Source organism: Rhodanobacter sp. A1T4 (assembly GCF_014207185.1).
Lineage (GTDB): Bacteria > Pseudomonadota > Gammaproteobacteria > Xanthomonadales > Rhodanobacteraceae > Rhodanobacter.
The window spans coordinates 285,183-342,853 of record NZ_JACHCP010000001.1; the positions used below are offsets into that span (position 1 = coordinate 285,183).

Consider the following 57,671-nt stretch of genomic DNA (forward strand, 5'->3'; position numbering starts at 1 on the left):
GCCGCTGCGCGCCAGCAATCGGCGCATGGCGACCAGGTTGGCGTTGGTATCGTCAACGACGAGAATTTTCGGAAGCATCGTATTCAAGGTAGACAAACTCAGGCCAGGCAAAGATGGTTCAACAATGGCGCTATCTGTTCCAGCGCTACGCAGTAATCAGCTCCGGCAAGGTCCAGCGCTGCACACGGCATGGCCGATGCGTCGGCATTTTCGGGGTCCTGTACCACCGCGATGCCGCCGCGTTGGCGAATTCTCGCCAAACCTTCGGCGCCATCGCGATTCGCACCAGTCAATATCACGCCGATCATGGCCGAATGATAAACGTCGGTGGCAGAGCTGAACATCACGTCGATCGATGGTCTGGAATGGCACACTTGCTCGTCGACGGACAATGCAAAATGCCTATCGTTCTCAATCAGCAGATGATAGCCGCCGGGCGCAATGTGCACGGCGCCACCAGTGGCCAACTGCCGTTCGCGTGCTTCCATCACTGGCAACGCGGAATGGTTGCCCAGTAGTTCGCACAACGAATCGACATTACCGGATGTATGACAGCAGACCAGTAGTGTTTGTGACAACCGTCGATCCAGGCCGCCCAGCAAAATCCTGAGCGCGTTGAAGCCACCCTGAGAGCAGCCGATGGCAATCAATTCAGGCCGGCGCATCGCATGTTTCAGAAGTTAGTTGCAGCGTGCGTCGATACAGCCGCATGCCGGCATCGACGGCACTGAAATCAACCGCCACCGGCGCAAAGTCCAGACTCTCGCGCAGACCCAGACAGAGGTAGCCGCCTCGCACCAGGCTGTCGCGAAACAGCGCTAGAGTGCGATTCTGCAACGGGTTGGAAAAATAGATCAGCACGTTGCGGCACAGCACCAGGTGCGCCTCGCAGAACATCCTGTCGGTCACCAGGTTGTGGTTGGTGAAGGTGATATGGCGACGCAGGCGCTCGTGCAGTCGAATGAAATCGTAGCGGGCGCTGTAGTAGTTGGCGAGCGTGTGGTTGCCGCCGGCCTCCAGATAGTTGCGTGACCACAGCTGTGCATCCTTGGCCGGATAGATGCCTTCGCTGGCGCGTTGCAGCGCATCGGGATTAAAGTCGGTGGCGAAGATATGGCTGCGCTCGTACAGGCCCGCCTCTTCCAGCAAAATCGCCAGCGAATACACTTCTTGTCCATTCGCACAGCCGGCCTGCCAGACGTTGATGCGCGGATAAGAGGCGAGCATCGGAAGCACCTGCTCGCGCAATGCGCGAAACACGGCCGGGTCGCGGAACATTTCCGATACCGGCACCGATAATCCCTGCACCACCTGCGTGACGAAATCCGCTTCGTGCAGCAGTCGTGCGGTTAGTTCGGTGATGCTCGCGCATTGGTGCACCTGTACCAGTTGGCGCACCCGTCGGGTCAGCGATGCCGGCGCGTACTGGCTGAAGTCGAAGCCGTGTCGGCGCTTGAGCGCCAGCACGAACAGATCCATCTCGATCTGTTCCAGTTCGATATCAGGTAGCGGCATCGACATGGAACCTCAGTGTTGCAGCCAGACGCGAATCATCGACGACAGCTTGTCGATGTCGATGGGTTTGGAGAGGTAATCGCTGGCGCCGGCCTCGATGCATTTTTCGCGGTCGCCACGCATTGCCTTCGCGGTCAGCGCGATGATGGGCAGGTTGATGAACGGTGCCTGCGCGCGAATGGCGCGAATAGTGTCGTAGCCGTCCATCACCGGCATCATGATGTCCATCAACACCAGCTCCGGCGCCTCGTCATCGGCCAGCGCCTTCAACGCTTTTTGGCCGTCCTGCGCCATGTTTACCACCAGGCCCCAGCCGCGCAGCACTTTGGACAGTGCAAACAGATTGCGCATATCGTCATCGACTAACAGCACGCGACGACCGGCCAGCTCGGCATTTGATGATCCGTGGCCAGCATTCGCCGCCCGTTTGGGCGCATGCCGGATGCTGTGCAGAAAAAGACTCACTTCATCGAGCAGGCGTTCCGGTGAGCGTGCGCCTTTGACCACGATCGAGTCGGTGTACTGGCGAAGCAGCAGGTTTTCCTCGCGGCTCAAGTCGCGCCCGGAATACACCACAACCGGCGGTACGCCACCAGGCGCGTTCGACAGATGTTCGAGCAGTTCAAGCCCCGACATGCCGGGTAGCCCTAGGTCGAGCACGATGCAGTCGTAGCGCGTTGCGGCCGCTTTCTCCAGCGCCTCCTCGGCGGAACCAGCTTCGTCGATCAGCACATTGTCTGTACGCAACATCGTGCGCACGGCCGTGCGCGAATCGGCCTCGTCATCGACGATCAACAGATGACGCTGGTGCCCTTCGGCGAAATGCAGCAGTCGTTCGAACGCCATGCTGATCGATTCGCGGCTCACCGGCTTGGTGAGAAAGCCAACCGCCCCCTGTTCGAGCCCGCGCGTCGCTTCGTCGGTGGCGGAAATGAAATGCACGGGAATCGCTCGTGTATGGGCATCGGCCTTGAGCTGATCCATCACCGTCCAGCCGTCCATCATCGGCAACATCACGTCCAGCAGAATGCCGGTGGGACGATGCTCGCGTGCCAGCTGCAGGCCGGCCTCACCGTTGTTCGCCGCCAGCGCGCGATAACCCTTGCGATGGATGATGTCGATCAGGATACGGGTAAAGGCTGGGTCATCCTCGATCACCAGAATCGTGGTCTGGCCCGGCTGCAAAGTGTTGCGATCGTCGTCAATGGCTTCCGGCAATAGATGCGGCGAGGCGGATAGCACGGCCGCCGGTGACACTTTTTGCAGTGCATGTTCGATCGCTTCGACGGTACGTTCCGGCGGTGTCTCCGGTAGTAGCACGGTGAAGCAGCTGCCACGGCCGCTTTCGCTCTGCAGCAGAATATCGCCGCCCATTAACAGGCTCATCTTCCGCGAAATGGCCAGACCCAGACCGGTGCCCCCGAACTGCCGGCTGGTGCCGGCGTCCACCTGCTCGAATGCGTTGAAGATGTGCTGAAACTTGTCGGTCGGGATACCAATGCCGGTGTCGTTGACGCTGATGGCAATCAACGGCTGATCGGCCAGCGCATCCGGCACGTTGATTGCGTTGTCGGGGCGGCCAATGCGCACAGTCACCGAACCCTGCGCGGTGAATTTGAATGCATTGCCCAGCAGGTTATTGGCGATCTGCTCGAGCTTGGCGCCGTCGGTGCGCAGGATCGTCGGCAGGCCCGGTTCGATATTCACGGTAAAGCCAAGCTGCTTTTTCTCCGCCACGTGCCCGAAGGTGCGCATCAGTCGTCGCTGCATGTCGGCCAGCGGGAGCTCGTCGATCATCAGTTCCATCTTGCCAGCCTCGATCTTGGACAGATCAAGAATGTCGTTGATCAAATGCAGCAGGCTGGTGCCGGAATCGTGGATGATCCGCGCCGATTCGATCTGTTCTTCATCGAGATTACCGGTGTCGTTGTCGGACAGGCTGCGCGAGAGAATCAGCAGACTGTTCAACGGCGTGCGCAGTTCGTGCGACATGTTGGCGAGAAATTCGGACTTGTACTGACTGGCACGCGCCAGTTCCTGGGCTTTTTCCTCGGTGTCTTTCTGCAGATCGACGAGAACGTGCTTCTGCCGGTTGAGGCTCTCGGTTTTTTCGCGCAGCTCTTCGTTGGAGGCCTGCAGTTCTTCGGCCTGAACGCGTAACTCTTCCTCGGAGGCGATCAGTCGTTCGGACTGTTCTTCCAGCTCCGCCGTCTTGGCCTGCAGCGCATCGTTGTTTTCGCGTAGAACATCTTTCTGCTGGCGCATGACCAGTTCGGACACACGCAGTTCGTCGGCCTGTTCCTGCGTGCGTTCCAGTAAATCCTGCGTGTTGACAGCACGGTTGAGGTTTTCCAGCGTCAACGCGATGATCGGCAGCAGTTCATCGATCAGTTGACGGTACAGCGGTTCGATCGCCGTAAAGCCGGCCATTTCCAGCACGCCGATCAGGCGATCGCGGTAGAGCACCGGCAGAATTGCGATAGTGCTGGGCAGCGCGCCGCCGCTGCCGGAATCGATGTGCACGTAATTGACCGGCACGTTGTCCACAAGGATCGGCTTGCGCTCGAGGGCGCACTGCCCGACCAAGCCTTCGCCCGGCATGTAGCTGTCCGCCGAATGGCCGTCCAGGCGCAAGCCGTAGCTGCCCAGCAGATCGAGACGGAAGCGTGTTTCGTCAAACGAGTAGAACAGGCCTACGCCCATCTTTAGCAGTGGCACCAGCTCGCTGGTCAGCCATTGGGCAAATTCGCGATGGGTGGCCGCCTGTTGCAGGCGATGAGAAACGTTGCTCACCTGGGTCTTCAGCCACGTCTGCGATTGTGTATCGATCGCCATTTGCCTGAACACCTGCAGACCACGCGAGATCTTGCCGATCTCATCCTGCCGATCCAGCCGGCGGATCTCGAAGTCGTGATCATGATTGGCCAGCCGGGCCATCATGTCGGTGAGCCGATGCAGCGGCCGCGTCACCAGGCGCGAGGTCAGGCGAATGATCAGGATGCTGATCAGCAGCGCGAGCAGCGCGGTAACGCCGTTCACCACCGTGTTGAAACGCAGCGTACGATCGAGACTCCGACTGCGAACCGCCAGCAGCCGGCGTTCCTCGGCGACCATGCTGTCCAGCACGCCCTGCATTTCGTCGATGTTGACCGTTCGATGGCTGAGATAACTCTGCTGAATGCGGTGGCGTTCCAGACTTGCTGCCGCAGGATCGGCGATTTTCATCTGCTTGACAGGGTCAATCACCCGCGCCGTCACCTCCAGCTGCCATTTGGTCGCTATGGCTTCAAGCGTGCCAATACGCGACTGCTGCAAGGCATTGTCCGAGGTCAGCTGACGTGCCTGAGCGATACGTATTGAAATGTCCTTCGTACCGCTCTCGAACATGGCCAGCTGATCGGCACCCTGTGTCAGCATGAAGCCACGCGCACCGATCTGGCTGGTCTGTGTCGCATGCCTCAGATCGCTTAGCGCTAGCATCACCTCGTAGGTATGGTCCGTCCATTGACTATGTATGTCCTGTTGGCGCAGCGAAATGCTCAGCATTGCACTCGTCACCAGAAACAGGCCCAGAAGCAGGCCAATCCCCAGGATGATTTTTCGCTGCAGCGGCTGATTGGCCAGCCACGATTGTTTCGATGATTTGGACCTGGTCGGTGGCATGCGCTGGCCGTCGTGGTTCATGGGCAATCGGTCACGGCCACCGGGTAGGGTGGCATGTGGGGACAGAGTAGCCGGTGTCATCCTCGCACCATAGCGGGAGACAATGAGCACCTAACGGCAGCAGAGGGCTCAGCGAGTGCGCCGAAACGGCACGATCGAGCCTCGGCGCAGCGCCACGGCCAGCAAGGTCAGCGACAGCAGCGAACAGACCGCCAGCGCGACCACCGAAGCCTCCGCACCAAACACGCCACCGCTTAGCCATACGGGCCCGGTGCGATTCGAAACCAGCCAGCCGTCGACTGCGCCGCCCGATACCGGAATGCCGTAGATCGTGCCCTGCATGACGTTCCACGCAGCATGCAGGCCGATGCAGGCCCATAGCGAACGGGTCACGTGATAGAGCAGACCGAGCATGATGCCGGCTTCAATCGCGATGGCGGCCGAACTCCACAGCGTGGCGCCGGGATTGAAGATGTGCGCACCACCAAAAAACAATGCCGAGATGGCCAGCGCGCACCACGTGCCCAGGCCTTCCTCGACGATGCGGAACAGCACGCCACGCGCAATGATCTCCTCGCCAATGCCCGCACCGATGCCTGCGACCAGGATCTGTGGCAGCCAGTCCACGTGCGCGTTGGTGCCGGTTACGTGATACACACCGAGCAGCCATAGGACGCCGACCACGAGACTGAAAAGCAGCGCGCCGAGGAGCAGGCCACCAAGTCCGAACGTCGGCAGACTGTGCACGGAAAGTTCACGTACGCGACGCTGCTCGATCAGCTTCACCACAATCAAGTTGGCGATCAGCGCCGGCAGCAGTTGCAGGCTCAATGTAGCCAGCGCATGCTGGAGTGGTGTCGCCGTTTTTGCCGTCCAGTCCAGCATCGCCACGACGGCGCGGGTTACAAAGCCGATGCCGACCAGCATCGCTGCAAAGAAAACGATGCGTGCCGCCGGCGAAAAAACCAGCCAACGCAGCCAACGCGGTGCGTCGGCTGGTGTGGTGAAAGCGAGGGATGGATTTTGCATGTCTGTCCGCCTGGTGGATGGATGCAGGCTGTCATGGTCGGACGTTTCCCTTAGTGCCATCCGAGCGGGTCACGAGGTGCGACGATCGCGTTTACATATCTACCGAAGCGGCATGCTCACGGGTGTTGGCAAACCGTACCTGAGGCCAGCGCTCCTGCGCCAGCTGCAGATTGACCCGCGTCGGCGCGATGTAGACCAGTTCGCCGGCACCGTCGATGGCCAGGTTCATCGCGTTCTTCTCGCGGAATTCCGCCATCTTCTTTTCGTCGTCGCAATGTACCCAGCGGGCGGTGGTGACCGTGACCGGCTCGAAACTGGCGTCGACGTTGTACTCGTCTTTCAGACGGTACGCCACTACGTCGAACTGCAGCACGCCGACCGCTCCGAGAATCAGGTCGTTGCTCATCAACGGACGGAAGAACTGCGTTGCACCTTCCTCGCTGAGCTGGGCCAGACCTTTCTGCAGCGCCTTCATTTTTAGCGGATCGCGCAACCGCGCGCGGCGGAAGAGTTCCGGGGCAAAGTTCGGGATGCCGGTGAAATTGACCGACTCGCCTTCGGTGAAGGTATCGCCAATCGTGATGGTGCCGTGGTTGTGCAGGCCGATCACATCGCCTGGGTAGGCCGTCTCGACGATCTCGCGATCGCTGGCCATGAAGGTCAGCGCGTTGGCGATGCGGATGTCCTTCCCTGTGCGCGTCTGGATCATCTTCATGCCAGCGGTATAGGTGCCCGAACACACGCGCATAAAGGCCACGCGGTCGCGATGCGCCGGGTCCATGTTGGCCTGGATCTTGAAAACGAAACCGGTGAGTTTTTCTTCTTCGGGCTCCACTTCGCGCGTCAGCGTGGCACGCGGGCGCGGCGAGGGTGCATTCGCCACGAAAAAATCCAGCAGCAGCTGTACGCCGAAGTTGTTCACCGCCGAGCCGAAAAACACCGGCGTTTGCTTGCCGGCGAGGTACTCGTCCATATCGAACGAGGGCGCGGCGCCCTGTACCAATTCGAGCTCTTCGCGCAGTTCGCGCATCGCCTCGTCGCCGATCTTTTCCAGCAGGCCGGGCGCGTCGAGGCCCTTGAAGGTGGTCGAATCCTGGCGGGTGAAATTCTTGCCGGGCTCGAACACGTGCACTTCGTCCAGCAACAGGTGGTACACGCCCTTCAGCCGCTTGCCCATGCCGATCGGCCAGGTCAGCGGCGCGCAGGCGATGCCCAGCACGGACTCCACTTCGTCCAGCAGCTCGATCGGCGAGCGACCCTCGCGGTCCAGCTTGTTGATGAATGTCATGATCGGCGTGTCGCGCAGCCGGCAGACTTCCATCAGTTTGATCGTCCGTTCTTCCACACCCTTGGCGCAGTCGATCACCATCAACGCCGAATCCACCGCGGTCAACACGCGATAGGTATCTTCGGAAAAGTCCGCGTGGCCAGGCGTATCGAGCAGGTTGACGATCTTGCCCTCATACGGAAACTGCATCACCGACGAGGTCACCGAAATGCCGCGCTCCTTTTCCAGCGCCATCCAGTCGGACGTGGCGTGGCGTGCTGCCTTGCGCCCCTTCACCGAGCCGGCCATCTGGATCGCACCGCCGAACAGCAGCAGTTTTTCAGTCAACGTGGTCTTGCCCGCGTCAGGATGGCTGACGATGGCAAACGTGCGGCGGCGAAGGGTTTCTTGCAGATGCGTGGACATGCGGGCAGGTCGGCTGGAGCGTTAGCCAGTAATGATACCGTGGATCGACCTCAGGCCCGTCCTCCGCGGACCTAAGCGAAGCTCTGGTAGGTTGGGATGAGTGCTAGCGAATCCCAACGCCACGCAGTCTGGAATGTTGGGGTTCGCTAGCGCTCATCCCAATTTACGAGCTAACGATGTGCATCGGGTATAGGATCGAGATAGATGCCCGCTTGTCTTAGCTTGTCTAACATGGTGTCGTTGTATTTCCTGGCGTAGGTCCTCGCGTTGTGATTGAGGTCTGCCTCTTCTCTCGTACAGAACGCGTCACCCGTGCTCTCTAACATTCTTATTTTGCTTTTGTGCGGATAGGGAGCGCCGTCATAACCGGGAACTTCTACGGAAAAACCATAGACCCCCAACAACCGAGCATCGCCTCTCGCATACGCGTTCGCAGCGTCTTCGGTTGCGTTGTTTAACTTCAGCGATCTCAGCTCCTCAAGTCCCATTGAATGTTTGTTTTGCGTCGATGGATTGCATGTCGACGCTGGGTGGCTGCATGCCGACAGCACAAGGGAAGCGACCAAAATAAGAACGATTGGGAAGCTTTTTCTCACATCGACTAGCCTGATATGGAATTGTGGGTGACGCTTCAAGCTAAAGGGCTTAAAGGCCGGTTGAGACCGCCATTGGAAGCAGAACTCAAGGCACTTCCCATTCGCTGTCTTCAGAGCTTTGAAAAAAAAGCCCGAGGATCACCACTCGGGTTCTTTTGCTTCGCGCTGACAATCAGATCAGCGCGTCATCGAAAGCGAAGCAAGCTTCGCTTCCCCAGCAGCTTCGGCTTGGACAGCTTCTGTGCCTCACGGAAGCAAGCGCGGCCGGTCAGTGCCGAGGAGTCGACGGCATGGTACTTGCCGTCGATCAGGCGTGCCTTGAAGTCCAGCACTTCGTAGCCGGCGACCTGGCCCTGGCGCGACTCGACTTCGATCGCGTGCTGCACGGCCGGGATGTATCCGCGCGGGATCTGCAGACTGACCTCATGCCGGAGAGTTGTTGCGCGTGGGATTGGTTTGCGGTGGAGCGGTCGAATCGCGAATGACCAGCTCGGGCGTGAAGCGAATCTGTATCGGGTCGCCGGGTGGGGTCCTTTGCAGTAATTCGGCGATCAGGCGCAAGGTCGCATGGCGGCCAATTTCACTAGTGGTCTGGCGGGCGGTGGTAAGTGCTGGCCATGCCCGTCGTGAGAACGGGTTGTCCTCAAAGCCGGCAATCGACAGCTCACCTGGAACCTTGATGCCGATCGAGTGTGCGGCGGCGAGTACGCCGGCGGCAATTTCGTCATTGCTGCCGAAAATAGCCGTGGGTACTTCCTTGGCCGCCAGCAGCTTGCGGGCGCGGCGGAAACCATCCTCGTAAACATAGGTGCCCGGCAAGACAAATTTCTTGCGCAGCGGGATGCCGTGATCGCGTAAGGCATCGGCATAACCTTGGTAGCGCTCCGGACTGGAGTGGTATTGCGGGTCGCCCCACAAAAAGGCGATACGAGTGTGACCCAGCTGGATCAGGTGGGCAGTAATGGCATAGGCGGCGCTGTGATCATCGACATAAACACAGGGCATGCCGTCGTCCGGTTCCTGGCGAGCGGCAATGATGCGCACGAATGGGATATTGGCGGCTTGTAGTTGGCTCAGCAGGGCCGGGTCTTCGGACATCGGTGGAGTGAGTACCAAGCCGGCTAACCGCACGTTGCGGGCCAGCTTGCATAGCTCTTCAACCAATCGAGGTGCGCTGGCGTCGTAGGGATGGATCAGCAGCTCGTAACCCCGCTCGCGACATGCTGCCAGTACCCCTTTCTGCATGCTGAGCACGTAGTTGGCATTCGGGTTGTCATCATAGGCAAGGCCGATCGCGAACGACTGCGTGCCGCGCAGGCTACGGGCGGTGACATCCGGCTCGTAGCCCAGCTCATCCACCGCCTTCAATACCCGTTGCCGGGTGACTTCACGCACCGATTCCTCTTGATTGATGGTGCGTGACACGGTCATCAGCGATACCCCCGCCTGTTTGGCGACGTCCTTGATGGTGGGTTTGCGCAATGCGTCAGGCTCCAGAAATCAATGGGTCATCGTAGCCGAATGCATAGAGTCCAGGCAGTCCGTGGCGGGAGATAAGTTCGGTGCATGGCGATTTTTGCTTGCTGCCAGCCATCACGATGCATCGGAAATACGCTTGCGTGGAGCGGGATTTGTGGCTTGTAGCGGTCGCGCCGAGATACGCCAGGCTGGGCTGAAATGAATTATTTACTACAGCTTGATAACGTTATCATTAACGTTTAGGATCGATCCAAAGAGGCCTACATCCGTAGGTCAACGCTGCAATGTGTCAAGGGGACGGGGTGATCGAGTCAATGGTGTCTGCCCATGCGACCAGCGCGGAATCGGTGCGGGAGCTGTTAGCAGCTGATGTGGGCGGCACGCATGCGCGGTTGGCCCTGGTTCGCGCGGAACCCGCGAATGGCCTGCCTGTCCAGCTGCTGAGCAGTCATACCTATATCTGCGCCGATTGGTCGAGTCTCGACGAGATTCTGGCGGATTTTGTCGCGCGGCATGCGGCTGGCTCGGCGATCCGGCGCGCTGTGGTGGCTACGCCAGGCTATATACATGGCGATGTTATCGTTAACCAGAATCTGCCCTGGCCGGTCTCGATCTCGGCGTTGCGACAAGGTCTGATGCTGGAGCAGCTCGAGATCATCAATGATTTTGAGGCGCTGGCTTATGTCACGCCTTTCCTGGCCCGTCGCGACTCGGTGGCGATCATCGAGTCGACTGGCATGCATGCAACGGCCATCAATCCAGCGGGTGCGGTGGTGGTGGTAGGTCCTGGTACCGGACTGGGTTGTGCGGTGTTGTTACCGGGTGGTCGATCACGGCGGGTATTGTCCACCGAGGCGGGGCATATCGTGCTTGCGCCGGGTACCGAGCGGGAGCTGGCGGTAGTCGCGCGCATGGCGAGTGGACGCAGTTATGTGCCTACCGGCCATGCCCTGTCAGGACCGGGCTTGCTGAATATCTATCGGGCGCTGGCTGAGTTGGACCATCAGCCCGTGCGTTGTCACACGCCTGCCCAGGTCAGTACGGCTGCGGTTGCCGCCAGCGATCCGCTGGCGGTCGAGTCCTTGCAGATTTTCTGCGGCCTACTAGGCAGCCTGGTAGGTGATCTGGCGATTCTGTTCAGTGCTACCGGCGGGGTTTATCTGGCCGGCGGGATTCTCAGCCGATTCCAGGAGTTTCTGCTGGACAGCAGCTTTCGCGAGCGGTTTTTCAATAAGGGTGTGATGCGTGACTTGTTGGAGCAGGTGCCGGTGCGGCTGCTCCAGCATGGCCAGTTGGGAGTGGTGGGGGCTGCGGTATGGCTGACCCATGGATGGCAATGATCTGATCTTTCTTTTGCCGGAGCTTTTCGGATGAAATCCGCGTTTCGATGTCTGTTGGCTGTGGGCTTGTTCTGCACGTTATGCGTTGACGCCGTGGCGGCGCCAAAGTCGCTTTTCTACATGGTGGAGTCACCCAAGTCGGTGCGCTCGTTCCTGGCGCATGCCGACAAGATCGATATCCTGGTGCCTACCTGGTACGGCGTGGATGCGAAGGGGCTGGTGCAGGGGACACCCGACGCCACCGTGATGCAGCAGGCTCGAAGCAAGGGCGTTGAGCTCATGCCGATTATTTCGGCGAATGCCGGCAAGGCAGGGTTTCACGCCCTGCTGGGTGATGCGGACGCGCGCCAGGCGCTGATCGCTGCGCTGATCCGAATCGGCCATCAAGAAGGCTATAGCGGTTTTCAGTTCGATTTTGAGGATATCGACTATACCGATCGTGATGCGCTGACCCGACTGGCGAGCGAGACCGCGGCGGCACTGCATCGCGCCGGACTCAAGCTGAGCATTGCGGTGGTGCCGAATGCACCGGGTTACTTCACCGGCAGCACGGCGTTCGGCACCTGGATGTGGAGCGAGTGGCGCGGTGTATTCGATGTGCCGGCACTGGCCAAGGTGATGGATCTGATCTGCCTGATGACCTACGACCAGAACACCCGCTGGACCACGCCAGGTCCGGTGGACGGCATGCCCTGGGTGCAGAAGCAGCTCGACTACGCGCTGAAATATGTGCCCAAGAATAAGTTGTCGCTGGGTATTCCCCTGTATGGCTACCACTGGTACGCCGGTGATCCGGTCGATGCTGGCACGGGCAAGGAGCGGCCGAATATCTCGGGCGACTACATCGATTACGACGAATCGCTGCCGTTGGCGCAGGCGCATCAAGCGGACATTCAGTGGGATGCCTACGAACACGAGTCCTGGTATTACTTCTACCGCGATGATCTGCGTGAATGGGTTTTCATGCCCGATGCGCGCAGCTTCAAGGAGCGCTACGCGCTGGTTGGCAAGGATGATCTGCAGGGTTTCTGTTCGTGGGTGTTGGGCGCGGAAGATCCCGCAATCTGGGACGAGCTCCCGGTTGTGCATCACTGATCCCGCCTCATGTGGAACAACGCCCTGCAATCTAGGTTATGGACGGGACTGCTGCTAGCGGTTCTGCCATTGCGCTATTGCCTGGCCGGTGAGCCGGTAGAGCAGTCACTGGATACGGGTTGGCAGTTCCGTCGGACCACACCGACGGCGCAGGCACTGACGCCTACCTTGCAGTGGCTGCCGGCACAGCTATCTGGGTCCGTACGAATGGATCTGCTGCGCTTGCAGCCGATCGACGGTCCCTACTTGCTGACCAATACCACGGCCGTGAGTTTCAGCCAGCAGGCCGACGGTCTGCATCTCCATTTGCAGGCACAGCCGGCGGGCGTGCCGGTCTACGCGTGCCGCATCGAGCTGCTAGGTACGGACAAGAGTTTAGTTGTGGGCGCATCGCGGGAGGCGCGATGACCTAGGAAGTCTCGACGGGGGATCGCGTCGAGTGTGCTGTCGCTATCTGCGCCGATGGGCGGATGAACGGCAGCTGGTAAAGGGCATGCAATAAGGGGCATGCGGTGAGGGACAAACGGCAGTGTCGTCAGCTTGGTGGCGGTGTCAAAGCGGCTGTGCCGATTCGAGAATCGGTGTCAGCAAACACATTATGGGGTTTCGCGAGAGGGGTCTAACTTATGAACAATATCCGTTGTTGTCGCAGTGCACTCGCCAGCGCATTGGCGCTAGCGCTTTGCGCTCCGCATGTTTATGCGCAAGCAGTCGCCTCGTCGTCGAACGACGCCCAGGCCACACCACAAAATACGCCTGCCAGCAGCAGTCAGTCTGCCGAGTCAGCCAATGCGGCGAAAAAGAAGGCGGTTGCACTGAGTACGGTCACAGTCACCGGTTCGATGATCCCGCGCGTGGAAATCGAGGGGCCGGCTCCCGTGGTCAGCGTCAGCGGCGAGCAGATCAAGCAGCAGGGTTTCACCACGCTGTGGGAATTCCTGGATTCGCTGCCGCAGGTGGGCCAGCAGACACAGGACCCGGCCGCTTGGGGTTCCACCTCGGTCAATGCGCGCTCGGTCAACCTGCGCGGACTGGGTCCTGGCTTCAGCCTGCTGATGATCGACGGCCATCGCGTGGTGGACTACCCGCAGCCGCTGAGCGCGCAGAGCAACTTCCAGAACTACAACAACCTGCCTACCGGCATGATCGACCATGTCGAGATCCTGGCCTCCGGTGCCTCGTCGATCTACGGTTCGGACGCGGTGGCGGGCGTGGTCAACGTGATCCTGAAGAAGAACTATCAGGGTGACGAGCTGCAGGTGACCGGCGGTGGCGCCACGCGCGGTGGCCGCGCGTATGGCGACGTCAACTTCTTCGGTGGCAAGTCCGGTGACAATTGGCACATCCTCTACAATGCGGAGAAGTCCAATCGCACGGCGTTGTGGGGTAGTGATCGCCCGTATCAAGACTCGGTGTCCGATGCGGGATACGGTGCCTGGGGACCGGCTGACCGCATGTTCGGCTACCAGTACGACGCATCTGGCGCCATCGCCCTCTCCGCGATGAACGGCAACGGCCAGTACCTCACGCCGCCGACGGGCACCTGCTCGAAGTTCACCAACTCGCAGTTGAGCCAGTCGCATACCGTCACCACCAATGGCACCCAGATCGCCAGCGTGACCAACAACGGTTACTACTGTTCGCAGCCCGCCCTGTTCCAGAACTGGGTGCTGACCCCGGGCAGCCGCAGCAACAACGGTTACGTGTCTGGCGAGTACGACTTCAGCGACGGTTTGCAGCTTTACGGCTCGGCGGCCCTGTATGACACGGTGGGGTACTCCAACACCCAGATAAACGCATTCGGCACCGGCCAGTTCTATGACCAGACCACAGGGCAGGTCATCAGTCAGGCCGTTCGCCAGTTGACCGAGCAGGAAATCGGCACGGCGACCAATACCCACGACCGCGAGCAGAACTGGAATCTCCAGGCCGGCCTGCGCGGCACCATGTTCGATGGCAACTTCAATTGGGATTTGAACCTCAACACCCAGAAGTACACCGTGCGCGAGGACTTCACGGCCTACGATGGTGAGGCCCTGGACAACTTCTTCCTCGGCAAGCAATTGGGCACCACCAGCGCCGGCTTGCCCATTTACGCGATGAACTGGCAGCAGTGGTGGAACCCCATCACGCCGCAGCAATACAGCCAGTTTGCGGCCAATGGTGAGAACACCTCGTCGTCGTGGCTGGACCAGGCGCAGTTCCGCATCAACGGCGACCTGTTCCAGTTCCCGTGGGTGAAAGAGTCGGTGGGTTGGGCGGCGGTGCTCGAAGCTGCGCACAACGGCTTCCTGTTGTCGCCCGATCCGCGTGGCGCCAATGCCGCGACGTTCATGAACCCGTTTGAGGAGTACAACACCGGTGGCGGCACCCGCCAGCGCTTTTCGTTCGGCACCGAGTTCCGCGTGCCGGTGCTGGATACGGTGACCTGGACCATCTCCGGTCGTCTGGACAAGTACAACGACGCCAGCCGCGCCGACGTGGCCCGTACCTGGGGCTCCGGCCTCGAGTGGCGCCCGATCGAAAGTCTGCTGGTTCGCGGCAGCTACGGCACCAACTTCAAGGCGCCGGACATGCAGGCGGTCTATCAGACCGGCTCCACTGAGCCGCAGGGTAATTACATCGACCCCTTGCAGTGCATCGACGCCATCAAGGCCGGCCAGACCAACAGCACGTGGTGCAACCTGGTGCAGCGCTCCCCCTCGCAGTACTACAACCTGATCACGGGCGGCAGCCGCTTGTTGCTGCCGCAGACCGGCCACTCCTGGACCTACGGTTTCGTGTGGCAGGTGCCGGGCGTGGAGGGCCTCTCGCTGTCTACCGACTACTGGCACATGGGCGTAGACAACGCCATCCAGTACCTCAGCCAAAGCCAGGTGCTGATCGACGAGGCTGGCTGCCTTACCGGCGTGCAGGCTAACGGTACATCCAGTTTGTCACCGTATACGGCGCACGTGCCGGGTTCGGCATATTGCAGCATGGTGACCCAGATGGTTCAGCGCAATGCGGCTGGCCAGATCACCTCGGTGGAGTCCGGCCCGATCAACGAAGCTTCGCTTTATGTGAGCGGCATCGATGCCTCGCTGGACTACAAGCTGCACACCGAGGATCACGGTGACTTCCGCGCGGGCATCAACTACACCGACAACCTCGCGTACAAGCAGCGTGTGCTGGCTTCCGACCCGCTGCAAAACACCCGCTATCAGAATGTGGCGAGCAGGGTCACGTGGATCGGCGACTGGAGCAAGGGCAACTGGAACGTGTCGATCTCCGGCGTGCGCGATGGCAGCATGCGCGCCCAAAACTATCAAGGCTGCAATGTGCTGCCCAATGGCATCCAGCCGAGCATGGTTACTGTGTCCAATGGCAGCGAGTCGATTCCTACCGGTGTTTGCCAGGTGACACTCAATGGCACCCCGACGGACGTTGCCGACACCATGTACTTGGGCAGGACGCCGGTGTGGATCACCTGGAACACCTCGATCGGCTGGCAGATCAACCCGGATACCAAGTTGAAGTTCACCGTGTCCAACATCTTCAACAAGGTCTCTTCGATCCCGTACTACGCCGGTGGCTTCGAGTTCGTCACGACGGGGCAGACCGCCAGTGAATACAACGGTCGCGAACTTTTCCTGACGTTTGATTACAAGCTCGACTGATCCATGTGGAGCAGGGCGAGCCCGGTCAGCGCCGGGCTCGCCGCTTTGGCCGATGGCGGCACGCCAGTCTGTAGACATGCCGACAGGTCAGATCCAGGCTGAATGCAGCCGCTATTTCATGCCGAGCCGGCGCACGCTGGGCCACGAAGTGGCCGCAAGCTGTCGCCTGGGCTGGGCAGTTTGCAAGAGGAGCACCCATGGCCTGCATGGATAAATTTTTGCGGACGACGGTGCTGGCGATCGGTTGGTCGATCGCGCCGGAATGGTCGTCTGCCTTGGTGGCATCGGCCGTCGATGCCAGCACGATAACGGACCCTGGTGTGGCCATGGTCGACCCGGCCTTGGTCCAGCCACCGGGTACGCCATGTGTGGTGCCGTTGTTTGACGCCTCGCTTGGCAGCGCAGGTGCGCCGTGCAGCATGGGCAGCCAGCCGCATCGGCTGGATAGCCTTGCCCGACTGGATGGCTCGCCATGGTATCCATGATATCGGGCGGCCGCTCGGGCTTGGGTCGAGGTAGTTGGTGGACGTGTGCCGCGTGGGTGATGCTGCTGATCGGCATGGTCGCGAATGTCGGTGTGGCCATTGCGGCATCGAATCCTGCTCCGCTGGTGATTCCCAGCCTGCAGCATTGGCATGGCGGCGATGGATATTGGCGCTGGCATCCAGCCAGTATCGTCTGGGTAGATCCAGCTGGGGGTCAGCCGCTGCACGTGCTCGGCCGGCGACTTGCTGATGAAATTGGTCAGCTGACCGGGCAGCCGCTGCGGGTTCGCTCAGGTACGGGAAGTAGGCCTGGCGATATCGTCTTGCGGCTGGTGGCTGCAAACGCTACGGGATCCGGCGCGTTCGGCGATGAGGGATATGCGCTTGATCTGGGCGACTCGATTCAGATCCGGGCGCATACCTTGGCCGGTGCCTTCTATGCCACGCGTACGATACTGCAGATGCTCGTTGTCCAGGGGCGTGCAAGCGGTCGGGCCGCAACCCTTCCCAAGGGTGCCGTGGTGGACACACCGCGCTATCGCGAGCGCTCGGTGATGTTTGACGTGGGCCGAAAATTCGCCGACAAGCGTTTTCTGGAGGCGTATCTGCGCTTCATGGGCTGGTACAAGCTCAATACCTTGCATCTGCATCTGAATGATCAGGTGAAAAATCAAGCGGGCGATGCCTGGCAGATTCGGGCTTTCCGGCTGAAGAGTGATCGCCCGGAATTCCGCGGGCTGATTCCGGCAGATGGCCTGTATTACACGCGCCAGGACTGGGACGAGCTGGAGGCTGTAGCGGCCGCCAACGCCGTCACTATCGTGCCGGAAATCGATACCCCGGGTCATGCGGGTGCACTGGTCGCAGCACAGCCTCAATGGGGCTATGCCGGTGATTCGCCGCCCGGGGGCACGCTGGACCCGACCCGACCGCAAACGCTGAGCTATGTGGAAGCGGTTTTTGCCGAGTTTTTGCCGTGGTTCCACTCGCCGCTGATTCATATCGGTGGCGACGAGGTCAATGTGAACAAGGGCGGCATCAGCGTGGCCAGCCAGATCAGCTACATCAATCAGCTAGGGCGCTATCTGCAACGGCAGGGCAAACAGGTCGAGGTATGGGGCGACGCCAGCTTTGCGGCTGGACTGGATAAATCCTTTCGGATCCAGCGCTGGATCAATTGGGGCAGCGAGTCGAGCATCGACTGGGGCAAGCTCGGCTTCGAATGGACGGAGTCCTATGGCGATTGGTACATCGTGCCTTTCGGGCCAGCCTACTTCCATCCCGACGGGCTGCGTGGCGATCAGCTGTATGCCGGCTGGGCCAGTCATCTGCCTGTGGCAGCGGACACGGCGGCCAGACTGAGTGGTGGTCAGATCAGCGTGTGGAATGACCAGGGGCAGCGCGATTACAGCTACGCCGACACGATTCACGATTTGCTGAAAGACGCCATCCCTGCCGCGGGTCAGTTGTTCTGGAGTGGGACGGCCTACGACAGCATGGGCAGGCCGTTGGATTACCCCTCACTCAGGCCAAGTATCAAGAAATTGCAATATGGGCCTGGTCATTCTTTGTTTCCCGGTGATCCGCTTTAGGCGATGACCACGTGCAGTCGCCGACCGATCGGTTGGTGGCAAGGAGATCTGATGAGCATCCGTTCAAATGCCAGATTGGCTGTCTTGTGGTTGGCTTTGGTCGGCTTGACATGCATCGTCCCGGCGCAGGCATTTGCCGCGGATCCGGCCAGTGCTGCCAGCGTAACGCCGCCCGATGCCGCCACCATTGAACGGCAGTGGATAGCCGCCAATAGCAAATTCGACGGTGTTCGTACGGCGATCCTGAAGCAGGTCGATGCTGCCGTTGCGCAAGGACCGTTCGAACCCGATTGGGCCAGCTTGGTCCATTACACGACGCCCTTGTGGTACCGCGATGCCAAGTTCGGCATCTTCGTCCATTGGGGGGTGTATTCGGTGCCGGCATTCAAGGGAGAGTGGTATCCACGGCATATGTATGAGCGGACCGGCGAGAATTCGGATCGCTACCGCTATCAGCTGGCCCATTACGGCGCGATGCCGGAAAAAGGCTACAAGGATCTGATTCCGCTGTTCAAGGCAGAACACTTCGATCCCGATGCCTGGGCACGTTTGTTCAAACAGGCGGGTGCCCGTTATGTGGTGCCGGTAGCCGAGCATCACGATGGTTTCGCGATGTATGACTCCAGACTCAGCGACTGGACGGCGGCCAAAATGGGCCCGCACCGCGATGTGATCGGAGCATTGGTCAAGTCGATTCGGGCGCAGGGGATGTATCTGGGCCTGTCGTCGCATCGTGCCGAGCATGACTGGTTCTATGAATACGGCCGCAGCTTCAATTCGGATGTGAACGATCCGCGTTATGCCGCGTTGTACGGGCCGGCGCACGCCATGCGCACGTTCAAGGCCGATGGCAAAGATGTCGACGGAACCGTGGTATCACAGGCATTTCTGGATGACTGGCTGGCACGCACAGCGGAATTTGTGCAGGACTATCACCCCGACCTGCTGTACTTCGACTGGTGGATCGGCCAGGCCAGTTTTCGCAATCAGCTGACCCGGTTGACGGCTTTTTACTACGACCAGGCGGCGGCACGTGGGCAGCAGGTGGTGCTGAACTACAAATCCGATGCGCTGCCCGATGGTGCCGCCACACTCAATATCGAGCGCGGTGAGTTGGGTGATATCCGTCGCCAGCCCTGGCAGACCGAAACCTCGGTCAGCGATGATTCCTGGGGTTATGCCGAAGGCGACATCTACAAGAGCCCGGATGTCATCGCCCACCTGCTGATTGATGTGGTCAGCAAGAATGGCAACTTGCTGTTGAATATCGGACCCAAGGCGGACGGTAGCATTCCGCCCGAGGCGCGCTCGATCTTGCTGGCGCTTGGGCAGTGGCTGCGGGCGAATGGCGAGGCGATCTATGCCAGCCGGCCCTGGACCCATTTTGGCGAAGGCCCGACCAAGGTGGCAACGGGCTCGATGCAGGACACCAAGACCAAGCCGTATACGGCCCAGGACTTCCGTTTTACGACGCATGCCGGCGTGTTGTATGCGATCGAACTGGGTTGGCCTGATGATCGCAAGGCCTTGATTGCTTCGCTGCCGGCGAGCCTCCCGGTGCGGACGGTGACCTTGCTGGATGGCCATCGCAAGCTTGCTTTCAACCAGGATCAACAAGGCTTGCATCTGCAGCTTCCCGCCCAGCCGGCGGGACTGCATGCCTATGCCTACCGGATCGAACTGAGCCAGCCGCTGCCGGCAGAGGCGGGTTCGGCACTCTGACGGGATGCGGCGATCGGGCTGCCGTAGCGGTTAGGCTGGCGCTGGAGTCGTCCAGCCCAACCGCTGGCATAATTTCAGACGGCTGTTTGCCCGAACGATGGCGGGCGATGTGCCGGATCGCTGCCGAAGGCGTGGTTGGGTTGCGCGCCCATCTCGAATTCGAGATGCCCGCCTTGGACCAGGGTGGCGTGGCTGATCCAGTTGTGCGGATATGCGCGGCCATTCAGTCGTACTGACTGGACGTATACATTCCTGCTGCTGTTGCCATGGGCTTCGATCAGCAGTTGCCGCCCACCTTGCAGGGTGATCAGTGCACGCGATACCTGCGGACTGCCGAACACATAATCGCCGCTCACCGGGTCCACCGGGTAAAAGCCGAGCGCGCTGAGGATCAACCATGCGGAGATCTGCCCGCAATCGTCGTTGCCCGCTTCGCCATCGGGTTTGTCGTCATACATGGTCTCTAGCAGGCTTCGCACACGCGCCTGGGTTTTCCAGGGCTGGCCGGCGTAGGCATAGAGATAGCTCACGTGGTGGCTGGGTTCGTTGCCATGGGCGTACTGACCCACCATGCCGGCGATATCGGGCGGCGCATCCGCCGGCAGTTGCGAGCTGATGCTGAACAGCTGGTCGAGCTTGTCGACAAAGGCCTGCTCACTGCCGAACATAGCCATGTAGTGATAGATGTCGTGCTGGTTCAGGAAGGTCGCCTGCCAGGCGTTGGATTCAGTGAAATCACGCCACTGGCTGGAATGTCCCATGGCCCGCGGATCGAATGGGGCGGCCCACTGGCCATCGGCAAGTCGAGGCTTGACGAAGTTGTCGGCCGGATCGAAAACGTGTTGGTAGTTACGTGAACGCGCCAGCAGCCGTTGATGGTCGTCATCGGCACCGGCCGTTTTGGCCAGCTGCGCCATGGCCCAGTCATCGTAGGCGTATTCAAGCGTTTTGCTGGCCGATTCTGCTTCCTTGTCGGCAGGGACATAACCCTGCTGGCGATATAGATCGAGTCCTTCATAGGCATCATCCATGGCACGCTTGCGCCATAACGGCCACGCTTTGGCAAAGTCGATGCCGTCGAATTTCTTGGCCTGCGCCTCAGCCAGCACGACCGCCGAGTGGTAGCCGATCATGCAGCCGGTTTCGTGTCCTTGCAGCGGCCATACCGGCACTCCAGCTGGGCTTTGTTCGGCCATCCGGATCAAGGAGTTGGCTAGGTCCGGCACTCGCTCCGGCTGGATCAGGGTCAACAGTGGCATCTCGGCGCGATAAATGTCCCAGAGCGAGAATTCGGTGTAATTCTCGGCGCCTTGCGGCAGTTGATGGATGGCCAGATCCATGCCTCGATACTGGCCATCGACATCGGAGAACAGGGTCGGCACGATCAGGCTGTGATACATCGCGGTATAGAACATCCGGCGATGGCGCTCGTCGGCGAGTTGGACCTGGATCTTGCTCAGTTCGCGCTCCCATGCCTGGAGTGCGGCCTGACGGGTGGTGTCGAAATCCCAGCCCGGTAGTTCGCTGTCGAGATTGCGCAAGGCACCTTCAGGGCTGACGGCGGAAATGCCTACTTTGACCACGATGGTCTCGCCCGCATGGGTATCGAAATGCAGGGCGCACTGGATCGATTTGGACTGGGCCTGGGTAGCATCGCTGCCCTGCGGCTGCTCTGTGGTGAACAGCTGATGGCGGGTGAAGGGGCGCGATACCTGCATGGCGAAATAGATATGCCGTCCGGAGGCCCATTCATCGACCCGGCGGCCGCCGAGCAAAGTATCGTTGCCAACGATCTTCAGCTGACTATCGATGATGCGGGTCGGTACGTCAGGGTTGTCCTGCATGCCATGTTGCAGATCCACCAGCAGGTGGCTGTGGGCACTGGCGGGGAAGGTGTAGCGGTGCAGCCCCACCCGGCGGGTGGCGGTCAGTTCGGCGGTCACTTGGCGGTCGCGCAAATGCACCCGGTAGTAGCCAGGTTCGGCCATCTCGTCGGCGCGGGTGAATGCGGCCCGGTAGCCGGGGGTATGGCCATAGACCGGCGCGGTCCGCGGCGCGGCGGCGTTCTCATGCACGGCATCGAAACGCGAGTGATACAGCTGGATCGCCGGGGTGGGGTCGCCTGGCTTGGTCTGCACAGATCCGACGCCAGGCATCACCAGCACATCCAGCATGTCTCCGACGCCGGTGCCGCTCAGATGGGTATGCGAAAACCCCATGATCGAGCCATCGCCGCCGTGGTAGCCCGAGCTGGAATCCCAGATGGCGTTATAGGTATCCGGACTCAGCTGAACCATGCCGAAGGGCACCGTGGCGCCAGGAAAGGTATGTCCATGCCCGCCAGTGCCAATAAAGACATCCACATGTTGGGTGCACTTGGTCTGCGCCAGGAGGGGCGGCGCGGTGAACGAGCTGGCGGTCTGGGCCAGTGAACGCTGGATGGCCAGCGGCAAGCTGCTGGCCAGCAGGGCGTGTTGCAAGAAACGGCGGCGGCTGATCATGCGTGGCGAATCTCTAGGGGTGGATCTGGGGAAGGTCTACAGCGAGGCGAGCAGGCGCGGCCGTTCGCGGGCCAGTTTCAGAATCAGCTCGCCGAACAGACTGTTGGCCCAGGCAAACCAGGGTCGGGTGTAGTGGCTGGGGTCGTCCTGGTCGAAGGATTCATGCATGAACCCGGTGCCGGCATCGGTATCGCGCAGCCAGAGCAGGCATTGCCGGATCTCGGCATCGCGGGTGCTGGTCAGTGCCCGCATGATGATCGACATCGGCCAGATCATGCGCAGCCCCTCGTGCGGGCCACCAATGCCCTGGGCCGCGCGGCCCGTGAAGAAATAGGGATTGGCTTGGCTGTTTACGCGTGCACGGCTGCGCTGATAGATCGGATCATTCAGTTCACAGCAGCCCAGATAGGCCAAGCTGAGCAGGCCCGGGGCATTGGCATCGTCCATGAACAGCTGGTTGCCGTAGCCATCGACTTCATAAGCCCATACCAAGCCCGCAGGTGTCGTCAGTTGGCCATACTGATGGGTGGCCTGCGCCACTTCGCTGGCCAGGGTCTGGCATTGGTTGGCCAGCGTCGCGTCATGGCTGATGTCTCCCACCATCCGCGCCAGTTGTCGCAGGCTGGTCGCTGCGAACAAGTTGGATGGCACCGACAAGGGATAGATGCAGGCGTCGTCAGAGGGGCGAAACATCGAGTAGATCATGCCAACCGATCGCGCCGGATTGCCGTAGCCGGCCAGTGCCAGAGTCTCGCTGGGGACCTCGGAGCGGCGCTGGAAGTGATATGGGCCAGGCCCGTGCTGGCGCTGCTGCTCGCGTAGTGTGCGCAGTACGCTGTGCATGGCAGCCAGCCACTGGCTGTCGAACGGCGATGTGTCGCCGGTAGCCTGCCAGTAGCCATAGCCCAGCCGAATTACGTAGCACAGTGAGTCGAGCTCCCATTTGCGCTCCCCGACTCCGGCTTGCAGCGCAGGGCGGTCATTGACCGACCAAGGCAGCGGCGGGCTGCTGGTATCGCGCAGAAAAGCATTCGCATACGGGTCGAGCAGGACGCAGCGGGTCTGGCGGCGAATCGCGCCCTGGATCAACTGCGCCAACGCAGGATCCGCACGGGCCAGTGAAAGGTATGGCCACAACTGGCAGCAGGAATCGCGCAACCACATGGCGTCGATGTCGCCGGTGACGACGAAGGTATCCGGCTTGCCGTCGACCAGTGATGGCTGGACGGTGGTGTCCAACGTGTTCGGCAGACAGTTTTCAAACATCCATGCCAGCTTGGTATCACTGATGCCGCGTTTGACCGAGCGGATCGTGGCCTCAAGTGCAGGGCTGGTAAAGCGGCGTTGATCCGCTCGTGGCCGGGCACTGCCTCGTTCTGCGGCACCGGCCCGGAGCAGGCGTGGCCCCGCCAGGGCTACGGTGCTGGCGATCGTGGCCAGTCGAAGCACATCGCGGCGACTGATCATCGGTCTGCGTCGGCGCGGCCCGCCAAGGCCAGAGGATAACCCGGCGACGTCATGGCGGCAGCCCTGAACGGGTGGTATGCGGAACAGTGCGGAAAATACACCGACGACCCCTTGCGCTGACGTAGTGCGATCGACACTAACATCAAATGATAACGTTATCAATTTGCGTTTGTGGGTATCTCAGCGAGCTGAAATACCCAGCCAGGAGGTACAGCGGAAGCGCTTTTAAGCGGCCGAACGCCAATCACCAACGGGGTGTGCCAGCGGCACGGAGCCCACCCTGGATATGCCAAGGCCCCGGTGGTTACACACCGCGGCCTTGGCCAGTAAAGCAATCGGTGTTTTAGGCCGGATCGCTTCATTCTCCCTCAGCTTCTCGACCATGCTGGCCGGTACTTCTTCGTAATGATCGAAGATCATGGTGAAGGTGCCGCCATGCTCAATGGATATGCCGTCTGCGGGCCACGCAGGAGCGTAGCCAAAGCATCCGAACCCACGCAATCGATGCTATACCGGACGCGCCGTACGCAGCCGGCGCAACACCGCAGCGAGCAGTTCGACTTCCTCGCGCGTATTGTAGAACGCGAGCGAGGCGCGCACGGTGGCTTCCTGGCCGAAGCGGCGCAAAATGGGCTGCGCGCAATGATGGCCTGCGCGCACGGCAATGCCTTCTTCGTTGAGCGCCTTGCCGACTTCTTCGGGCGCGTAGCCGGTGAGCACGAACGAAAGCACGCTCGCCTTGTCCTGCGCGGTGCCGATCAGGCGCAGGCCCTGAATATCCTTGAGCAACGCGGTAGCGTAGTCGAGTAGTTCGTGCTCGTACGCGGCGATGTTCTCGATGCCGATGCGTTCGACATAGTCGATCGCGGCGCCCAGACCCGCCGCATCGGCGATGTTGCCCGTGCCGGCTTCGAAACGAGAGGGCGGACCCTGGAACAGCGCGCGCTCGAAGGTGACATCGCTGATCATATTGCCGCCGCCTTGCCAGGCCGGCATATCCTCGAGAATGGCGCGCTTGCCATAAGCAACGCCAATACCGGTCGGCGCGAACACCTTGTGCCCGGAGAAGACGAAGAAATCCGCGTCGAGCGCCTGCACGTCGACGCGCATATGCGAAACCGACTGCGCGCCGTCGACGAGCGCCTTCGCACCCACACGATGGGCTAGATCGATGATCTCCTTGACCGGCACGACGGTGCCGAGTGCGTTGGAAACTTGCGTCACCGAAACAAGCTTGGTGCGCGGCGAGAGCAATCGTTGATATTCGCCGAGCAGCACTTGCCCGGAATCGTCGACAGGAATCACGCGCAGCTTCGCGCCCGTTTCTTGCGCGAGTTGCAGCCACGGCACGATGTTGGCGTGGTGTTCGAGGTTGGAGACGATGATCTCGTCGCCCGCACCGACATTTTTCTTGCCCCAGGTCTTGGCGATCAGGTTGATCGCTTCGGTGGCGCCGCGCACGAAGATGATCTCGTCGGTCGAACCGGCACCGATGAAGCGCGCAACTTTCTTACGCGCATCTTCGTATGCATCGGTCGCGCGTGCGGCGAGCTCATGCGCTGCGCGATGGATGTTCGAGTTCTCGTGTGCGTAGAAATAAGCGAGACGGTCGATCACCGCTTGCGGCTTGTGCGTCGTCGCGGCGTTGTCGAACCAGACGAGTGGGCGACCGTTGACGCGCTCGGCGAGGATCGGAAAATCGTGGCGCACGGTATTGACGTCGAAGGCGACACGGTGCTCGGGCTCTTGCGTCGGCACTTCGCCGAACGGTGTGGCGTTCGGGCTGAGCGAACCGTCGAGAAAATAGAAATTCGACGTCGATGTGACCGGCGCATCGGTCGTGCGCGGCTCGGCGAGAATTAGTCCCGCGAGATCGTCAAGACCCGGCAGAGCATATGCCGACAAGCCAAGGCGCTGATCGGGTGTGGAAGACGACGGCAGCACAGGCGTCTGCGGCTCGGCTAGGAAGTAGAACGGCTGATCCGTCGCCGGCGGCGCAGGTACGTCGATCGTGGGGGCCGCCGCATAAGCTTGCGGCACCGTTTGCGCATGGCCGCCGCGGTTGCCGATGAAGCCGTGCGGACGCGTTGCCGCAAAGTCGGGTACGCCATTTCCGGCTTGCGCATCGGGAATGAGCGCTGGCGCAGCTGATGCGATCGCTTGCGCATTTTGCGCTGACTCGGGCGCGATATTGGTCGGTAGTTGGTGTGGCAGCGGTGTCGTGATGCCGTTTGGATCGGGCGGCGTCAGCGCCTGATGCTGCGCGCCGTTCGGCAACGCGTTGAACAGTTCGCCGGCCCAGCGCGCGAGTTCCAGCGTGTCAGGCAAGCCGGCGGGCAATTCGGGCGAGAGCGGAATGGATGGTGTCGGTGCGGCCATTGTCAGGGCCTGCTAGCGCTATCGGGACAGGTCACGTTGTCGTGTCCGGTCGTCAGGTGGTCGTGCGAGGCGCTGCGACAGGCTGGCTGTCTGTTCAAGCCGCGCGCGGCCGCATGGCGACCGGACGCGGCAACCCCAAGGGCCACGCTTGAGCGTGCGCGGTGCGGCGTCATCACCCGGTCATTTATCGACATAAATTCTCTCATTCTCCCTTGCCCCGCACACGCTCAAGCGCGGCGTGACCCGTCCCGATAGCGCTGCAGGCCTAGCTCACGTACGTGTGTGCGTACTCGTGATACTTGTCGATTTCGACGTTGTCGAGCACCGCGAGCGCATCGTCGGTCTGCACAACGAGCGAGCAATACAGCGAGACGAGATACGAGGAGATCGCATTGCGGCCGATTCCCATGAAGCGCACGGACAACCCCGGACTCTGTTCGCCCGGCAAACCCGGCTGGAACAGGCCGACGACGCCCTGGCGCTTGTCGCCGACGCGCAGCAGCAGGATCTTCGACTTGCCATCCTCGACCGGCACCTTGTCCGACGGGATCAGCGGAATGCCGCGCCATGTGATGAACTGCGAACCGAATAGGCTGACAGTCGGCGGCGGCACGCCACGTCGCGTGCATTCGCGGCCGAACGCGGCGATCGCGAGCGGGTGGGTGAGGAAGAACGCTGGCTCTTTCCAGACTTTGGTCAGGAGTTCATCGAGATCATCCGGCGTCGGCGCGCCGGTCAGCGTCTGCACGCGTTGCGATTCGGCGACGTTCGCAAGCAGGCCATAGTCGGGGTTATTGATCAGCTCGTTTTCCTGCTTCTCCTTGATCGTCTCGATCGTGAGGCGCAACTGTTCCTTCACCTGATCGAACGGACTCGAATAGAGATCGGCAATCCGCGTGTTCACTTCGAGTACGGTCGAGCAGGCGCTCAGTACGTATTCGCGCGGCTTCGGATCGTAGTCGACGAAGGTTGCCGGCAGATCGGACTCGTCGCGTCGGGCGCAGGCGAAGTCCACATTTTCCGGATTCTTGACCTTGTTGAGCCGGTACACGCCCGCTTCGACCGGCAGCCACTGCAACAGATGAGTGACCCAGCGTGGCGAAATGATCTCGAGTTTCGGCGCGGATTTGGTCGTGTTTGCAAGCTGACGCGCACCGGCGTCGCCGAGCGAGAGCTGCGGGGTCTTTTTATCGGCCATGGCGGGTTCCGGAGGGTAGCGAATGATTCGGCGTACCGATCAATGTTAAGCACGCCATGCAGTCATTGGCAAACGAAATTTAGTCCGGACAGAAGCCGATTTCTTGGCCGTCATCCGTATCGTGATCGCTCACATACTTTAAGAAAAAGCCGCGGCGAAACCACGGCTTTCGTGCCTGGGTACAGCGATGTGAGCCGGGCGCCTCGCGCCCTTTTGGGTTTGGCGGTCCCGTTTAATTCTGTATCCAAGGCAGTCCCGCGCTGCGCCAGCCATTGCGCGTGCCGCGATGATTTTGCTTGTCCAGCTCGCCTTCGAAACCTTCTTCAATGGCACGCACGTCGTCGAAGCCCGCTGCGCGGGCGGCTTCGGCCGCCGCTATCGATCGCGCGCCGCTGCGGCAGAGCAACAATATGGTGGCATGCTTGCCGGTCTTGGCTTCGAGCTCGCGCACGAACCGCGGGTTGCGCGTGAGTCGCGTGCCTGTTGCCCAGGCAATATGGATTGAATCCGGTACGTGACCCACAAAGAGGCGTTCTTCGGCGGTGCGCACGTCGACAAGTTTCGCCGCGCCTGTGGCAAACAGGCGCCAAGCTTCCCGTGGCGACACGCTGTCGCGGTGCGGAACAACCGGGGTGGCATCGACGTAATGGGATGTTTCGAATGATTCCGTTACGGAGCCGTGTTCGAGCACGATGGTCATTAGCTATAGCCCTACCGATGTGCGACTTCGCCGCGTCTGCTATCGAATGTAGGTCCGGATAGGGCGGGGCACAAAGAAATAGATCGACTAAGCTTAGAACCAAAAGGGTATATGCCCATGGCTCGCAGCGACGCGCAAGGGGAGCCGCACGTTCTGGCTTGGCTTTTGCGGGTTTAAGGCGCTGCACAGCACGAAGCCCGGGGATCGCTCCCCGGGCTTCGTGTTTTCATCAGGAACCCAAAAGGCGGAAGCTTACTTCGCTTCCTTCTCCATCAGCTTCTCGACCATGCTGGCTGGCACTTCTTCGTAATGATCGAAAATCATGGTGAAGGTGCCGCGGCCGCTGGTGGCCGAACGCAGGAAGTTGATGTAGCCAAACATTTCGGACAGCGGCACGAAGCCCTGGACGAAGGCCGATACACCCTTGTGGCCCTGGTCGGAGATGCTGCCGCGACGACGGTTGATATCGCCGATGACGTCGCCGAGGTAGGTCGCTTCGGTGACCACTTCCAGGCTCATGATCGGCTCGAGCAGCTTCGGCTTGGACAGCTTCTGCGCCTCACGGAAGCAGGCGCGGCCGGCGATTTCAAAGGCCAGTGCCGAGGAGTCGACGTCGTGGTACTTGCCGTCGATCAGGCGTGCCTTGAAGTCCAGCACTTCGTAGCCGGCGACCTGGCCCTGGCGCGACTCGACTTCGATCGCGTGCTGCACGGCCGGGATGTATTCGCGCGGGATGCGGCCACCGACCACTTCGTCGGAGAACACCACGCCCGTGCCGGACTCGCCTGGCTCGAAGATGATCTTCACTTCGGCGAACTGGCCCGAACCGCCGGACTGCTTCTTGTGGGTGTAGGTGTGCTCGACGGTCTTGCCGAACGCCTCACGGAAGCTGACCTTGGGTTTGCCCATGTTGGCATCCACGCCTAGCTCGGTGCGCATGCGGTCGAGGGTGATTTCCAGATGCAGCTCGCCCATGCCCTTGAGCACGGTCTGGCCGGTTTCCTTGTCCACTTCCATGCGCAGAGACGGATCGGCCTTGACCATCTTGTAGAGCGCGGTGGACATCTTGTCGACGTCGTTGCGGGTCTTCGGCTCGACCGACACGCTGATCACGGGATCCGGGAAGCGCATGCGCTCCAGCAGCGCCGGGTGTGCCGGATCGCTCAGCGAGTCGCCTGTCTCGGTGTCCTTCATTGAGACGAATGCGCAGATGTCGCCGGCGCGCACTTCGTCGATTTCCTTGGTCGCGTTGGCCTGCACTTCCACGATGCGACCCACGCGCTCTTTCTTGCCGCGGGTGACGTTTTGCAGGGTGTCGCCCTTCTTGATCACGCCCGAGTAGACGCGGCAGAAGGTCAGGGTGCCGAACTGGTCGTTGATGACCTTGAACGCCAGCGCGCGCGCCGGTGCGTCGTCACGTACTTCCTGCTCGCCGATGATGTTGCCATCCTCGTCGACCATCGAGATACCGCCGTTCTCGCCCGGGTAGGGCATGTAGTCGACCACGGCGTCCAGCAGCTGCTGGACGCCCTTGTTCTTGTACGACGAACCGCAGAATACCGGTACCAGCTTGCCGGTGACGCAACCCTTGCGGATGCATTCCTTCAGCTTTTTCGGATCGTGCTCACCGGTCTCGATCAGCTTCTCGAACGCGTCGTCGTCCATCGCCAGCGCGGTTTCCAGCATTTCCTCGCGCAGCTTGGGCAGCTGATCGATCCAGTCGTTGTCGACGGTGGAACCGAACTTCAGGCGGGCTTTGGCTTCCTCGAAGGAAACGGTTTCCCAGGTGCTGTCCTTGTCGTCCGAGGCCCAGATATAGGCCACGTTGGCGACCAGGTCGGCCATGCCGCAGAACTCGTCGCTGCTGCCCAATGGAATCTGGCAGAGCAGGGCCGGTGCGCCGAGGCGCTCGCGAATGCCCTTGACGCAATGGCCGAAGCTGGCGCCGATGCGGTCCATCTTGTTGACGTAGCACACGCGCGGCACGTTGTACTGGTCGGCCAGGCGCCAGTTGGTTTCGGTCTGTGGTTCCACGCCGGCCACGCCGTCGAAGACCACCACGGCGCCGTCAAGCACGCGCAGCGAACGGTTCACTTCGATGGTGAAGTCCACGTGTCCCGGGGTGTCGATCACGTTGATCTGGTGACCCTTCCACTCGGTCGACACGGCAGCCGACTGGATGGTGATACCGCGCTTGCGCTCTTGCTCGAGATAATCCGTCGTGGTCGAGCCCTTACCGTCCTTGGTGTCATGCACGTCGACGATCTGATGCTTTTTGCCGGTGTAGTACAGAACACGCTCGGTGGTCGTGGTCTTGCCCGCATCGATATGCGCAATGATGCCGATGTTGCGATAAAGGGTGAGTGGTTTGTTTCTGGCCATGACCTGGGTTCCGAAAATATCAAGCGTGGTTGGATGGGTAATCGTTGGACAAGCTAAAGGGTCGATCTGCGGGACGCCCAAGGCTGCCCACGTTGCGGCCGCGCTTCACATGGTGTGCCTCGAATCGGGTCCGAAAGGCATCAACCGTGAAGGTCGGCAGCGGCTAACTCCTGATTTTAGCGTGTTTCCGGGTCCGATTTGTGATTCGCCCGGTTTCAAGGCGCACAAAACCCGCTTGAGCCCCGCTGGGGCTGGTTTTCGGCCTGCGATGGCGAGGCGTTCGGCGGTTGAAATCGCGGCGTCAGCGGGTCGTCATGACCTTGCCGGAGTGATGCCGGGCCGATTGACGCCAGACTTACCGATGCGCCCCTCTCGCAGGGAACGGCACCACTTGACCGGTTTCCGATCCGGGATGCCGCCAGTACGGCGCTACCGGCCACTGGCTGGACAGATCGATACCGCTACCGAGTGCCTGGCCGACTTGGGCACGATCCAGATGTGGTGCGAACTGCGCTACAAACTCGAGCGCCTGTTCGCGCAACGGGCTTTCACGCCGAAGCACGATCCACGTGGTGCAGGTCGGAAAAAGATGATCGGCTGGCAATGCATGCAGATGTTCCGAGTCTGTCGGCAGCAGCGCCATCTCCGCCAGAATGCCCACGCCAAGCCCGGCGTTGACGTAGGTTTTGATCAGGTCGGCATCGCCGGCGGTCATGGCGATCTGCGGGTGCAGGCCGGCTTTCTCGAAAATCTGGCGTAGCGAGGAATCCGGCTTTAGCGACGAGTCGTAGCTGATCAGCGGTACCTTCGCCAGTTCGTCCAGCGTCAATGGGCGCGACAGTTTGGCAAAGGCATGGTCTCGCGGTACCAGCGCCACCCGATGCCAGCGATAGGCTGGCAGCGCCAGGCCATTGGTTTGCGGCGGGCCACCCGAGGTGCTGACGATGGCGATGTCGGCACCGTCGCTGTCCAGCACATCGATCAGCAGCGCGTCCGCCGTTGGCTGTAGATGCACGCTGAGGCTGGGGTAGCGCTGACTTAATGCGCCAATCGTGGCAGGCAGCGCATAGCGCGCCTGGGTATGCGTCGTGGCGATGCGCAGCATGGTACGCGTAACGCTGTGCATGGTAGCGACCACCGAGCGGATGGAGTCCACTTCAGCCAGGATCATGCGCGCGCTCTCGAGGACCCGGCCACCAACGTGCGTGAGGCTTTCCAGATTGCGTCCGCGCCGGTTGAACATCGAAAAGCCCAACTCCTCCTCAAGATGCCGCAGATGTTTGCTCAGTCCTGGCTGGGTGGCATGCACCCGCTCGGCGGCGAGGGAGATATTGAGTCCGCAATCAACGATCGCGACGAGGTGGCGGAGCTGAGTCAGGGTCATGGGTTTGTTCGCAATATGACGTGGGAGTGAAGTGAGCGGACGGAAGTGGCTACTTCCGTAAACATCGCCCGCTACCACCGCGTCGTGCGAAATCGAAGCCAGCACAGCCCGTGGCCGCAAAGCCAAAGGGGATGTTGCGCTGCACGATTAATTTCATATGGACGTCTATACATCCATAACCAATGATGAGTCAAGCTTCTCGGTTTGCACCTATCGGAGAATATGGCGCGGCGAGTGAATCAAAATCTATGCTTGCAGCAACACGCATTCACGCTTCAGGCCGGGATGATTGTCAGAAATCTGCCGATGTCGCCGGCTGCTCATGAGACATGTAAAGAGCGCCACCAGGTATCAAGACGTCACCGCGTCACCCAGAATCGATGCCAGCGTGGGGATAGCGTCTCCATGGCTGTCGCTAGCATGCTGATCAACGGACAGCCCATAAAAATGGCTCATTGAGCATGACGAGTGCCCGTCTCATGACATAGTAGATCTTCATAAAACGCACCAAATGGTTCACTCGGATGCGCGATCTGGATTTCCAGAATCCACAGTCCGCTGGATGGTGTCGAGTCCAACGCGCCAAGGTCGCCACCCTTGTGGATCGCGTGCGGAAAGTCGCAGACGCGATGGCCCTTGACTGCATGATTGAGTCGATACCCCAGTGCCTGTGCGCGCTCGTCGGTAAAAGCGTACAAGGCCTGACCACTCAGGCCCTGCGTGCGCCACGCATCGGCGACTTCGTGAAACAGCGTGCGCGCCGCTTCCGCACAGGCCCGCTGCTCTGGCGCGTGACCAGTGACAAACGTATCGCCTACATCGCCCTCGTGACCGTCGAACACCAGCCCGATGTCGATAAAGTAGCTATCGTTCTCACCGAGTCGTACCGTCGGATCAGATTTCTCTCGATACGTCTTGGTCGTGTTCGCACCGATGCGAATCAGTACCGGATGCCAAAGCCGTTCCGTGCCCAGTTCGCGGAATACCTCGGCCGCTTCGACCTTGGCTTCGTCCTCGCTGATACCTGGACGCATGCGCTCGCGGATGCCGTACAACGCGGCCCAGCTTTTTCTGCGGGCATGTTGCATAAGAGTGGCGTCGTACCGTTTGCCGACGGCCTCGAGTGTTGTGGAATTCATTGCTTCAAAACCCAGTGAAAGTTGCTGACGTAAAGACACGGTCAGGCCAGGAATAAAAGTAACAGTGCGATCACCGCCGGGAGTGCCTGAATCCACAAAATTTTCCGGCTTGCCGTGAGCCCTCCGAAGATGCCGGCCACCAGCACGCAGACGAGAAAGAATACTTTCACGTTGAAGCCGGCAATGCCGAGGCTCAGGCCCCAGATCAGCCCGGCGGCCAGGAAGCCGTTGTATAGCCCCTGATTGGCGGCAAGCGTTTTCGACTGCTCGGCGAACTCCGCGGTGAGGCCGAACGCGCGGCGGCCGGCGGGCTTGGTCCACAGGAACATTTCCAGCACCAGGAAATAGACGTGAAGCAGCGCGATGATGACGACGACGAGGTTGCCGGCGATGGACATGTAGTTCCCCTTGGATGGCTGGACCCATGGCGCTCTGTTGGAGCGTCGTACGGCAGTGTCGCAGTCGGCCCGGTTGATCGCAAATGCAAAGCGCCATCGGAAAATACGAGGCTGGATGCAGACTGCGGAGCAGGGAGGGGCTTCATCGCCGTGCTGCCCGCTTGACGGGTAGCTTTGTGCCGTCGAGTTCAAGCTATCGGCCAGATTGAATGCCACAACAAAAAACGGATCCATGAGAGCCATGGATCCGTCTGCATGGGTACGGCGGGAAGCCGTACCCATGATGAGTCAGTCAGTGCTGGTGGATGATGCTGGTAATCGCGCCGCTGCTTTCGTCGACCAGCAGGTAGTCACCATTGTCGCCACGCACCCAGTGGGATCCTTGAGCGGGTTCGTTCAAGTGTTCGGTCTGCCAGTGCTGAACGACATAACGATTGTCGCGATACTCGGTAGGCACTACGCCGCCTTCCTTGTACCAGGTGGTGTCTGCACCGTTGACGTGCTGCACGGTCGTGGTAACGGTTTTCGTCGTCTGAACAGTGCCGCCGCTTTGATCGTCGGACTGCGCTGCCATTGCTGCACTGGAAGCCAGCAAAGCTGCGCACATGGCCATGACAAGTTTCGTTTTCATGAGTTGTCCTTTATGAATGCCAAGCTTGTGGCGGAGCCACAGGTCAAGGACAGCGGCAAATGTCAGCGCACGCACCTGCCCGGAGGTGAAACCGTACCGAAGGCATGGCTACTGCAAATACACCATCGCAGGCGGCAGGCTCTTTGCGTGTGAATTTCTTGGCAGTGCGCCTTTCACACGCATACCCTTGAACCGCATCTATGGAAGACGCGTATGGCTCAGGTCTGCGGCAGCGGCTCGGGCTCCAGCAACGGTACTGGAGTCATGATCGTCACGACGACCGGTCGGCCCAGTTGCCGCAGCCAGCGGTAATGCGAGGCGATACCAGCGGCAAAGCTGCGATGAGTGCGGTAGGTCATGCCGAACTCGCGGCAGGTAGCTTCCACCACGCGTGCGACGACGGGATAGTGCACGTGCGAGATGCGTGGAAAGAGATGGTGCTCGATCTGGAAATTGAGACCGCCGATCAACCAGCTCAGCACACGGTTGTCGCGCGCGAAATCCACCGTGGTTTCCAACTGGTGGATGGCCCACGGTGTGTCCATCCGCTGGTTCGTTTCGTTTGGCAGCGGAAAGTCGGCTTCTTCCACGACGTGCGCCATCTGGAACACCAGCGCCAGCAACACGCCAGCGACGGCCGAGGTGATCGTATAGAACAGCAGCACAGCGCCGATCGAATGGAGCATCATCGGCAGCGCAAACGCGAGACCGAAAAACACCCCTTTGCCGATCACAAAACCCGCCAGATCCCAGCCGCGCGGTCGCTCGAATGGCCGCTCGCCGATGGTGCCGGTAATCATGTCGCGGAAATCTCCGTACAGATGCCAGCGGATCGCTGTAACGCCATACAGCACCCAAAGATAAACGTGCTGCCAGCGGTGCCACGATCGCCACGGATGCTGCGGCGAGAGCCGTCCCAGAATGCCGAGATCGATGTCACTGTCGTGGCCGGCGACATTGACCCAGGTGTGGTGGAATCGCGCGTGCTTCCATTGCCAGATGTATGAACTCCCACCGACCATATCCAGCGTCAGCGCCATCAGTCGATTGACCCATCGTCGATCCGAATAGGCCTGATGGCCGCCGTCATGCATCACATTGAAACCGATACCCGCGATCGCTACGCCAAGCACGATGCTGAGGGCGACTGCCGCCCAGCCATTTGTCGCGAAAAACACCAGTGCCACATAGCTGAGTGCGAAAGTGGTGAGAATGATTGCCGTCTTCAGATACATCTGCAGGCTGTCGCGCTGACGAGTGCCGTTGCGCTTGAATTCGGCATCCACCCTACGGCGCAGCTCGCGATGAAAGCTGTTATCGCCGCTGAACTTCAGCCGCTCGTTGGTTGCATCGGGCGACGATGGTTCGGCAGCGTTGTCCCTGCGATGTAATGAATCGAGGGGCATGGGGAAGCCTGACGAGGGAATACGGCCTGCATACTAACTCATCGGCAGTGACGGCCGTGTCGCGGCTGGTCATAATCGATGCTAATCATCGGCTGACGGTGATGCTACGCGGCAGCTTTGAAAGTCACCACCAACACGTCGCGGTGCGCTGACTTCTCCGGATCGAACGGAGTGACGGCGGTAACGCCGTGGCTGACTTTGGCATCGTCGACCAGCGCAGCATCCAGTGGGTGGGTCAGGGTAAAGCTGCCAAGCAGCTCACCGTTGCAGGCGTGAATGGTTGTGACGCCGCTTTCAATATTCGTGCGATCAATCAGCAGCACCAGCACATAGTCCACGCCATCCCGATGTACGCCCTCGGGTGTGGGCTCGCCGGCCTCGCCGATGCTCGCCTCGATGCGGAACTGATGCGCTTCGACATGCCACTGCGGAATGCGTGGCGCCAGCGAACCGAACAGTGTGTGGCTGAACTGGAGGATGCGGCGAAAGCTGGCGCCATCGGCGATTTTTGGCCGAATCGGCACGAACCAGCGCTCGATGCCGCCCTGCAGCTTGTTGTTCTGCAGAGTCTGCACGTGCGGCTGCTGTGGATTGCGTGTGATGGCGCCGTCGGCCGTGATCTCGAATGTCGCATGGCGGCGACGACGTTTGCGGCCCTTGGCCGCGAGATAGGCATCGGGCGCCAGATCATTCCAGCTTTCGGTGAATGCATCCCAGTCGTCCAACGACTGGGGATCATCAAGCAGGCCGTCCATCGTCTCGGCACCGAGAAAAGCAAAGCCCTCGCTATGTAACCGGGTATGCAACGCTGATAGATCAGATTGAGAACTCATGGCGCTACGTTACCAGCAGCGCCGGGCAGGGAGATATCCGTCGGCTACGTTGCAAACGATCTCGCTGATCGCTTCAGCCTGGGAACGCCTGATCCAGCCACGGCGGCACGGGAATATTTTTTTCGCGCAGAAAGCTAGGGTTGAACAGTTTGGCCTGATAACGCGTACCGGCATCGCAAAGGATGGTGACAACGGTATGGCCGGGACCGAGCGCACGCGCAAGGCGAATCGCGCCAGCCACGTTGACGCCGCTGGAGCCGCCCACACACCAGCCTTCCTCGTGCAGCAACTGGTGCGATAGCGGAATCGATTCGTCGTCGGGTATAGACCACGCCAGATCGATGGGTGCGCCATCGAAGTTGGCGGTGACGCGACTGGAGCCAATGCCTTCGCTGATCGAATTGCCACTGGCCACCAGCTCGCCGGTGTTGACGTAATTGGCCAACGCCGAGCCCGTGGGGTCGGCCAGAGCGATGCGTACGCCCGGGTTGCGCGCCTTCAAGGCACGGCCGACACCGGCCAGCGTGCCGCCGGTGCCGGAGGCACAGACGAAGCCGTCGATATGGCCTTCCGTTTGCTCCCATATTTCCATGCCAGTGGTGGCCTCGTGGAAGTCACGGTTGGCGGTGTTGTCGAACTGGTTGGCAAACCATGCGCTGCCCGCATCGCTTTCGTTCAATGCTTCAGCATGGGCTCGCGCCTGGTGCGCGTAGTGGTTGGGGTCCTTGTAGGGCGCGGCGGGTACCAGTCGAACCTCGGCACCGGTGATCCGCAGCGCGTCAATCTTTTCGCGACTTTGCGTTTCCGGCATGAAGATGACGGTGCGATAGCCCAAGCTGGCGCCGAGCAATCCCAATCCGATGCCGGTGTTGCCGGCAGTGCCTTCCACGATGAAGCCGCCGGCGCGGATCAGTCCGCGCCGCTCGGCGTCTTGCAGCAGGCCAAGCGCAGTACGGTCCTTGATCGAGCCGCCTGGATTCATCAACTCGGCCTTGGCCAGCACTTCACAGCCGGTCAGCGCGGAGGCGTGGCGCAGGCGTAATAGCGGGGTATGGCCGATGGTGGTGGCAAGGTCGGGTCGGCTGCTCATGGCATCATGTCGTGAATGGATGGGTAAGGCAGGAATGGTGCATTAAAAAGGGGCGGTCGCGGGCCATTACGATTCCCGAGCATCCGCCCCTGGAGGTTTCGCAAAGGGTTTGTGTCAGTTCTTCGGTGCCGGCACCAGTCGCAGATACGACTTCAGCGTTTTCCAGCCGCCGGGGTGCAGCGTCTTGGCGTCTTCGTCCGAAACCGACGGCGCGATGATTACGTCATCCCCCGGTTTCCAGTCGACCGGCGTGGTGAGCTTGCGACCGTCGGTGAGCTGCAGGGAATCGAGCACGCGCAGAATCTCGTCGATATTGCGGCCGGCGCTCGGCGGGTAGGTAAGAGTGAGTCGCACCTTTTTGTTCGGGTCGATGATGAAAACCGAACGCACGGTGACCTTGGGATCGGCTTTGGGGTGAAACATGCCGTAAAGCTTGGCGACTTCCAAATCCGGGTCGGCCAGCAGCGGGTAGTTGATGGCTGTACCACCAACGTCTTCCACATCCCTGGCCCAGCGCTTGTGGTCTTCGACCGAATCGACCGACAGGCCGAGCAGCCTGGTGTTGCGCGTTTCGAACTCGTTCTTGCGGCGGGCAAATGCGCCCAGCTCGGTGGTGCACACCGGCGTGAAGTCCTTCGGGTGCGAAAAAAATACCACCCAGTGGTCGCCGACGTATTCATGAAAATGGATCTTTCCCTCGGTCGAGTGGAGGGTGAAGTCGGGGGCGATTTCGCCCAATTGCAGACTCATGCGTTTCTCCGGTTGACTGAGCGGGGATGGCTGAGGAGGTCTTTGCGCAGGAAAGAGCTTACTCGCGAGATGTTTGAATTTGGTGATGGCGCATGCGTGGTCCTTGCGACCATATGGTTAAAAGTTTTTCAGTATTTGAAAAGTCTATACGTTTAGATGTTTAGACGTCTATTGACAAATAAAAGATCAACCTTTACTGTCAACTGACTCATCGAGACCGGCTGAGGGACAGGCCCATTGAAGCCGGGGCAACCTGCGGAGCGTTTCCGCAACGGTGCTAATTCCTGCGGAAGCGCCATCTGGCGCCAATCCGGAAGATGGGCGTCATGTCTCGCAGCTTTTCGCTGTCGATCCCATGCATGACGACCTCTCCGGCCCTTCGCAGGACGATGCCGACCGGAGAGACCAGATGACCTGTTTGCCCGAAACCATCGCTGCTACAACGACCAACGCGGCAATTGCTGCGATTTTGGCGCCGTTGCGTCATCGCCCCAGCTTGACGGTCCGGCGCAGCATGCGGCGGCTCACGCTGAATCCGAAATATGGCAGTGGTCCGGTCGAGGTCGACGTGCGTTATTCGTGGAGCGGTGCGCCGGATGCGCTGACGCTGATCGTGCAGGGTGGCATTTCGGCCGATCGCGACGTGGTGAGACTGGATCGCGATGCGGCACCGGGCTGGTGGCAGGCCCTGGTGGGTGCTGGTGCGGCGATCGATCTGAACCAGTGGCGTGTGCTGGCCATCGACTGGCTGACCCCTGCCGAGCTGGGCACGAACACCGTATCCAGCGAGGATCAGGCCGACGCCCTGGCTGCACTGCTGCAGGCGCTGGCTATTCCGCAGGTACATGCTTTCATCGGTTCGTCTTACGGCGCGATGGTGGGGCTGGCCTTTGCTGCACGTCATCCGCACTCGGTCGATCGGCTGGTGCTGTTGGCCGGCGCGCATCGTCCGCATCCGCTGGCGACCGCACAGCGCAGCGTGCAACGTGGCATCGTGCGGCTGGGCCAGGCCAGCGGTCAGGTCGACGAGGCCTTGTCGCTGGCCCGTCAGCTGGCGATGACCACATATCGCGGCAGCACCGAATTCGGTAAGCGCTTTGCCGGTGGCCCGGAGTTTCGCGATGGCCGCTTTCATTTCCCGGTCGAGGATTATCTGGAGCATGCCGGTCGTCGCTTCGTCGAGCGATTCGACGCCGACCGCTTCCTGGCCCTGTCGGAGTCGATCGACCTGCATGATGTGGCCCCCGAGTTGGTGCCTGTGCGCTCCACCCTGATTGGGTTTCCGTCCGACAGGCTGGTGCCGTTGTCCGATCTGTGTGAGCTGCAAAGCCGCCTGCATGGTGCGGCCACGCTGGAAGTGGTCGATTCGCCGTACGGCCACGATGCCTTCCTCAAAGAGTCCGAACAGCTGGCGCCGCTGCTGCGTAGCGCGCTGGCGTAAATTTTTCTTATCCCCTTTGTATTGATCCGAACGATTGGTCTGGAGAGTCCCATGAGCAAGTCCACCCCCTGTACCCGAGCCGTGCGTGCCGGCATCGAAACCGATACCCAGCATGGCGCGGTGGTGCCGGCGCTGCATCTGTCGAGCAACTACAGTTTCGAGGGCCTCGGTCGCAAGCGCGTGTACGACTATTCGCGCAGCGGCAACCCGACCCGTGATTTGCTCGGCAATGCGCTGGCGGAGCTGGAGCAGGGCGCCGGTGCGGTAGTCACGTCCAGCGGCATGTCGGCGGTGGCGCTGGTGCTGGAACTGGTCCCGGCTGGCAGCCACGTGCTCGCCGCGCACGACTGTTACGGCGGTACCTGGCGGCTGCTCGATGCGTGGGCCAAGAAGGGTCGTTTCACGCTGGAATTCGTCGATCTCACCGACAGCACCGCGCTGGCTGCCGGCCTCGCCAAAAAGCCGGCGCTCGTATGGGTGGAGACGCCGTCCAATCCCTTGCTGCGCATCACCGATATCCGCCATGTAGCGCAAGCCACGCATGCGGCCGGTGCGCTACTTGTCGTCGATAACACCTTTCTGTCGCCGGCGTTGCAGCAGCCACTACTGCTGGGCGCGGACGTGGTGGTTCACTCCACCACCAAGTACATCAACGGTCACAGCGATGTGGTCGGTGGCGCGGCGGTGGCGAAGGACGCAGCGGTTTACGATCAACTGAAATGGTGGGCCAACTGCAATGGCCTTACCGGTGCGCCGTTTGACAGCTACCTCACCCTCCGTGGACTGCGCACCTTGTCCGTGCGACTACGCCAGCATCAGGAAAACGCCGAACGTATCGCTACGCATCTGGATGGCCATTCGGCGGTCCGCAAAGTCTACTATCCCGGCCTGAAAAACCATGTCGGCCACGCGTTGGCCGCTCGCCAGCAGCAGGGTTTCGGTGCGATGTTGAGCTTTGAGCTGGAAGGCGACGTGAGCCAGATCGAAGCCTTCGTTGATGGCCTGGAATATTTTTCGTTGGCCGAATCCCTCGGCGGTGTGGAAAGCCTGATCGCCCATCCTGCTTCGATGACCCATTCGTCAATGGCACCCGAAGCGCGTCATGCCGCCGGTATTGCCGACAGCCTGCTGCGCCTGTCGATAGGTATCGAGGACGGCGACGATCTGCTGCGCGATATCGACGCGGCGCTGGAGCGCGCGCAAACGCTGGCTGCAAAGTCTGCACGTCCCGCCGCTGCCGGTCGGATTCACGCATGAGTTCGGTGGTGGTTGCGCCTGCCGCTGCATCGAAATCAGCGGTAACCGCTGTAACCGCCACCACGACCGGCATCGTTTTGCTCGGCACCGGTGTGGTCGGTGGTGCGTTGCTGAAGCTGCTGAACACACCGGCGGCGGCAAGCATTCGTCTCGTGGGTGCCGCCAACTCGCGTCGGCAGCATACGGATGCGGCAAGCCTCGCCAGCCGTACGCTGCGAGAGCAGTTGAACAACGATGGTGATATCCGCAATGACGCGGTGTTGCTGGCCGCACTGGATGCCAGCGGCGTATTGCACAAGGTCATTGTGGATGCCACCGCGAACACCGTATTGGCATCGCGCCACGCAGAGTGGCTGGCACGCGGCTATCACGTGGTTACCGCCAACAAGGCGTTGGCCGGCGGCGACTTGTCGGGCTGGCGCGCACTGCAAGCGGCGACTGCGCAAGGTGCGCGTTACGGCGATTCCGCGACCGTCGGTGCGGGCTTGCCGGTGCTCTCAACATTGCGTCGCTTGCGTCAATGCGGCGACAGTCTGTTGACGCTGGAAGGCGTGTTCTCCGGTTCGCTGTCGTGGCTGTTCAATCAGTACGACGGCAACCAGCCGTTTTCCACCCTGCTGCTGGAAGCGCGCCGGTTGGGCTATACCGAGCCCGATCCACGCTCCGATCTCTCCGGCGACGACGTGGCCCGCAAGCTGCTGATCATTGCCCGCAATGCAGGCTTCGCCCTGGGCGTCGATGAGGTACAGGTGGAAAGCCTGGTGCCCGAACCGCTGCGTGCGATAACGGCCGAGCAATTTCTGGCTCGGCGGACGGAGCTGGACGAACCGCTTGCCGCGCGTCATGCGGAAGCCAAATCACGCGGCAATGTGCTGCGCTTCCTCGCCCGTCTCAACCAGCGTGGCAAGGCGCGCGTCGGCATCGCCGAAGTCCCCGTTACCCATCCTGCCGCGCGCCTCTATGGCACCGACAACCAGTTCGCCCTCACCACCACCCGCTACAACACCCAGCCGCTGGTCATTCAGGGGCCCGGGGCCGGTCCGGAAGTGACCGCGCAGGCGCTGCTCGGGGATGTGCTGGCCTTGCACTGACCCCGTTCCAGCGCGATTGTGCTTTTGGTAGGTTGGGTGGAGCGAAGCGATACCCAACAGCACGCTGCGATCGATAGGGGGCATCGTTTTTCTCAGCCCAACCCCCGTGTTTTTCAGTGCTGACGACGCAGCGCAAGGTTGACGCCGAAACCCAGCAGTACGCCGCCACATATCCGATCCATCCATGTGGCCACATCGGGTCGCGATGAAAGCAGTCGGTAGATGCCGGCACCAAGCATCGCCAGCACCATCGACCAGCAGAGGCCTGTGCCGATGAAACTCAGGCCAAGCAGCAGCAAGCCAAACCGAGCGTGAGGCGCCTGCATGGAAACGAACGGCGGAAGAAAGGCGAGATAAAACAGCGCGACTTTCGGATTGAGCACGTTGGTCAACATGCCTTGTCGAAATGCGGCGGTAAACCCCTTTCCGCGTGTGACGGTCGCCTTGGGCTTGGCCTGTCGTATCAGCAGCATGCGCAGGCCGATCCAGCACAGATACGCCGCACCGATATACTTGAGAACGGCGAAGGCCAATGCCGAAGTCATCAGCAGCGCCGAGAGACCGACCACGGCGGCCACCGTGTGAACAAGGCACCCGGCATTGATACCGAGCGCCGCGCCAACACCGACCGCTCGTCCCTCGCGGCCACTACGCGCGAGGATGTAAAAAGTATCCAGACCCGGTGTGAGATTGAGAGCGACGCAGGCGAGTATAAAGGCGCTGAAATGCTTGATACCGTACATCGTCACTGGTCGCTCAGTGGTCCGTTACGCGGGCGGCATAGCTTCGTCATGCGGACGGTTATGCGCGTCCTCGCATGCGGCTTCTATCGACGGCGTGCGCCAGCCCGACTTTACGCCCCACAGGTAGAACACCAGACCGATCACGGCGACCACGACCAGGTCGATGCCATACGAGAGATAACCCTTGCCGCCGAAGATGGTGCTGCCGGCCCATGAGACAAGGGCAAGGGTGGGCAGGTAAGCAATCAGCCACCAGGCGCCTTTGATCTGTCGCGCGAAATCGTGCCAGCCGGTCTTGGCCTGATAGTAGAAATACACCGGCAGTGCCACGACCATCAGAAGGATGATTTCGCCAGTCAGCGGCCACTTGGCCCAGTACAGCAACTCGGTGGCCATGATGAAAGCGACACCGGCGAGCACGGGCAGGCCGGTGAGTCGGAAAGGTCGATGCATGTCCGGTGCGGTGTGGCGCAGGGTCATCACGCTGACCGGGCCGGTGAGGTAGGAGATGACCGTCGCCACCGAGATCACTGCCGCCAGCGTGCCCCAGCCGCGGAAGAAAAACAGGAACAGGAACGACACCACCAGGTTCAGCCACATCGCCGGACGCGGTACGCCCCAGCGTGGATCGATGCGGCCCAGGATTTTCGGCAAGGTGCCGTTGCGCTCCATACCGTAGATCATGCGTGCGGTGGTGGCGGTGTAGGTCATGCCGGTGCCGCTGGGGCTCACGAACGCATCGGCGTACAGCAGCATGGCCAGCCAGTGCAGGTTGACGATGATCGCCAGCTCAGCGAACGGCGAACGGAAATCGATGCCATGCCAGCCGGCCTTGGCCAGCATTTCCTGCGGCACCGCACCGATATACGCGACCTGCAGAATCACATAGACGATGGTGGCGAGCCCGATCGAGCCCAGTACCGCGAACGGAATGCTCTTGCCCGGATTGCGCGCTTCGCCGGCCAGGTTCACCGGACTTTGGAAGCCGTTGAAGCTGAAAACGATACCTGCCGTGGCGACGGCCGTGAGGATGGCGGGGAAGTCCAGCGCATGGGCGCCGCCATGAATACCCACCGAAAAATTCTCGCGATGAAAACCGCTGGCGATCAGTGCCAGGCCGGTCGCTGCGGGCACCACTAGTTTGAACACGGTGATCGCGGTGTTGGAGTGCGCGAACAGCTTCACGCTCCAGAAGTTGAGCAGGAAATACATGACTACCAGCACGGCGGCGATGCATAGTCCGATCGGCGCCAGCTCGCCATGTCCGTCGGGCATATGGATGTACAGCGCCTGCGCCCATGCAAACGGCCACGAAGCCATGTACTGCACCGACGCCTCCGCTTCCACCGGAATCACCGAGACGATCGCGATCCAGTTCGCCCAGGCGCCGATGAAGCCGACCAGTGAGCCGTGCGAGTAGTGGCTATAGCGCACCATGCCGCCGGACTCGGGAAACATCGCGCCCAGTTCCGCGTAGGTCAGTGCGATGGTCATGATGATCGCCGCGCCCAGCACCCATGCCCACACCGCGCCGGGTCCGGCCAATCCGGCTGCGCGCCAAGCGCCAAACAGCCAGCCGGAGCCGATGATCGAACCCAGGCCGGTAAGCATCAGGGCGAAGGGGCCGACATCGCGTCGGATAGGGCTGGATGAGGACATGCAAGCTCCCGCAGTTTGAATCGATAGACCGCTCTGGAAGCGGCACAAGACCCGGATCATGACAGAGGGCGGCGCGGGCTGTCAGCCTGGGTATGTCATGGTGCGGTGCGGCGTGGAGACGTTCGGTGAGGTATGGGCGTCACAGCGGAGAGAGATGCTTTAAGGCATTTCCTGGGAGTGTGTCGCAAGGGTTCAGCGCCTCCCAAGCTCCTCTTGGGTGCGGGGGGAGGAGCTGAAAATTTTGCTCTCTCCTCTCTTGACAGGGGAGAGCTGGGGTGGGGTAGGCTCTTGCGACGTAGCTGCGCTACGCGATCCTCAGCACTCGATCACATTCACCGCCAACCCGCCCCGTGACGTTTCCTTGTACTTGTCCTTCATGTCGCGTCCGGTATCTCGCATCGTCTTGATCACCTTGTCGAGCGAGACGTGGTGCTTGCCGTCGCTGCGCATGGCCATGCGGCTAGCGTTGATGGCCTTGACCGAACCCATTGCGTTGCGTTCGATGCAGGGAATCTGCACCAGGCCACCGATCGGATCGCAAGTGAGGCCGAGGTTGTGTTCCATGCCGATCTCGGCGGCGCTCTCAACTTGCAGCATATTGCCGCCAAGTGCCGCGGTGAGTCCGCCGGCGGCCATCGAACAGGCCACGCCGACCTCGCCCTGGCAACCGACTTCGGCGCCGGAGATCGAGGCGTTTTCCTTGTAGAGAATGCCGATGGCGGCGGCGGTGAGCAGAAAGTCGATCACGCCGTCGTCGTTCGCCTTCGGGCAGAAGCGTTGGTAATAATGCAGCACCGCGGGCACGATGCCCGCCGCCCCATTGGTCGGCGCGGTGACGACGCGGCCGCCGGCGGCGTTTTCCTCGTTCACCGCCAGCGCGTAGAGATTCACCCAGTCGAGGATGGTCAGCGGATCGCGCAGCGCGGCTTCGGGCTGGTCGCGCAGTTCGGCGGCCATCGCAGGGGCGCGGCGCGATACTTTCAAACCGCCGGGCAGCACGCCGGGCGAACGCAGCCCGCGTGCGACGCAGTCCTGCATCGCTTTCCAGATGGTCATCAGGCCGGCGCAGATTTCTTCTTCGCTGCGCCAGACTTTTTCGTTGGCCATGGTCAGCTGCGCGATGGTGAGGTTGTGCTTTTTGCACAGCGCCAGCATCTGATCGCCGGTGGAAAACGGGTAGGGCTGTTCCGTGGTGTCAGCGACGATGCGATCTTCCGCCGCCTCGTCGTTGTTGACCACGAAGCCGCCACCGACCGAATAGTAATCGCGGCTGGCCAGTTCGTTGTCGTCGGCGTCGTAAGCGGAAAAGCGCATGCCGTTGGTATGGAACGGCAGCTTCTGGCGTTTGTTGAACACCAGATCGCGCTTTTCCTCGAACGCGATCATTTTCTTGCCGAGCAGCAGCAATTGATGCGTGCTGCGGATGCGCTCGAGCGTCGCTGGGATGCGGTCGGGATCAACGCGATCGGGATGTTCGCCTTCCAGTCCCAGCAGCACGGCTTTGTCGGTGCCATGGCCGCGGCCGGTCATGGCCAGTGAGCCGAACAGCTCGCAGCGCACGCGGGTGACACGATCCAGCATGCCGTTGTCGCCCAGCCAGCGTTCGGCAAAGCGGGCGGCAGCGCGCATCGGCCCGACCGTATGCGAGGAGGATGGCCCGATGCCGATCTTGAACAGGTCGAATACGCTAACGGCCATGGCTACGCTACTGATCGATGGAGATGACCGGCTATTCTACGCGTCGCCGTCAGCCATTCGCAGCCGCATGTCCGACCTGATCCTCTACCAGCGCGATTATTGTCATCTGTGCGATCAGGCGCTGGCCGTGCTGGCCGAGGCGTCTGCGCCGGATTTCGACAGCGTTTGGGTCGACGACAGCGCGTTGCTGGCACAGCGCTACGGTACCCGGGTGCCTGTGTTGCGCGATGACCGCGATGGGCGCGAATTGGACTGGCCGTTTGACGCGACGCGCGTGCGCGCGTTTATCGGCGCCTTGCGCTAGCGGCTCTATCATTCGCCGCCAGCGCCGGTTCATCGCGGGTTATTTTGCGGCGAGCTGCAGATGTGCGATGACTTTGACGTCCGCCGCAATCACCGAGGTATCGGCGTAATCGCCGCCGCCCACACCGAAGTCCAGGCGTTTCACCGTGCCGGCCACGTCCAGCACAGCGCCGGTGCCCTGCGGCTTGAAGGTTACGTTCAGTGTCACCGGCTTGGTCACACCGTGCAGGGTGAGGTTACCGTCGGCTATTACCTGCGCGCCGACCTGACGGAAGCCGGTGGTGACGAAATGCGCCTGCGGGAACTTGGCAATATTGAAAAAGTCGGCGCCGGGCAGGGCGGTGTCGCGATCCTTGTCACCGGTTTTCGCGCTGACCAGATCGACATTCACATCAAATTTTGACGTGGCGAGATGCGCGGCATCGTAACTGATCGCAGCAGTCCATTTGCCGAACGTGCCGTTGAATCCGGCACCCTGGAACGTGCCGGCAAAGCCCAGTGTGCTGGCTGTCGGTTGCACGGTGTAATCGGCGGCGCCCGCGGCAACTGGCAATGCAAGAGTCAGTGTGAGTAGGGCGGATAAAAGAGCTTTCATCGAGGTTCTCCTGTCGAGCGGAAGTATTTAGAGATCGCTGCGTGGACGGCCAAACGGCAGCATCCGGCGCAGCACATTATCTTTATCAAATACGTGGTGCTTCAGCGCGGCGCCGACATGCACCACCAGCACGGCTACCAGAAACCAGAACAGGTATTCGTGCACGGCTAACACTGTGTCGGCGATGTTTTCATTCTTGGCCGCCAGCGACGGCAGGTTGAACAGCTTGAACCACTGCAGAGGCTTGCCACTGACGGAGTTGAACCACCAGCCGCTGAGAGGGATGGCGACGATCAGCACATACAGCACGCCGTGAACGGCATGTGCTGCGAGCTGCTGCCAGTGCGGTCCGGGTTCATCCGGCGGGCGACGATCGATCAATCGCCACAGCACACGCAGCAGGAATAATGCGAGTACGGTAAGGCCGATCGACTTGTGCAGTGCCAGCCAGTTGATCTTTTGCATGGGTCCGTGTGCCAGATCCATCAGCAGGCCGAAGATGCCGTTGCCGATAATGGCCAGCGCCGTGATCCAGTGGAAGAACCGCGCCACTGAACCCCAACGACGATTATCGCTACGCAGACTCATGGCTTGTCCTTCTCTGAATTCTTGTCATCATCGCCGCGGATGGCTTCCAGCTCCATCCAGATGGCGACATCGTGGCCAATCGAGTTGGCGAAGGCGTTAATGCCGTATGTTTCTCGCTGCAGCGAGGTGGTGGCAGAAAAGCCCGCGACGGTATGCAGGCCGTAGATGGTCCGGGCCACGCGGTTGAAAGTGAACACCAGGTCGACCGGTTTGGTAACACCATGAAGGGTCAACTGACCGTGCAGCACGCCATGCTGATTGTCCTTGCGCTCGGCGCTGGTGCTGACGAAATGGGCGTAGCGATCGTGCGCGCAGTCGAGCAGTGCCGGTTTGCATACGGCGGTGTTCCACTCGGCGTCGCCCATATCGACACTGGCCAGATCGATGTCCAGTTCGGTGGAAGCCGTGCTCCAGTCGTCCGGATCAAACTGCAGCCAGCCACGAGCAATATGCAGACGTCCAAACGGCCGCGAGTAGCCATTGTGATCGATGCTGAAAACGATCTGGCTGTGTACGGAGTCATATTGGTAGCGATGACTTGCTGCATGCAGCACAAATGGCGCCCACAGCAGCGCCGCAGATAGCAACAGCCGGCGGATTTTTCGGGTTCGGAGCATGAAAGAGAGTCTGGCTGATCTTTCCTGGCCATGCCAGCATGCGGCGGCTGGACGCACTGTTTCGCTGGCACTCGCAAATGCTGTGCTCGCTGCCGTGGGCCGGTTTTGGCATGATGAGCCAGGGTCGGGGGATTTCCGCATGGCTGCATCGTTTTTGCGAAAGGTTGTTTTCGCGTTTATTTTGCTGATGTCTGTCGTCAATGGCAGGGCGGAAGCCGAATCGCTCACGCCGGTTGTGACAGCGCCGGCGGCACACATGCCGGCGATAACCTGGCCGATTTCAACTCTGCCCGCGCTGAATGCGCCAATGGTGAGAGCGCCCACACCGGAACCTCTGGCGACACCGCAGTTCCGTCGTTACGGTGTAGAAGACGGCGTATTGCGGGGGCAGGTCTACGCGGTGGCACAGGATCATCATGGATTGATGTGGTTTGGTTCGGCCGGTGGGTTGATGCGCTATGACGGGGTCAGTTTCCAGACGTTTCGCAACGCGGCAGATGATCCGCGCTCGCTGCCGGCCAACACTACGTATGCGTTGTACGTTGATAGTGACAACAAGATCTGGGCCGGCGGCATCTCGACGGGTTTGATTGTCTACAACCAACAGACGGAGCGCTTCCAGCAGTGGGCGCATGACGACGCGACCCCGAACAGCCTTGCCGACAACGAAGTGTGGGGCATTACGCAGACCACCGACGGCGAATTATGGGTGGCGACCGGAGAGGGACTCGACCGCATGCGCAAGGATGGCCGCGGCTTCGATCATCTGCCGCTGGATGTCGATGGCAAGCATGCCGCGTCATTCGGCACCACTCGCGCCCTGCTGGCTGAGTCCGATGGCCGGTTGTGGATCGGTACGGAAAGTGGACTCTATCTGCGTGACGCTAACGGCACGCTGCATCGCGTGCCGATCGATCCCGCGTTTCACGGTGACATCGGCAAGGTCTGGCGTATCGAGGGCGGGCTCAGCGATGCCAGTCAGCGCGAAGTACGTGTTGCGGTAGAGGGTGGTCTGCTGATCATTGGCACCGATGGCGTGGCGCGTCCGTTTGCGCAGGATTCGTTATCTTCATTGCGTGTGATGAGCAGCACGCGTGATGCGCATGGCTGGCTGTGGATTGCCACGGTCAATGGCATGTTTCTGGACGAAGGTGATGGTCGGCTGCAGTCGATCACTGGCCAGCCGCTGCTGCCCGGTGGACTGCCCAGCAACAGGATCTGGCAGACCATGCTGGATCGCGAAGGCGGGCTGTGGATCACCTTCGAGCAATCCAGCGTGGCGTATCTGCCGCCGGCGTGGGACGGCTTCACCCGCTTTACCCATATCCCGGATGATCCCAGCAGCCTCACCGGCATCGTGGCTTCGGCGGTGCACCTTGCCCGCGATGGCCTGCTCTGGGTGGGAGGCAACGATGGCTGGATCGACAAGCTGGACGTCAGCACCGGTCAGGTGACGCACGTCGTCAAGGATATGCATACGCAGATCATTGCCATGACCGAAGATCTGCGCGGCCGCCTTTGGATCGTCAGCCCAGGCGCATTGCATGTTTTCGATCACGGCAAACTTACGGCTATTCCACCCGGTGACGCGCCCATGGGGCGACCAGTGCAAATCGCGATTGGCGATGATGGAACAGTTTATGTGGGTTCCTGGAATGAAGGCGTTGTTGCGATCAATCCGGAAACGTTCGTCATCACGCCGGTGCTTCACGAAACTTCCAATGCCACCGGGTCTTCTGACGACACTCTGACGCCTCAGCAGCTCAATTTCTATTCGGACCATCTCTGGTACGCCAACGCCGGCGGTTTGATGCGGATGGATAACGCAACGCATAGGCTGGCGTTCGTGCGCGGTGTGCCCAAAGAGAGCATTTCCATTGTGGCTTTCGACGCTACGGGTTTTTGGCTGTCGACCGCGTCGGCAATCGATCACTATCGTTATGACAAAGGTGAGGCAACACGTGACGAGAGTATCGATGTAACCCACGAACCTTTCGTCGCCGATATGAGAGACCTGCAAGTGGATCGGCTTGGCCGTCTTTGGATATTCGCCGATCCAGGCCTGTTCCGATTCAATCCGCAGACACGCCGTTTCGAATCGTTCGGGCCATCGCAAGGTTTGTCGAATGCGGACTTCATCAGTACGAGCAACGACAAGGCCAACGACGGTACGATATTCGCCGTGGTGAGTGCCGGCATGATGATGTTCCAGCCCGAACAGTTCACCTCACAAGACAATGCTACGCCGCCACCGCCGCTCACATTGACCAGCGTGAGCGTGCGCAAGGGGGGCGACGTTTATGTCATGCCGCTGGACGGCCGCACGGTGTCGTTGGGCTGGCGCGATCGGGATCTGCGGGTAGATGCGCGAGCGGCTTCTTTCATCAACCCGAAAGGCAACCATTACCGTTTCAAGCTGAGCGGTTTCGATACCGACTGGGTGGACGTGGATAGCCGCGGCGAGCGCGATTTTGCGGGGTTACCCGCAGGCACATACACCTTGAACGTGCAGGGTGCGGGCGAGAGCAGTTCCTGGAGTGGCCTGCCGATTCCGCTGCAGATCACGGTGCAGGCACCACCCTGGGATCGCTGGTGGGCGTGGGTATCGTATGCGTTGCTGACGATAATCATCGCGGTGCTGATTCTTCGCAGTTGGCGCCGGCGTCTGGCGCAGCGGCATCGCATGCAGATGATTGAACAGCAGCGGCAGCTGGCTGAAGCGGCGAGTGCGGCGAAGACACAATTTCTGGCCACGCTCAGCCATGAAATACGCACGCCGATGACGGGCGTGATGGGCATGGCCGAGCTGATGTTGACCACGCCGCTCACACCGTTGCAGCACGACTACACCAAAGCCATGCAGCGCTCCGGCGGCATGTTGCTCAAGCTGCTTAACGACGCGCTGGATCTGGCCCGCATCGAGGCGGGTCGGCTGGAGCTGGAGCCGGTGCCGTTCGATCCGCGCCAGTTGGTCGAGGACGTGACCCAACTGGAGCAAGGTCTGGCGCATATGAAGGGCATCCGTTTTGTATTGGATGTCGCTGATGATCTGCCGCCGCGTTTGATCGGTGACGCGGTGCGCATCAAACAGGTGTTGCTGAATCTGGCGAACAATGCGCTGAAATTCACCGAGCGCGGTAGTGTGACGTTGTGCGCCGAGCGTTCGGCGCAGGGTCTGGTTTTGAGCGTCAGCGATACCGGGCCAGGCATTCCCGAGGCCAGTCAGGCGCGCCTGTTCCAGCGCTTCGAGCAGGAAGAGGGGCCGCATCGCCGCGCCGGTAGCGGCCTGGGTCTGGCGATATGCCGCGAGCTGGTGGACATGATGGGCGGCAGCATCGAACTGGAATCGAGGATGGGTTACGGCAGCACATTCCGCGTGCGACTGCCGCTGTCCGAACCGGCTGCAGTGACGCCGCCGCCCGCAACGGTCGGCACGGGGCATCGCAACTATCACCTGCTGCTGGTCGAAGACGACACGATCATTGCAGCGGTGATCTCCGGTCTCCTGGAGCAACAGGGGCACAGCATTTTTCACGTGGCCAATGGACTGGCGGCATTGGCCGAATTGGCGCACGCGAGCTTCGATGCGGCGCTGCTCGATCTGGATCTGCCGGGTGTGGACGGTTTCCAGATTGCCCGGTTGATCCGTCAGCGCGAACACGATGGTCAGCGCATGCCGATCATTGCGGTGACGGCGCGCTCGGGCAGCGAAGATGAGCTGCGCGCGCAGGCGGCAGGCATGGACGGATTTCTGCGCAAGCCGCTGAGCGGCGAGCAACTGGCTGAAGCGCTGGCCAAGGTCATCGCCTGTACGGCGCAGGAAACCGACGAAATGCACTAAGGGCCTGTTTACGGTCTCCGCGTAGCCCGCGCCAGAGCGGGCTACATGTCGAACTTTTGCAACTCGACGCCAAGCTGTTGATATTCACGCCAGCGCACGCGCGAGCCGTCGCGCTCGGCCGGATCGGCAGCGACCACTTCAAGCACGCGCTGATAGTGACCGGTGGGGCAGCTGTCGCGAAGGTTGATCAGCAACGGGCGATCGGCCGTCTCGATGCCAGGTGGCACAATCAGCACGGCAGTATCCGCATCGTCGTCATCACCTGCCAGTTGATGCGGAATCCATACATCCTCGTCAAACGCCCACAGCAATTCGTCGATAGCTTCGGCCTGTTCGAAATCGCGCGTGAGAATCAGCGTCGGTTGCTGCGCCGCGAAGGCTTTCTTGGTCAACTCGCAGACAAGCAGCAGCGGCTGCTCGCGAAAGCGCGGCTTGTCGATCAGGTAGAAGTCGGCGCGAGGCATGGCGTGTCGACTCCGACAATCAGCCCGCGCGATCCATCAGCCACTGCGTCAGCAATGCCACCGGGCGACCGGTAGCCAGACCCTTGCGACCTTCGTCCCATGCGGTGCCGGCAATATCCAGATGCGCCCAGCGCTGGCCTTCGGTGAAGCGTGAGAGGAAGCACCCTGCGGTAATCGCGCCGGCACTCTTGCCGCCGATGTTGGCGATGTCGGCAAAGCCGGAATCGAGTTGGATCTGGTAGTCGTCCCACAGCGGCAGCCGCCAGGCACGGTCGAGCGTTACTTCGCCCGCGGCCAGCAACTCGGCAGCGAGGTCATCGTGCTTGCTCATCAGGCCGGTGGCATGCTTGCCGAGCGCGATCACGCAGGCACCGGTGAGTGTGGCGGCATCGATGATGGTATGCGGCTGGAACGTCTGCGCGGTATAAGTCAGCGCGTCGCAGAGAATCAGGCGACCTTCGGCATCGGTGTTCAACACTTCGATGGTCAGGCCCGAGAGGCTGGTGATCACGTCGCTGGGGCGATAGCTGTCGCCGTCGGGCATGTTTTCCACCGCTGGCACGACGCAGACCAGGTTGACCTTGAGCTCCATCTTCACAGCCGCGATAAACGCGCCGAGCACCGCCGCCGCGCCGCCCATGTCGAACTTCATTTCTTCCATGCCCGGGCCGGGCTTGAGGCTGATGCCGCCGGTGTCGAACGTGACGCCTTTGCCGACAAAGGCGTATGGCTTGTCGCCTTCGACGCCGTTCTTGTACTCCAGCACGACGAGCTTGGGCTTGTTGACCGAGCCACGCGCCACGGCCAGCAGCGAACCGAAGCCGAGTTTTTCCATCTCGACATGGTCAAGCACGTTGCAGCTGACCTTGCTGTCCTGGCCGTCGGCAAAGGTCTGGGCCTGAGTGGCGATGTATGCCGGGTTGCAGATGTTCGGCGGCAGGTTGGCCAGCTCGCGGGTGAACTCGATACCGGCCGCGAGCGCGCAAGCCTGATCCAGCCCGGCCTGGGCGTCGGCGTTGCCGGCAAAGCTGACGCTGGCGAGCACGGGCTGTTTGCTCTTGTCGCGCGGCTTGAACGTCGCGGTGTAGCGATACGCCGCATGGTCAGTCGTCAACACGGCAATACGCACGCGCCAGGCGATGTCGCGGCCGGGTACGTCGACTTCGGTCAGGAACGACACCGCATCTGCCACCGGCAGCTTGCCCAATGCACGCGCCGCTTCGATGCTTACCTTCTGATAACGCGCCGCGTCGAATGTTTTCTGCGAGCCAAGGCCGACCACCAGTACGCGCTTGGCGGCCACGCCGTTCGGTGCGAACAGTACGGTGGTAGTGCCGGCCTTGCCGCTGATGTCGCCACTTTCCACTTGGCGCTTGATCACGCCGTCCGCGGCGCTGTCGATGCGGGCAGCGGCGCTGGTCAGCATGCCGTGTTCGTACACCCCAACCAGCACGCAGGCGGTATCGGCGGTTTCCGGGGCGGTGGCGCCGAGGCTGAACTGAAGTGTCATCGGGTATTTCCTGTACGGGCGCGACAGCGGTCGAACCGGCTAGACTTAAGGTTTGCCGACCGGACCGGTCGCGGCGAAGGATCACTTAAGTTTATCTCATGCTGAGCATTCTCGACCGCTATTTCCTGCGCGAGCTGGCGCAAACCGTTGCCGCCACTGTCGTGGTGCTGTTGGTTGTGGTGGCCGGCAGCGCGTTTGCCAAGGTGCTGCAGCAGGTGGCCAACGGCAGTTTTCCGGCCAGCGTGATGTTTCAGGTGCTGGGTCTGCAAACGCTCGACGGACTAACCAACATGATGCCGTTGGCCAGCTTTCTCGGGGTGCTGATGGGGCTAGGCCGGATGTATCGCGAGAGCGAAATGCACGTGCTCTCATCCTCTGGTATGGGCCCCGGTGGTTTGCTCAAGCCTGTGCTGCTCATGGGCGTGGTGCTGGTAGCAATCACCGCCATCGTATCGCTGTGGGTCGGGCCGTGGGCGGTGAGCACGAGTGACAACATGGTCGCGGTGGCCAACCGTTCGGTGATTGCCGCCGGTCTCGATGCAGGGCGTTTTACCGATCTGCCGGGCAAGGGCGGCATCATCTTTGTCGACACGCTCAGCCGTGATGGGAGCAAGCTCGGCCATGCTTTCGTGGAGACCCAGCGCGATACCAAGGATGGCCCGCCGCATGTGAAAGTCGTGAGCGCGGATCATGGCGAGCTCTACCAGGAAAGTGACGCCTCCGATCGCTTCATCACTTTCCGCACCGGCTGGCAGTACGACATTCCGCTGGGCGCCGATAACTGGCGCAAGATGCAGTACGTGCGCAACGATTCATCGCTGTCCAGCGTGCAGTCGGATGACGATGACACTGATCCAAGCCATTCTATGGATACACTTTCCCTGATCCGATCCAGGGATCCCGACGCGCACGCGGAGCTGGCATGGCGTATCAATTCGCCGCCCCTGACACTGGTGCTCTTGCTGCTGGCGTTACCGCTGTCGCGTCAGAGTCCGCGCGAGCCTCGTTATGGCCGCCTGTTTCTGGCGATCGTCACTTTTTATCTTTATTACGTCGTACTCGCACTATGTCGCGCCCAGATTGCCAAAGGGCACTGGCACAGCGAGGCGCCCATGTGGGCGCTGCATATCTTGGTGATCGGTATAGCTGGGTGGCTTATGTGGAAGCAGTACGCGCCTCGCAAGGCGCGCGTGAGCGCACCCGCATGAGTGACATGGCATGAACGTGTTCACTTTAAAACGCGTCGATCGGCTGGTGATGCTCAGTGTCATTGGTTCGGTGCTGATGGTCTGGCTGGTGCTGACCGGCTTTGATGCCGTGACCCAGTTTCTGCGGCAGCTTGGCAGCGTGGGCAAGAACGGTTACACACTGAACAACGCCATCGTTTATGTGTTGGTGACATTTCCGCGTCGGCTTTACGAAATGTTCCCCAACGCTGCGCTGATCGGTGGCCTGCTGGGTCTCGGCGGGCTGGCCTCTACCGGCGAGCTGACCGCGCTGCGCGCTGCCGGTATGTCGCGCCTGCGTATTGCCGTGTCGGCAGTTGGCGTGGTGACCGTACTGATCGTTGGCGTCGTAATCATGGGCGAAACAGTCGGCCCGTGGGGCGACCAGAAAGCGCAGGTGATGCAGCTACGCATGAAGAACAACAATGTCGGCGCCACCAGCAGTGGTACCTGGGCGCGCGACGGCAGCAACTTCATCAACGCACGCGGCACCATGCTGACCCATCGCGGCGGCATAGACAGCGTGGAGCTGGCGGACGTGCGCATCTTTACCATGACGCCCGATGGTCAGTTGACCCGTTTCGAATGGGCCAAGTCGGCGCAGCACAACGGCAAGCAGTGGATCCTGAAAGACGTGCGCGACAGCACGCTGGACGCGACCGGCGTGCACACCACCACGCTGGCCAGCCAGCCATGGGTTTCGGGTCTCAACCCGCAGGTGCTGGCGCAGTCGATCATCCTGCCGCAATACCTTTCGATGCGCGATCTGCAGCGGAATATCCGCTATCGCGCCGCCAATGGCGAAACACCCGGCGTCTACGCGGTGGCTTTCTGGGGGCGGGCGTTGTATCCGCTCAGCGTATTGGTGCTGGTGCTATGCGCAATGCCGTTTGCTTTCGGCGCGTTGCGTTCCGGCGGCCTGGGCAAGCGCATGTTTATCGGCATGCTGCTGGCAATCGGCTGGTATTTTCTGCAGAAGGCAATGGTCAACTTCGGTACGGTTTACGGTATGCCGCCGCTGCTCGCCAACCTGCTGCCGATCGTGATACTGGCGGTAGCTGGCTGGCTGTATTTCCGCCGCAGCGGCTGATCCTGGCAACAGCCTGCCATCGGTCCGCCGGCGATATCTTCCCAATCCAATTCAACCAGTGAGACGCCGCCATGCGAGTTGTCGATTTACGCAGCGATACGGTCACGCAGCCCACGCAGGCCATGCGTGAAACGATGCTACTGGCCGACGTTGGCGACGATGTCTACGGCGAAGACCCGACGGTCAACTTACTGCAGCAGCGTCTCGCCGACGACCTCGGTTTCGAGGCTGGGCTGTTCGTGCCGACCGGCACGCAGTCGAACCTGCTGGCGTTGATGGCGCACTGCGAGCGCGGCGACGAGTATCTGGTCGGTGCCGATGCACATACCTTTCGCTGGGAAGGTGGTGGTGCTGCCGTGCTCGGTTCCATCCAGCCACAGCCGATTCCGCAGGATGCCGACGGCACGTTGCCGCTGGACAAGGTCGCCGCAGCGATCAAGCCGGTCGACCCGCATTTCGCACGCACCAAAGTGCTGGCGCTGGAGAACACCTGGTGGGGACGGGTGTTGCCACTGGATTATCTAAAGGCCGCGCACGACTTCAGCCGTGAGCGTGGACTTGGTCTGCATCTCGATGGTGCGCGTCTGTTCAACGCCGCCGTGGCCTGTGATGTGCCGGCGCGCGAAATCGCCCGGCATTTCGACAGCGTGTCGGTATGTCTGTCGAAGGGCCTGGGTGCGCCGGTTGGCTCTGTACTGGTCGGTTCGCATGCGTTGATCGACAAGGCGCGGCGCTGGCGCAAGGTTACCGGCGGCGGCTGGCGTCAGGCCGGCCTGCTCGCTGCGGCAGGTATCTATGCGCTCGATCATCACGTGGCGCGTCTGGCCGATGATCATCGGCGCGCGGCTTATCTGGCTGGCTGTCTTCGCGAGATCGCTGGCGTCAACCTGCTGGGGCAATTTACCAATATGGTTTATGTTGACGTGCCCGCCGGTCGGTTGAAGGATTTGGACGTCCATATGCGGGCGGCGGGGGTTCGTATCAGTATTGGGTATTTGCCGACGTTGCGGTTGGTTACTCATCTGGATGTGGATGATGAGGGGGTTGAGAGGGTGGTGGAAGCGTTCCGCTCATTCTTCGCACGTGGCTGATATAGTCGGATTTGGCGACAACCGATCGTCCGTGTGATCTGGCTCGCCTGCCGCGGGCTTTCGTCCGCCACCGGCGGCCGAGTCACTTTTCTCTTGCGTGGCCAAGAGAAAAGTAACCAAAAGAGAAGGCCACCCCGCTTGGCGCTTGCCGGGCGTCCCTGCCCGGCAAGTCCGTGAGGTGCGGCCGGGCTTTTCGACGGCGCATCCCTGCACCGGCGAAAAGTGATCGGCTTCCTGCCGATCACCCTGCGGGCCTGTCGACCCCACCTCACCGCCGCACAGGGGCCCCGTTTAAGAGCAACGCGCATCCTGCGCGCTTGCGAGTATCTCT

46 protein-coding genes and 1 riboswitch (1 of these 47 only partly in view) are annotated in these 57,671 nt (G+C 61.0%); of the genes, 15 read left to right on the forward strand and 31 right to left on the reverse strand.

What is annotated here, in order from left to right:
- The 8 genes from HDE80_RS01315 to HDE80_RS01350 all read right to left on the reverse strand — a co-directional run.
- Positions 1 to 78 carry the beginning of a diguanylate cyclase gene (locus HDE80_RS01315; protein ID WP_184667751.1) on the reverse strand. 933 nt of this gene lie to the left of the window's left edge, so 78 of the gene's 1,011 nt are visible here — the first part of the coding sequence; its start codon is at positions 76 to 78; its stop codon lies beyond the left edge, outside the window.
- A 20-nt stretch (positions 79 to 98) separates the two neighbouring features.
- Entirely contained in the window at positions 99 to 665 is a 567-nt protein-coding gene (locus HDE80_RS01320; protein ID WP_184601944.1) for a chemotaxis protein CheB, read from the reverse strand.
- On the reverse strand, positions 652 to 1,521 hold the full coding sequence (locus HDE80_RS01325) for a CheR family methyltransferase (RefSeq protein WP_184667126.1): 870 nt from the start codon (positions 1,519 to 1,521) through the stop codon (positions 652 to 654). The genes HDE80_RS01320 and HDE80_RS01325 overlap by 14 nt, the downstream gene beginning before the upstream one ends.
- 6 nt (positions 1,522 to 1,527) lie before the next feature.
- Complete coding sequence (locus HDE80_RS01330; protein WP_255483523.1) at positions 1,528 to 5,199, reverse strand: response regulator; 3,672 nt, start codon at positions 5,197 to 5,199, stop codon at positions 1,528 to 1,530.
- 108 nt (positions 5,200 to 5,307) lie between these two features.
- Positions 5,308 to 6,207 (reverse strand): type II CAAX endopeptidase family protein, encoded by a 900-nt coding sequence (locus tag HDE80_RS01335; RefSeq protein WP_184667128.1) that lies wholly within the window; start codon positions 6,205 to 6,207, stop codon positions 5,308 to 5,310.
- Between the two features lie 91 nt (positions 6,208 to 6,298).
- Positions 6,299 to 7,900, reverse strand: coding sequence for a peptide chain release factor 3 (locus tag HDE80_RS01340; protein ID WP_184667130.1), 1,602 nt, complete (start codon positions 7,898 to 7,900; stop codon positions 6,299 to 6,301).
- Positions 7,901 to 8,681: 781 nt separating this feature from the next.
- Positions 8,682 to 8,972, reverse strand: a complete 291-nt coding sequence (locus tag HDE80_RS01345) for a hypothetical protein (RefSeq protein WP_345776403.1) — start codon at positions 8,970 to 8,972, stop codon at positions 8,682 to 8,684.
- Complete coding sequence (locus HDE80_RS01350; RefSeq protein WP_184667134.1) at positions 8,920 to 9,978, reverse strand: LacI family DNA-binding transcriptional regulator; 1,059 nt, start codon at positions 9,976 to 9,978, stop codon at positions 8,920 to 8,922. The genes HDE80_RS01345 and HDE80_RS01350 overlap by 53 nt, the downstream gene beginning before the upstream one ends.
- Positions 9,979 to 10,289: 311 nt before the next feature.
- Here HDE80_RS01350 and HDE80_RS01355 point away from each other — a divergent pair, with 311 nt between their 5' ends.
- The 7 genes from HDE80_RS01355 (at position 10,290) to HDE80_RS01385 (ending at position 19,868) form a co-directional block, all read left to right on the forward strand.
- Positions 10,290 to 11,315, forward strand: a complete 1,026-nt coding sequence (locus HDE80_RS01355; RefSeq protein WP_184667755.1) for a glucokinase — start codon at positions 10,290 to 10,292, stop codon at positions 11,313 to 11,315.
- A gap of 30 nt (positions 11,316 to 11,345) precedes the next feature.
- Complete coding sequence (locus HDE80_RS01360) at positions 11,346 to 12,410, forward strand: glycosyl hydrolase family 18 protein (RefSeq protein ID WP_184667136.1); 1,065 nt, start codon at positions 11,346 to 11,348, stop codon at positions 12,408 to 12,410.
- A gap of 9 nt (positions 12,411 to 12,419) precedes the next feature.
- Positions 12,420 to 12,818 (forward strand): hypothetical protein, encoded by a 399-nt coding sequence (locus tag HDE80_RS01365; protein ID WP_184667138.1) that lies wholly within the window; start codon positions 12,420 to 12,422, stop codon positions 12,816 to 12,818.
- A gap of 218 nt (positions 12,819 to 13,036) precedes the next feature.
- A complete protein-coding gene (locus HDE80_RS01370; protein WP_184667145.1) occupies positions 13,037 to 16,069 on the forward strand; it encodes a TonB-dependent receptor in 3,033 nt (1,010 codons plus the stop codon).
- A 197-nt stretch (positions 16,070 to 16,266) separates the two neighbouring features.
- Positions 16,267 to 16,554 (forward strand): hypothetical protein, encoded by a 288-nt coding sequence (locus HDE80_RS01375; RefSeq protein WP_221437380.1) that lies wholly within the window; start codon positions 16,267 to 16,269, stop codon positions 16,552 to 16,554.
- Positions 16,542 to 18,146 carry a family 20 glycosylhydrolase gene (locus HDE80_RS01380; RefSeq protein ID WP_184667156.1) on the forward strand — a complete coding sequence of 535 codons (1,605 nt, stop codon included), beginning with the start codon at positions 16,542 to 16,544 and terminating at the stop codon, positions 18,144 to 18,146. The genes HDE80_RS01375 and HDE80_RS01380 overlap by 13 nt, the downstream gene beginning before the upstream one ends.
- A 51-nt stretch (positions 18,147 to 18,197) precedes the next feature.
- Positions 18,198 to 19,868, forward strand: coding sequence for an alpha-L-fucosidase (locus HDE80_RS01385; RefSeq protein ID WP_184667158.1), 1,671 nt, complete (start codon positions 18,198 to 18,200; stop codon positions 19,866 to 19,868).
- A gap of 74 nt (positions 19,869 to 19,942) precedes the next feature.
- On the opposite strand, the gene HDE80_RS01390 is transcribed toward HDE80_RS01385, so the two are convergent.
- From HDE80_RS01390 to HDE80_RS01460, 15 genes are all read right to left on the reverse strand, one after another.
- On the reverse strand, positions 19,943 to 22,369 hold the full coding sequence (locus HDE80_RS01390) for a GH92 family glycosyl hydrolase (RefSeq protein WP_184667160.1): 2,427 nt from the start codon (positions 22,367 to 22,369) through the stop codon (positions 19,943 to 19,945).
- Between the two features lie 36 nt (positions 22,370 to 22,405).
- Positions 22,406 to 23,836, reverse strand: coding sequence for a glycoside hydrolase family 125 protein (locus tag HDE80_RS01395; RefSeq protein WP_184667162.1), 1,431 nt, complete (start codon positions 23,834 to 23,836; stop codon positions 22,406 to 22,408).
- A 225-nt stretch (positions 23,837 to 24,061) separates the two neighbouring features.
- Positions 24,062 to 24,256, reverse strand: coding sequence for a hypothetical protein (locus tag HDE80_RS01400; protein WP_184667164.1), 195 nt, complete (start codon positions 24,254 to 24,256; stop codon positions 24,062 to 24,064).
- Positions 24,257 to 24,343: 87 nt separating this feature from the next.
- Positions 24,344 to 26,215, reverse strand: coding sequence for a family 2A encapsulin nanocompartment cargo protein cysteine desulfurase (locus tag HDE80_RS01405; protein WP_184667166.1), 1,872 nt, complete (start codon positions 26,213 to 26,215; stop codon positions 24,344 to 24,346).
- A gap of 265 nt (positions 26,216 to 26,480) precedes the next feature.
- Complete coding sequence (locus HDE80_RS01410; protein WP_184667168.1) at positions 26,481 to 27,413, reverse strand: family 2A encapsulin nanocompartment shell protein; 933 nt, start codon at positions 27,411 to 27,413, stop codon at positions 26,481 to 26,483.
- Between the two features lie 232 nt (positions 27,414 to 27,645).
- A complete protein-coding gene (locus HDE80_RS01415; protein ID WP_184667170.1) occupies positions 27,646 to 28,113 on the reverse strand; it encodes a rhodanese-like domain-containing protein in 468 nt (155 codons plus the stop codon).
- Positions 28,114 to 28,365: 252 nt separating this feature from the next.
- Positions 28,366 to 30,495, reverse strand: coding sequence for an elongation factor G (gene fusA / locus HDE80_RS01420; RefSeq protein ID WP_184667172.1), 2,130 nt, complete (start codon positions 30,493 to 30,495; stop codon positions 28,366 to 28,368).
- Between the two features lie 355 nt (positions 30,496 to 30,850).
- Complete coding sequence (locus tag HDE80_RS01425) at positions 30,851 to 31,879, reverse strand: LysR substrate-binding domain-containing protein (RefSeq protein WP_184667174.1); 1,029 nt, start codon at positions 31,877 to 31,879, stop codon at positions 30,851 to 30,853.
- Positions 31,880 to 32,331: 452 nt separating this feature from the next.
- Entirely contained in the window at positions 32,332 to 33,018 is a 687-nt protein-coding gene (locus HDE80_RS01430; RefSeq protein ID WP_184667176.1) for a M24 family metallopeptidase, read from the reverse strand.
- Between the two features lie 41 nt (positions 33,019 to 33,059).
- Positions 33,060 to 33,416 carry a DUF1304 domain-containing protein gene (locus tag HDE80_RS01435; protein WP_184667178.1) on the reverse strand — a complete coding sequence of 119 codons (357 nt, stop codon included), beginning with the start codon at positions 33,414 to 33,416 and terminating at the stop codon, positions 33,060 to 33,062.
- A 292-nt stretch (positions 33,417 to 33,708) separates the two neighbouring features.
- Positions 33,709 to 34,047, reverse strand: a complete 339-nt coding sequence (locus tag HDE80_RS01440) for an RcnB family protein (RefSeq protein ID WP_184601965.1) — start codon at positions 34,045 to 34,047, stop codon at positions 33,709 to 33,711.
- A gap of 218 nt (positions 34,048 to 34,265) precedes the next feature.
- Positions 34,266 to 35,453 carry an acyl-CoA desaturase gene (locus HDE80_RS01445; protein WP_184667180.1) on the reverse strand — a complete coding sequence of 396 codons (1,188 nt, stop codon included), beginning with the start codon at positions 35,451 to 35,453 and terminating at the stop codon, positions 34,266 to 34,268.
- Between the two features lie 104 nt (positions 35,454 to 35,557).
- Positions 35,558 to 36,286 (reverse strand): 2OG-Fe dioxygenase family protein, encoded by a 729-nt coding sequence (locus HDE80_RS01450; RefSeq protein WP_184667182.1) that lies wholly within the window; start codon positions 36,284 to 36,286, stop codon positions 35,558 to 35,560.
- Between the two features lie 73 nt (positions 36,287 to 36,359).
- Positions 36,360 to 37,376 carry a cysteine synthase A gene (locus tag HDE80_RS01455; protein WP_184667183.1) on the reverse strand — a complete coding sequence of 339 codons (1,017 nt, stop codon included), beginning with the start codon at positions 37,374 to 37,376 and terminating at the stop codon, positions 36,360 to 36,362.
- A gap of 114 nt (positions 37,377 to 37,490) precedes the next feature.
- The gene (locus HDE80_RS01460; RefSeq protein WP_184667185.1) at positions 37,491 to 38,126 is read right to left on the reverse strand and encodes a peroxiredoxin; all 636 of its coding nucleotides are present in this window, start codon (positions 38,124 to 38,126) and stop codon (positions 37,491 to 37,493) included.
- A 205-nt stretch (positions 38,127 to 38,331) separates the two neighbouring features.
- Positions 38,332 to 38,450: riboswitch (SAM riboswitch) on the forward strand.
- 85 nt (positions 38,451 to 38,535) lie between these two features.
- On the opposite strand from HDE80_RS01460, the gene HDE80_RS01465 reads away from it, so the two are divergent.
- The 3 genes from HDE80_RS01465 to HDE80_RS01475 are packed head-to-tail and all read left to right on the forward strand — an operon-like array spanning position 38,536 to position 41,915.
- Entirely contained in the window at positions 38,536 to 39,567 is a 1,032-nt protein-coding gene (locus HDE80_RS01465) for a homoserine O-succinyltransferase (RefSeq protein ID WP_184667189.1), read from the forward strand.
- A 51-nt stretch (positions 39,568 to 39,618) separates the two neighbouring features.
- Entirely contained in the window at positions 39,619 to 40,824 is a 1,206-nt protein-coding gene (gene metB, locus HDE80_RS01470) for a cystathionine gamma-synthase (protein ID WP_184601971.1), read from the forward strand.
- Complete coding sequence (locus HDE80_RS01475; RefSeq protein WP_184667191.1) at positions 40,821 to 41,915, forward strand: homoserine dehydrogenase; 1,095 nt, start codon at positions 40,821 to 40,823, stop codon at positions 41,913 to 41,915. The genes metB and HDE80_RS01475 overlap by 4 nt, the downstream gene beginning before the upstream one ends.
- 113 nt (positions 41,916 to 42,028) lie before the next feature.
- Here HDE80_RS01475 and HDE80_RS01480 read toward each other — a convergent pair whose 3' ends face one another.
- From HDE80_RS01480 to HDE80_RS01490, 3 genes are all read right to left on the reverse strand, one after another.
- Positions 42,029 to 42,658 carry a LysE family translocator gene (locus HDE80_RS01480; protein ID WP_184667757.1) on the reverse strand — a complete coding sequence of 210 codons (630 nt, stop codon included), beginning with the start codon at positions 42,656 to 42,658 and terminating at the stop codon, positions 42,029 to 42,031.
- Positions 42,659 to 42,682: 24 nt separating this feature from the next.
- Entirely contained in the window at positions 42,683 to 44,317 is a 1,635-nt protein-coding gene (locus HDE80_RS01485; protein WP_184667194.1) for an APC family permease, read from the reverse strand.
- 315 nt (positions 44,318 to 44,632) lie between these two features.
- Entirely contained in the window at positions 44,633 to 46,015 is a 1,383-nt protein-coding gene (locus HDE80_RS01490; RefSeq protein WP_184667205.1) for an L-serine ammonia-lyase, read from the reverse strand.
- A 67-nt stretch (positions 46,016 to 46,082) separates the two neighbouring features.
- Between HDE80_RS01490 and HDE80_RS01495 the strand changes: the two genes are divergently transcribed.
- The gene (locus tag HDE80_RS01495; protein ID WP_184667759.1) at positions 46,083 to 46,319 is read left to right on the forward strand and encodes a glutaredoxin family protein; all 237 of its coding nucleotides are present in this window, start codon (positions 46,083 to 46,085) and stop codon (positions 46,317 to 46,319) included.
- Positions 46,320 to 46,358: 39 nt separating this feature from the next.
- Here the strand turns inward: HDE80_RS01495 and HDE80_RS01500 are convergent, their stop codons facing one another.
- The 3 genes from HDE80_RS01500 to HDE80_RS01510 are packed head-to-tail and all read right to left on the reverse strand — an operon-like array spanning position 46,359 to position 48,118.
- On the reverse strand, positions 46,359 to 46,913 hold the full coding sequence (locus HDE80_RS01500) for a YceI family protein (protein ID WP_184667207.1): 555 nt from the start codon (positions 46,911 to 46,913) through the stop codon (positions 46,359 to 46,361).
- A gap of 27 nt (positions 46,914 to 46,940) precedes the next feature.
- On the reverse strand, positions 46,941 to 47,501 hold the full coding sequence (locus HDE80_RS01505) for a cytochrome b (RefSeq protein ID WP_184601977.1): 561 nt from the start codon (positions 47,499 to 47,501) through the stop codon (positions 46,941 to 46,943).
- Positions 47,498 to 48,118, reverse strand: a complete 621-nt coding sequence (locus tag HDE80_RS01510) for a YceI family protein (RefSeq protein WP_184667209.1) — start codon at positions 48,116 to 48,118, stop codon at positions 47,498 to 47,500. Before HDE80_RS01510 ends, HDE80_RS01505 begins: the two co-directional genes overlap by 4 nt.
- Positions 48,119 to 48,257: 139 nt before the next feature.
- Between HDE80_RS01510 and HDE80_RS01515 the strand changes: the two genes are divergently transcribed.
- The gene (locus tag HDE80_RS01515) at positions 48,258 to 51,959 is read left to right on the forward strand and encodes a hybrid sensor histidine kinase/response regulator (RefSeq protein WP_255483529.1); all 3,702 of its coding nucleotides are present in this window, start codon (positions 48,258 to 48,260) and stop codon (positions 51,957 to 51,959) included.
- 41 nt (positions 51,960 to 52,000) lie between these two features.
- On the opposite strand, the gene HDE80_RS01520 is transcribed toward HDE80_RS01515, so the two are convergent.
- Positions 52,001 to 52,423 carry a DNA polymerase III subunit chi gene (locus HDE80_RS01520; protein WP_184601980.1) on the reverse strand — a complete coding sequence of 141 codons (423 nt, stop codon included), beginning with the start codon at positions 52,421 to 52,423 and terminating at the stop codon, positions 52,001 to 52,003.
- 19 nt (positions 52,424 to 52,442) lie between these two features.
- Entirely contained in the window at positions 52,443 to 53,933 is a 1,491-nt protein-coding gene (locus HDE80_RS01525; RefSeq protein WP_184667211.1) for a leucyl aminopeptidase, read from the reverse strand.
- A gap of 98 nt (positions 53,934 to 54,031) precedes the next feature.
- Here HDE80_RS01525 and lptF point away from each other — a divergent pair, with 98 nt between their 5' ends.
- The 3 genes from lptF to ltaE all read left to right on the forward strand — a co-directional run bounded on the left by lptF (position 54,032) and on the right by ltaE (position 57,340).
- Complete coding sequence (gene lptF / locus HDE80_RS01530; protein WP_184667213.1) at positions 54,032 to 55,141, forward strand: LPS export ABC transporter permease LptF; 1,110 nt, start codon at positions 54,032 to 54,034, stop codon at positions 55,139 to 55,141.
- Positions 55,142 to 55,151: 10 nt separating this feature from the next.
- A complete protein-coding gene (lptG, locus tag HDE80_RS01535) occupies positions 55,152 to 56,249 on the forward strand; it encodes an LPS export ABC transporter permease LptG (protein WP_184667215.1) in 1,098 nt (365 codons plus the stop codon).
- 71 nt (positions 56,250 to 56,320) lie between these two features.
- On the forward strand, positions 56,321 to 57,340 hold the full coding sequence (ltaE, locus tag HDE80_RS01540) for a low-specificity L-threonine aldolase (protein WP_184667217.1): 1,020 nt from the start codon (positions 56,321 to 56,323) through the stop codon (positions 57,338 to 57,340).
- Positions 57,341 to 57,671 lie beyond the last annotated feature (331 nt).

What these genes read in the sequence shown, in the direction of transcription:
- HDE80_RS01480 (WP_184667757.1), bottom strand. Translation starts at nt 42,658, where the DNA reads ATGTACGGTATCAAGCATTTCAGCGCCTTTATACTCGCCTGCGTCGCT.
- HDE80_RS01375 (WP_221437380.1), top strand. Translation starts at nt 16,267, where the DNA reads ATGGCCTGCATGGATAAATTTTTGCGGACGACGGTGCTGGCGATCGGT.
- HDE80_RS01525 (WP_184667211.1), bottom strand. Translation starts at nt 53,933, where the DNA reads ATGACACTTCAGTTCAGCCTCGGCGCCACCGCCCCGGAAACCGCCGAT.
- HDE80_RS01505 (WP_184601977.1), bottom strand. Translation starts at nt 47,501, where the DNA reads ATGAGTCTGCGTAGCGATAATCGTCGTTGGGGTTCAGTGGCGCGGTTC.
- HDE80_RS01335 (WP_184667128.1), bottom strand. Translation starts at nt 6,207, where the DNA reads ATGCAAAATCCATCCCTCGCTTTCACCACACCAGCCGACGCACCGCGT.
- metB (WP_184601971.1), top strand. Translation starts at nt 39,619, where the DNA reads ATGAGCAAGTCCACCCCCTGTACCCGAGCCGTGCGTGCCGGCATCGAA.
- HDE80_RS01430 (WP_184667176.1), bottom strand. Translation starts at nt 33,018, where the DNA reads ATGAATTCCACAACACTCGAGGCCGTCGGCAAACGGTACGACGCCACT.
- HDE80_RS01410 (WP_184667168.1), bottom strand. Translation starts at nt 27,413, where the DNA reads ATGGCCGATAAAAAGACCCCGCAGCTCTCGCTCGGCGACGCCGGTGCG.
- HDE80_RS01355 (WP_184667755.1), top strand. Translation starts at nt 10,290, where the DNA reads ATGGTGTCTGCCCATGCGACCAGCGCGGAATCGGTGCGGGAGCTGTTA.
- HDE80_RS01440 (WP_184601965.1), bottom strand. Translation starts at nt 34,047, where the DNA reads ATGAAAACGAAACTTGTCATGGCCATGTGCGCAGCTTTGCTGGCTTCC.
- HDE80_RS01500 (WP_184667207.1), bottom strand. Translation starts at nt 46,913, where the DNA reads ATGAAAGCTCTTTTATCCGCCCTACTCACACTGACTCTTGCATTGCCA.
- HDE80_RS01445 (WP_184667180.1), bottom strand. Translation starts at nt 35,453, where the DNA reads ATGCCCCTCGATTCATTACATCGCAGGGACAACGCTGCCGAACCATCG.
- HDE80_RS01390 (WP_184667160.1), bottom strand. Translation starts at nt 22,369, where the DNA reads ATGATCAGCCGCCGCCGTTTCTTGCAACACGCCCTGCTGGCCAGCAGC.
- HDE80_RS01460 (WP_184667185.1), bottom strand. Translation starts at nt 38,126, where the DNA reads ATGAGTCTGCAATTGGGCGAAATCGCCCCCGACTTCACCCTCCACTCG.
- HDE80_RS01455 (WP_184667183.1), bottom strand. Translation starts at nt 37,376, where the DNA reads ATGAGCAGCCGACCCGACCTTGCCACCACCATCGGCCATACCCCGCTA.
- HDE80_RS01395 (WP_184667162.1), bottom strand. Translation starts at nt 23,836, where the DNA reads ATGATCAGTCGCCGCGATGTGCTTCGACTGGCCACGATCGCCAGCACC.
- HDE80_RS01520 (WP_184601980.1), bottom strand. Translation starts at nt 52,423, where the DNA reads ATGCCTCGCGCCGACTTCTACCTGATCGACAAGCCGCGCTTTCGCGAG.
- HDE80_RS01435 (WP_184667178.1), bottom strand. Translation starts at nt 33,416, where the DNA reads ATGTCCATCGCCGGCAACCTCGTCGTCGTCATCATCGCGCTGCTTCAC.
- HDE80_RS01450 (WP_184667182.1), bottom strand. Translation starts at nt 36,286, where the DNA reads ATGAGTTCTCAATCTGATCTATCAGCGTTGCATACCCGGTTACATAGC.
- fusA (WP_184667172.1), bottom strand. Translation starts at nt 30,495, where the DNA reads ATGGCCAGAAACAAACCACTCACCCTTTATCGCAACATCGGCATCATT.
- HDE80_RS01330 (WP_255483523.1), bottom strand. Translation starts at nt 5,199, where the DNA reads ATGAACCACGACGGCCAGCGCATGCCACCGACCAGGTCCAAATCATCG.
- HDE80_RS01415 (WP_184667170.1), bottom strand. Translation starts at nt 28,113, where the DNA reads ATGACCATCGTGCTCGAACACGGCTCCGTAACGGAATCATTCGAAACA.
- HDE80_RS01320 (WP_184601944.1), bottom strand. Translation starts at nt 665, where the DNA reads ATGCGCCGGCCTGAATTGATTGCCATCGGCTGCTCTCAGGGTGGCTTC.
- HDE80_RS01370 (WP_184667145.1), top strand. Translation starts at nt 13,037, where the DNA reads ATGAACAATATCCGTTGTTGTCGCAGTGCACTCGCCAGCGCATTGGCG.
- HDE80_RS01380 (WP_184667156.1), top strand. Translation starts at nt 16,542, where the DNA reads ATGGTATCCATGATATCGGGCGGCCGCTCGGGCTTGGGTCGAGGTAGT.
- HDE80_RS01515 (WP_255483529.1), top strand. Translation starts at nt 48,258, where the DNA reads ATGGCTGCATCGTTTTTGCGAAAGGTTGTTTTCGCGTTTATTTTGCTG.
- HDE80_RS01475 (WP_184667191.1), top strand. Translation starts at nt 40,821, where the DNA reads ATGAGTTCGGTGGTGGTTGCGCCTGCCGCTGCATCGAAATCAGCGGTA.
- HDE80_RS01325 (WP_184667126.1), bottom strand. Translation starts at nt 1,521, where the DNA reads ATGTCGATGCCGCTACCTGATATCGAACTGGAACAGATCGAGATGGAT.
- HDE80_RS01510 (WP_184667209.1), bottom strand. Translation starts at nt 48,118, where the DNA reads ATGCTCCGAACCCGAAAAATCCGCCGGCTGTTGCTATCTGCGGCGCTG.
- HDE80_RS01340 (WP_184667130.1), bottom strand. Translation starts at nt 7,900, where the DNA reads ATGTCCACGCATCTGCAAGAAACCCTTCGCCGCCGCACGTTTGCCATC.
- HDE80_RS01400 (WP_184667164.1), bottom strand. Translation starts at nt 24,256, where the DNA reads ATGATCTTCGATCATTACGAAGAAGTACCGGCCAGCATGGTCGAGAAG.
- HDE80_RS01485 (WP_184667194.1), bottom strand. Translation starts at nt 44,317, where the DNA reads ATGTCCTCATCCAGCCCTATCCGACGCGATGTCGGCCCCTTCGCCCTG.
- HDE80_RS01385 (WP_184667158.1), top strand. Translation starts at nt 18,198, where the DNA reads ATGAGCATCCGTTCAAATGCCAGATTGGCTGTCTTGTGGTTGGCTTTG.
- HDE80_RS01465 (WP_184667189.1), top strand. Translation starts at nt 38,536, where the DNA reads ATGACCTGTTTGCCCGAAACCATCGCTGCTACAACGACCAACGCGGCA.
- HDE80_RS01365 (WP_184667138.1), top strand. Translation starts at nt 12,420, where the DNA reads ATGTGGAACAACGCCCTGCAATCTAGGTTATGGACGGGACTGCTGCTA.
- HDE80_RS01425 (WP_184667174.1), bottom strand. Translation starts at nt 31,879, where the DNA reads ATGACCCTGACTCAGCTCCGCCACCTCGTCGCGATCGTTGATTGCGGA.
- HDE80_RS01490 (WP_184667205.1), bottom strand. Translation starts at nt 46,015, where the DNA reads ATGGCCGTTAGCGTATTCGACCTGTTCAAGATCGGCATCGGGCCATCC.
- lptG (WP_184667215.1), top strand. Translation starts at nt 55,152, where the DNA reads ATGAACGTGTTCACTTTAAAACGCGTCGATCGGCTGGTGATGCTCAGT.
- HDE80_RS01405 (WP_184667166.1), bottom strand. Translation starts at nt 26,215, where the DNA reads ATGGCCGCACCGACACCATCCATTCCGCTCTCGCCCGAATTGCCCGCC.
- HDE80_RS01360 (WP_184667136.1), top strand. Translation starts at nt 11,346, where the DNA reads ATGAAATCCGCGTTTCGATGTCTGTTGGCTGTGGGCTTGTTCTGCACG.
- lptF (WP_184667213.1), top strand. Translation starts at nt 54,032, where the DNA reads ATGCTGAGCATTCTCGACCGCTATTTCCTGCGCGAGCTGGCGCAAACC.
- HDE80_RS01495 (WP_184667759.1), top strand. Translation starts at nt 46,083, where the DNA reads ATGTCCGACCTGATCCTCTACCAGCGCGATTATTGTCATCTGTGCGAT.
- ltaE (WP_184667217.1), top strand. Translation starts at nt 56,321, where the DNA reads ATGCGAGTTGTCGATTTACGCAGCGATACGGTCACGCAGCCCACGCAG.